The organism is Agriterribacter sp. (assembly GCF_035445465.1).
Taxonomy (GTDB): Bacteria; Bacteroidota; Bacteroidia; order Chitinophagales; family Chitinophagaceae; genus Agriterribacter.
This window is the reverse complement of the sequence record NZ_DAOMQT010000005.1, coordinates 1-42,782: the sequence shown is the minus strand read 5'-3', so window position 1 is coordinate 42,782 and position 42,782 is coordinate 1. Positions and strand designations below refer to the sequence as shown.

At 43.1% G+C, this 42,782-nt stretch carries 27 protein-coding genes; 11 read left to right on the top strand and 16 right to left on the bottom strand.

What is annotated here, in order from left to right; all coding sequences use genetic code 11:
• On the top strand, window positions 1-476 hold a 476-nt coding region (locus tag PLE34_RS04170; protein WP_324554524.1), incomplete at its 5' end, for a DinB family protein.
• A 113-nt stretch (window positions 477-589) separates the two neighbouring features.
• Here PLE34_RS04170 and PLE34_RS04165 read toward each other — a convergent pair.
• The 4 genes from PLE34_RS04165 to PLE34_RS04150 all read right to left on the bottom strand — a co-directional run bounded on the left by PLE34_RS04165 (window position 590) and on the right by PLE34_RS04150 (window position 4,635).
• Window positions 590-1,075: a cytidine deaminase gene (locus PLE34_RS04165; protein WP_324554523.1), complete on the bottom strand. Its 486-nt coding sequence runs from the start codon at window positions 1,073-1,075 to the stop codon at window positions 590-592.
• Window positions 1,076-1,168: 93 nt separating this feature from the next.
• Window positions 1,169-2,665: a signal peptidase I gene (gene lepB / locus PLE34_RS04160; RefSeq protein ID WP_324554522.1), complete on the bottom strand. Its 1,497-nt coding sequence runs from the start codon at window positions 2,663-2,665 to the stop codon at window positions 1,169-1,171.
• Between the two features lie 141 nt (window positions 2,666-2,806).
• Window positions 2,807-3,463: an alpha/beta fold hydrolase gene (locus PLE34_RS04155; RefSeq protein ID WP_324554521.1), complete on the bottom strand. Its 657-nt coding sequence runs from the start codon at window positions 3,461-3,463 to the stop codon at window positions 2,807-2,809.
• Between the two features lie 8 nt (window positions 3,464-3,471).
• The gene (locus PLE34_RS04150; RefSeq protein ID WP_324554520.1) at window positions 3,472-4,635 is read right to left on the bottom strand and encodes a sigma-54-dependent transcriptional regulator; all 1,164 of its coding nucleotides are present in this window, start codon (window positions 4,633-4,635) and stop codon (window positions 3,472-3,474) included.
• Window positions 4,636-4,979: 344 nt separating this feature from the next.
• Here PLE34_RS04150 and PLE34_RS04145 point away from each other — a divergent pair, with 344 nt between their 5' ends.
• Complete coding sequence (locus tag PLE34_RS04145; RefSeq protein WP_324554519.1) at window positions 4,980-5,126, top strand: hypothetical protein; 147 nt, start codon at window positions 4,980-4,982, stop codon at window positions 5,124-5,126.
• A gap of 75 nt (window positions 5,127-5,201) precedes the next feature.
• Here the strand turns inward: PLE34_RS04145 and PLE34_RS04140 are convergent, their stop codons facing one another.
• Both PLE34_RS04140 and PLE34_RS04135 read right to left on the bottom strand, forming a co-directional pair.
• Window positions 5,202-7,286 (bottom strand): TonB-dependent receptor, encoded by a 2,085-nt coding sequence (locus PLE34_RS04140; protein WP_324554518.1) that lies wholly within the window; start codon window positions 7,284-7,286, stop codon window positions 5,202-5,204.
• Between the two features lie 80 nt (window positions 7,287-7,366).
• Window positions 7,367-8,356: a pyruvate dehydrogenase complex E1 component subunit beta gene (locus tag PLE34_RS04135; RefSeq protein WP_324554517.1), complete on the bottom strand. Its 990-nt coding sequence runs from the start codon at window positions 8,354-8,356 to the stop codon at window positions 7,367-7,369.
• Between the two features lie 134 nt (window positions 8,357-8,490).
• Here PLE34_RS04135 and PLE34_RS04130 point away from each other — a divergent pair, with 134 nt between their 5' ends.
• Together PLE34_RS04130 and PLE34_RS04125 are read left to right on the top strand one after the other, a co-directional pair.
• The gene (locus PLE34_RS04130; RefSeq protein ID WP_324554516.1) at window positions 8,491-9,240 is read left to right on the top strand and encodes a DeoR/GlpR family DNA-binding transcription regulator; all 750 of its coding nucleotides are present in this window, start codon (window positions 8,491-8,493) and stop codon (window positions 9,238-9,240) included.
• A 115-nt stretch (window positions 9,241-9,355) separates the two neighbouring features.
• Entirely contained in the window at window positions 9,356-10,777 is a 1,422-nt protein-coding gene (locus PLE34_RS04125) for a M20/M25/M40 family metallo-hydrolase (RefSeq protein ID WP_324554515.1), read from the top strand.
• 330 nt (window positions 10,778-11,107) lie between these two features.
• On the opposite strand, the gene PLE34_RS04120 is transcribed toward PLE34_RS04125, so the two are convergent.
• Window positions 11,108-12,160, bottom strand: a complete 1,053-nt coding sequence (locus tag PLE34_RS04120; RefSeq protein WP_324554514.1) for a serine hydrolase domain-containing protein — start codon at window positions 12,158-12,160, stop codon at window positions 11,108-11,110.
• A gap of 83 nt (window positions 12,161-12,243) precedes the next feature.
• Here PLE34_RS04120 and clpB point away from each other — a divergent pair, with 83 nt between their 5' ends.
• Window positions 12,244-14,889 (top strand): ATP-dependent chaperone ClpB, encoded by a 2,646-nt coding sequence (gene clpB, locus PLE34_RS04115; protein WP_324554513.1) that lies wholly within the window; start codon window positions 12,244-12,246, stop codon window positions 14,887-14,889.
• A 299-nt stretch (window positions 14,890-15,188) separates the two neighbouring features.
• Here the strand turns inward: clpB and PLE34_RS04110 are convergent, their stop codons facing one another.
• Window positions 15,189-18,050 (bottom strand): hypothetical protein, encoded by a 2,862-nt coding sequence (locus PLE34_RS04110; RefSeq protein WP_324554512.1) that lies wholly within the window; start codon window positions 18,048-18,050, stop codon window positions 15,189-15,191.
• Between the two features lie 438 nt (window positions 18,051-18,488).
• On the opposite strand from PLE34_RS04110, the gene PLE34_RS04105 reads away from it, so the two are divergent.
• The 4 genes from PLE34_RS04105 to PLE34_RS04090 all read left to right on the top strand — a co-directional run bounded on the left by PLE34_RS04105 (window position 18,489) and on the right by PLE34_RS04090 (window position 23,750).
• Window positions 18,489-19,757 carry an LVIVD repeat-containing protein gene (locus PLE34_RS04105; protein ID WP_324554511.1) on the top strand — a complete coding sequence of 423 codons (1,269 nt, stop codon included), beginning with the start codon at window positions 18,489-18,491 and terminating at the stop codon, window positions 19,755-19,757.
• Between the two features lie 210 nt (window positions 19,758-19,967).
• Window positions 19,968-20,948: an acetyl-CoA carboxylase carboxyltransferase subunit alpha gene (locus tag PLE34_RS04100; protein WP_324554510.1), complete on the top strand. Its 981-nt coding sequence runs from the start codon at window positions 19,968-19,970 to the stop codon at window positions 20,946-20,948.
• A 68-nt stretch (window positions 20,949-21,016) separates the two neighbouring features.
• Entirely contained in the window at window positions 21,017-21,913 is an 897-nt protein-coding gene (dapA, locus tag PLE34_RS04095) for a 4-hydroxy-tetrahydrodipicolinate synthase (RefSeq protein WP_324554509.1), read from the top strand.
• A 139-nt stretch (window positions 21,914-22,052) separates the two neighbouring features.
• Entirely contained in the window at window positions 22,053-23,750 is a 1,698-nt protein-coding gene (locus tag PLE34_RS04090; RefSeq protein ID WP_324554508.1) for a hypothetical protein, read from the top strand.
• 211 nt (window positions 23,751-23,961) lie between these two features.
• On the opposite strand, the gene PLE34_RS04085 is transcribed toward PLE34_RS04090, so the two are convergent.
• From PLE34_RS04085 to PLE34_RS04060, 6 genes are all read right to left on the bottom strand, one after another.
• Window positions 23,962-25,323 (bottom strand): sugar porter family MFS transporter, encoded by a 1,362-nt coding sequence (locus PLE34_RS04085; RefSeq protein WP_324554506.1) that lies wholly within the window; start codon window positions 25,321-25,323, stop codon window positions 23,962-23,964.
• A gap of 131 nt (window positions 25,324-25,454) precedes the next feature.
• Window positions 25,455-26,540, bottom strand: a complete 1,086-nt coding sequence (locus PLE34_RS04080) for an aldose epimerase family protein (protein ID WP_324554504.1) — start codon at window positions 26,538-26,540, stop codon at window positions 25,455-25,457.
• Window positions 26,541-28,496 (bottom strand): glycoside hydrolase family 97 protein, encoded by a 1,956-nt coding sequence (locus tag PLE34_RS04075; RefSeq protein ID WP_324554502.1) that lies wholly within the window; start codon window positions 28,494-28,496, stop codon window positions 26,541-26,543. It abuts the gene before it with no gap.
• A gap of 73 nt (window positions 28,497-28,569) precedes the next feature.
• Complete coding sequence (locus PLE34_RS04070; RefSeq protein WP_324554499.1) at window positions 28,570-30,246, bottom strand: RagB/SusD family nutrient uptake outer membrane protein; 1,677 nt, start codon at window positions 30,244-30,246, stop codon at window positions 28,570-28,572.
• Between the two features lie 20 nt (window positions 30,247-30,266).
• Window positions 30,267-33,425, bottom strand: coding sequence for a SusC/RagA family TonB-linked outer membrane protein (locus tag PLE34_RS04065; protein ID WP_324554497.1), 3,159 nt, complete (start codon window positions 33,423-33,425; stop codon window positions 30,267-30,269).
• A 101-nt stretch (window positions 33,426-33,526) separates the two neighbouring features.
• On the bottom strand, window positions 33,527-36,886 hold the full coding sequence (locus PLE34_RS04060) for a DUF5107 domain-containing protein (RefSeq protein ID WP_324554496.1): 3,360 nt from the start codon (window positions 36,884-36,886) through the stop codon (window positions 33,527-33,529).
• A 114-nt stretch (window positions 36,887-37,000) separates the two neighbouring features.
• Here PLE34_RS04060 and PLE34_RS04055 point away from each other — a divergent pair, with 114 nt between their 5' ends.
• A complete protein-coding gene (locus PLE34_RS04055) occupies window positions 37,001-37,891 on the top strand; it encodes an AraC family transcriptional regulator (RefSeq protein WP_324554494.1) in 891 nt (296 codons plus the stop codon).
• 66 nt (window positions 37,892-37,957) lie between these two features.
• Here PLE34_RS04055 and PLE34_RS04050 read toward each other — a convergent pair whose 3' ends face one another.
• Together PLE34_RS04050 and PLE34_RS04045 are read right to left on the bottom strand one after the other, a co-directional pair.
• Window positions 37,958-38,728, bottom strand: coding sequence for a cellulase (locus PLE34_RS04050; protein WP_324554492.1), 771 nt, complete (start codon window positions 38,726-38,728; stop codon window positions 37,958-37,960).
• 164 nt (window positions 38,729-38,892) lie between these two features.
• Window positions 38,893-39,660, bottom strand: a complete 768-nt coding sequence (locus tag PLE34_RS04045) for an energy transducer TonB (protein ID WP_324554489.1) — start codon at window positions 39,658-39,660, stop codon at window positions 38,893-38,895.
• Between the two features lie 692 nt (window positions 39,661-40,352).
• Here PLE34_RS04045 and PLE34_RS04040 point away from each other — a divergent pair.
• Window positions 40,353-42,659, top strand: a complete 2,307-nt coding sequence (locus tag PLE34_RS04040; RefSeq protein WP_324554486.1) for a GH92 family glycosyl hydrolase — start codon at window positions 40,353-40,355, stop codon at window positions 42,657-42,659.
• The last annotated feature ends 123 nt before the right edge of the window (window positions 42,660-42,782 follow it).

The window sequence follows — 42,782 nt, the reverse complement described above, 5'->3', positions numbered from 1 at the left end:
AGATGACCCGGAATATATTTATAGCAAACAGGCTACGGGAAGTATTGATCAACGGACATTGGATCGCAAATACGAATTATAAAGAACAATTATTGAGTATAACCTGGGAACAAGCCATACAAAAAATCGGCACTTTAAATACGATTGCTGCGCTCACTTTTCATATTAACTATTATTTAGCCGGGCTTCTGCATGTGTTTAATGGAGGAAAGCTTGAAATTAGCGATCAATACAGCTTTGACCTGCCACCTATACAATCAGAAAGAGAATGGAAATCATTAGTGGCTGATTTTTTATCCAATGCTGAAAAATTTGCTGCACAGGTTGAACAAATGGCAGATTCCCGGCTTGACGAACCATTTGCAGATGAAAAATACGGAAATTACCTGCGGAATATTGAAGGCGTTATTGAGCATAGCTATTATCATTTAGGGCAAATCTCGCTTATCCGGAAAGTGATTGCAGAAAAAGGGTAAACGATGTGTTCTTATGTTTCTATGCTTTACGACATTAAAATTCTACAGCAACCTTAATTTGTAGCTAAATGACAAAGCGTTACCGGTAATGTATATGTTTGGAGTGAGTGATACTATGCCATATCTGCTCCGGAGAAATACAGGGGCAGAAGCGTTTTTACATCGCTGATCACAAATACTTTTCCTTCTATTCCGCCCAGAATCAACCGGATAGGCTGCTGCTGGCGGAGCTCATACTCCAGGAGGCTTTGCCTGCAAATGCCACAGGGCGCCGCCGGAAATTCACTTTTGCCTTTTTTATTGAAATAGCTGATGGCTATTGTTTGTATGGGTGTGCCGGGGTATAAGGAAACGGCGGCGGATAACAATACTCTTTCTGCGCATAATCCCACGGGTGAGGACGCATTTTCCTGGTTGGTTCCCGTAATGGTTTTCCCGTTTTGAAGCAGCGCGGCCGCGCCAACGAAAAACTCCGAATAAGGCGCATAGGCATGTTGTGTTACTTCCTTTGCCTTGTTCAGCAATTGCCGGTCGGCTTCGGGTAATGACGCAACGGAACCGAATACTTCATAAGAAAAAGAGAGCTGTTCTTTTTTCACCTGAAGATTTTTTAGTTAGATGAATCAGACACCCTATACCTTACACCTTATTACCCTATACCTCACACCTGACTTATCACTTACTACTTACCACTATTTTATCGCTTTAAACAACCGATTCCATCTTGGGCCGCCATCCCAGCTAAACCATATCAGCGAAGCTTTTCCTACCACATGGTCTTCGGGTACATAACCCCAAAACCGGGAATCCTGGGAGTTGTGGCGGTTATCGCCCATCATCCAGTAATAATCCATTTTAAAAGTATACTGGTTGGTTGTTATGCCATTGATGATAAATTGCCCGTCTTTTTCTTCCAGTGTATTATGCTCGTAAACAGCAATGACCCTGCTGTAAAAAGCGATGTTTTCGGCCGTAAGCGTAATGGTAGCGCCTTTCCTGGGAACCCAAACGGGTCCGTAAAAATCTTCACTCCATTTATAATGCGCCGTATCATTGGGAAATACGCCTGGATTAAATTGTTTTAAATCCTTAACTACGCTTTCTACATAGGGCAGCTTTTTCATGCGTTCCGCCTCTTCAGCGCTCAGGTCAATCATGTAGTTCATATTGTTACCAATGAGCAGTTGCTGCCTTTCGGGATCGGTTTCTACATGAAAATCTTCCTTTAAAACATCTTCATCAAAATATTGTCCTCTGGTTTGCACATTATAAAAAGTGGCGGAAGCCTCAGGTACGTACGCCGGTTGGCCATTTACATACAAAATGCCTTCCTTTAATTGCAGGGTATCTCCCGGCATGCCTACACAACGTTTAATAAAGTTCTCTCTTTTGTCTACCGGACGTACTATAATATCATCTCTTTGGAGCAGGGCTTCGCGGTTGCCACCGTACTGGTCCCGCAGCACATCATAATAATTGAGGTTCGACTGGTATTCGCCTATTACGGTGTCGCCAACCGGGTAATTAAACACTACTACATCATTGCGTTTTACCGGGGTTGTCCATAAACGTTTATAGGGAAGCTTAATCCATTCTAAATAAGATTTGCCACCTGTTATGGGTGCGGTATGATGCACAAAAGGAATGGCTAAAGGCGTATTGGGAAGGCGCGGGCCGTAGCTCATCTTGCTTACAAACAAAAAATCGTTTACCAGCAATGTTTTTTCCATGCTGCCGGTAGGAATTACATAAGCCTCAAAAATGAAAGTGCGGATGATAGTAGCGGCAACTACCGCAAAAACGCCGGCGTCTATCCATTCCCGAGCAGATGATTTTTTGTAATTCTTTACCACGGCATTGCCCGCATACCTTTCGTTTTTAGAATACCCGAGGTAAGGAAAATAAAGGAAAGGAAGAAACACGGCTGCGGCGTGATGCAGCAACGAAAAACGGCCGAAATGTTCTACAAAACGGATACATATCCAGATCGTAATGAACTGTCCCACAATGGGTATGAACTGCAAAAAGAACCAATATCTTTTTAAAGGCATTTTTTCCACCATGCACCAGGTGTTGTAAAAAGGGATCAGTGCTTTCCAGGGCTCAATTCCCGCCTTTTTAAACATGCCGTATAAACCAATAAGAGAACCAATTGTTGCTAAAATAAAAAGGGTCCAGCCTAAACTCATGTAACTCTGTTTTTATGAAGTTGCCAAAAATAGTATAAATAGCTGATTAAGCCGATATGTCGTTGATTATATCAAAATGTTACGGCTAATGATAATATTCTTCTTTTGTTAAATAAAGTTTAATAGCTATTTGATGCAGTATTAAATAATATCATTCAAAATATCAGATACTTGTCTGGGATGCTGGAATACCAAAAAATGCCCGGCCGATGCTATGGTATGTGTTGGACGCACCAGCGTGCATGGAAATATTTTATCGTTGGTGCCATGTAAATGAAACAGGTTTTCGGGTATCCATTCGTTTTTCCAGTTTAATACCTGGTGAATGGCCCATTTAAGATAAACGGGATCTATATGCTTCCTGTATTCATGGGCCAGCTTTTTTTCTTCTTCGGTTACCGCGCCGAGAAAATAATTTTCAACGGGCTCAAATAATTTTAAAGGGCGAACAGCGTGAAGGCGGCCCTTGGGCAGGATAGCATCCAGGTTCAGTTTGCCGGAGGCCTTCATCCAGCGCGGAATTTCATGATGCGTTTTTACGCTGGAAATGAGTATCACTTTCTGAACCGCCGCCACTTTCGCGATCTCTATGCTTAACATCCCTCCAAAGGAAACACCAATTAATGTGGCGTTTTTTTCCGTGATGCGTTCACTCATTCGCAGGGCGTATGCCGAAAGACTTTCATTATGCAGGGGCATCAGCCAGTGTAAATAATGCACCGTGGTGCAGCCCCAGTTCAGTTTGCTGAATATCCTTTCATCGGAACCTAAACCACATATACAGTATGCTGTTTTCAAAATAGGGCTTAATTTCGGGGAAGTACATAGTTGCGTATATCCTCTATTGCAATATTTTTACCGGAAAGAATAACCAGTCTTTCCACCACGTTTCTTAATTCACGTATGTTGCCCGTCCAATTATTTTCCTGCAGGGCTTTTAACGCATCGGCATCTATTGCTTTTTGGGCAATGCCGTAATCGGCACATATATCTGAAAGAAATTTCTCTACCAGCAGGGGAATATCATCTTTTCTTTCGTTTAAAGAAGGCACATGTATGATAATAACGCTGAGCCGGTGATACAGGTCGAGCCGGAATTTTTTTTCATCCACTTCCCGCAGCAGGTCTTTATTGGTAGCGGCTATTACCCGCACATCTACCGTAATATCTTTATCTCCGCCTACCCGGGTTATTTTTCCTTCCTGTAAAGCCCTTAGTACTTTAGCCTGGGCATTGAGGCTCATATCGCCAATTTCATCCAAAAACAAAGTTCCCCCATGCGCCTGTTCAAACTTACCTATCCGTTGCTTTACGGCGGAAGTAAAGGAACCTTTTTCGTGACCGAACAGCTCGCTTTCAATTAATTCGTCGGGAATAGCGGCGCAGTTCACTTCAACCAGCGGTTGTTTGCAACGGCTGCTTTTTTCATGTATCCAGCGCGCTACCAGCTCTTTACCCACACCATTTTCACCCATGATCATTACCCTTGCTTCTGTTGGCGCTACTTTGTCTATTGTTTCCTTAATTTTTACAATAGGGGCCGATTCACCAATCATTTCCTCTACCTTAATTACTTTCCGGCGAAGCACCTTGGTTTCGGTAACGAGGTCTGTTTTATCCATCGCGTTCCGGATGGTGATCAGCAGCCTGTTCAGGTCGGGTGGTTTTGAAACATAATCATATGCTCCTTTTTTTACGGCTTCTACGGCTGTTTCAATGGTGCCGTGCCCGGATATCATGATAATAGGCACATCCGGGTTTATTTCACCGGCTTTATCTAAGAACTCAATGCCGTCTATCTTCGGCATTTTAATATCACAAAGCACCACATCATAATTTTTTTCCCTGAACCGCTTCAGTCCTTCCTCGCCGTCGCCCGCTTCATCTATCTTATATCCTTCGTAAGAAAGGATTTCCCCCAGGGTTTTGCGTATCGCTTTTTCATCATCAATAATCAGGATGTTCGACATATATATGAAATCTGTTTTAATGCGTTAAAATCGTATCATTTTTTTCAAAAATAAGGAATTATGAGAGGTTACAGGGCCCAGCTTTCAGGGTGCAGGGTGGAGCCACTCACTTCTCACATCTCATGTTTCTCTTCTCACCTTGATAAACGATAGATTCGCTATTCACATCTCACATTTCTCCTCTCACTGCTCACCATTCACTATTTCCCCCGCCACCTCCTTATCAAATGCTAAAATTCAGTTATGTATGGGATGATTTCCTTCAAAAGGCTTGTACATTATACCATCAGCAGCTACATTTGCGTTAGATTAATCATTATCCTGTAAAACTAAATGAATCATCCATGAAAACTCAAGTATTTAAAGCCAATCATGCTGTTGAAGTACCTACCTGGAAACTGGTTGCCAAATTAGGTTTGTTAGCCGCGTTTTGCATGGGTTTGTGCTACCTTTTCGCAATTGGCGTATCGTCTTTAGCTTCTGTGTTTTAAGCATACTAATATGTGCCGTTTGGTTCAGTGCCGCTCCGGTGAAAACACCGGTATTCATTGAGCTAAACGGCATTTTTAAAGCGTTACAATCAATCCTCCGTAGTAATTTCGTTCCGGCGCAGGATTATAATACCTGTTGCCGAAGGCATTAATATCGCTCCCGAGGCTGTACAATTGGTTCAGCGCATTATCAACTCCTGTAAAAAGCTCAATGGAAAATACCCTGAAATGTTTTTTCCACCCCAGCCTGCCCAGCAAAATATCGTAAGAAGGGGCATAAACCGCATTGGCATCATTTAATGGAAGCTTTGAGGTATTAGTGAGTGAGGCGTTAAGATATAACCCCACCCGGGTAGTTATATCAAGGCCTCCCAGCCAGATGGTTTTTGCTACCCCGGTTAAGTCATTACCGGAATAATCCTTATCGTCAACCATGTAATCTGTAAACGAAAAATCATTCAGCGTAAGGCCTGCCCTTAGTTTTGCGCTTTTGATAAAAGCAGTGCTGTTGCGTACCAGGGCGTATTCAGCAAAGATTTCTATACCTTTTTGATTGGTTCCACCGGCGTTTACAAAATATTCGGCGTCTACATTGTTTATTCTTCTCACGATAGCATCGTGCAGCCTGAACCGGTAGGCGGTAATGTCAAACTGCAGCCTGTTGGACAAAGTCCTGCCGCGAATACCTATCTCACGGTTCCAGCCATATTCGGGCTGCAGGTTGCTATAGAAATTACCCTCCGATGGTCTTACTTCGGATATGGAAGGCGGCGAAAACCCTTTGCTTACGGAAGCATACACGGATATATTTTCTGATATACGGTATAATCCCGCCAATCGTGGCAGCAACTGCTCATCCAGCTTTTTTTTCTTTTTCGAATCATCAGCATCTGTAAGCCGCTGATAGCGGTAAATGAAAAAGTTGGAGCCTATGCCCGCCTGTAATTGAAATTTTTTGCCCATCATCCATTCACCCTGGATAAAGGGGGAAAGCTGTCTTGCCCAAATTTTGTCTTTGAACTGAACGGTATCGGCTTTTCCCTGGCGGTTTCCGTAATTATTGATGGCAGAATAGTTATACAGCCACTCCATCCCGGCAGTTAATTTCAAATCGTGCTTACCTGCAGCGGTATGGTATACCATCTTGGTACGTAATCCGAGGTTTGTTTCTTTCCTGGTTTCAAAATTGGTAATAAAAGGATTTTTAAAATCGGTATAAGCGAGCATTACCGATGTAATATTGCTCCAGTTTTTATTGAAGAGGTGCCGGTTGCTGATACCTGCAAACGGCGTTTTATTATAGATAGCTGCTTTTTGTTCCACCGCCCCGGGTGCGCTGGGTGTGCCGGGTCTTGCCTGGCGTGGGTTTTCCTGCATTTGCTGCAAATTCAGGCCGCCGGGCGTTTGGTAATACATATCCGCGTACATGAATATCCAGTCCAGCTTATCTTTTTCAGATAAGCGGGCCGTTCCGTTCCATTGTATTACATCCTTGCGCACACGGGTATTTTCCCTGTAGCCATCCGATTGCAGGTGGCTTTGGGTGAAGGAAGAGCTCATGTTTTTATCCTGGTACTTCCATTGCACATTTTCATCAAGCAGACCGTAGGAGCCACCGTTAACCTGGGCGCGAAAATGGTGCTCCGCGGAAATATTTTCCTGTGAAAAAAGCGGTTCATCGGGGTGAAGTATAATGACCCCGCCGGTATTGGCGCCATAAAGGCTTCCGCCGGGGCCTTTCAGAATTTCAACCTGACCAATGCTGTGCTGATCTACCAGGTTGAAATAAGTATTTCCGCCTGCATCGGTAAATGGAATATCATTCCAGTACACTTTTATGTTACGCACACCAAAAGGAGAGCGAAGCAGGCTGCCCCTGACGCTTAAACGGTAGCTGCCGGGGGAACGTTCTTCCATTCTAACGCCCGGAACCATATTTATTGCAGGTAACAGTGATGCAGGGGAGAAGCGTTGTACATCGCTGCGGCTTACTATTCCGGCCGATACAGGGGTTTCCAGCAGCCGGCGGTCCGATTCAAATCCTTTAATTACCACTTCGGTCATTAATGGGATGGTATCTGCATCTGCAGGCGGAGACTTTTGCTGCGCAAACGAAAAAAGCGAATGGAAAAGGAATAATATGTATATACTTTTTTTCATTGGGAAGTCTTCAAAAGTATTCAAAAAAAATCCCGGAGTGCTTAACCCCGGGAAAAATATTATTTCGGAATCCGAAAAAACTATTTGCGAAGGTACATTACTTCTTTTACCAGCTTTACTGTACGGGGAACATCAGGCAGGTATGCCGCTACCAGGTTGGGCGCATAGTGCATCGGCGCATCGGCGCTTGTAATCCGGCGAACAGGAGCATCTAAGTAATCAAATGCTTCTTTTTGTATGCGGTAAGCCAGCTCGGACGATACGGAAGCAAAAGGCCATTGTTCTTCCACAATTACCAGGCGGTTGGTTTTTTTAACCGATTCAAAAACAGTGTGCCAGTCTAACGGCCGGATGGTGCGGAGGTCAATCACTTCCGCGCTGATATTTTCTTTTGCAAGCTCTTCCGCCGCGCCCAGCGCCACTTTCATCATCTTATTAAAAGAAACAATAGTAACATCTGTTCCGGCGCGTTTAATATCGGCCTTTCCAATAGGAATAAGGTATTCTTCTTCAGGTACTTCCCCTTTTTCGCCATACATTACTTCACTCTCCATAAAAATAATTGGGTCATCGTCCCTGATAGCGCTCTTTAATAAGCCTTTTGCATCGTATGGATTGGAAACGGAGATCACTTTTAAACCGGGTATATTGGCATACAGGCTTTCAAATGCAGTGGAGTGCTGAGCGCCTAACTGACCGGCGGAGCCATTGGGTCCACGAAAAACAATAGGGCAGCCTACCTGTCCGCCACTCATGGCCAGCATTTTGGAGGCTGTATTCAAGATCTGGTCGAGCGGCAGTACCGCAAAATTCCAGGTCATATATTCCACGATCGGGCGCAAACCGTTTTGTGCAGCACCTACGGCCACCCCGGTAAAGCCCAGTTCGGAAATAGGGGTGTCAATTACTCTTTTAGGACCAAATTCGTCCAGCATACCCTGGCTTACTTTGTAAGCCCCATTATATTCTGCCACTTCTTCACCCATTAAAAACACACGTTCATCACGACGCATTTCTTCGTTCATCGCTTCCCGGAGCGCTTCCCGAAATTGTATAACACGGTTTGCCATCCTTTATTCAGATTTGAGAAGAGCAAAAATATTGGTTGTAGGGCAGATAACCAAAAGGATGTAAAAATGCAATTAACTTCCTGCGCTTCTTTTGCGTTTATTTCTATTACTTTTGGGCAGAAACAAATTTTAAAATGCTAAAACGCGAACGACAGGCTTTTATCCTTCACCAGGTTAATATCCATAACAAGGTGCTTTCTTCGGGGTTAAGTGAAGAAATGAAGGTATCGGAAGATACGATCCGCCGTGATCTCCAGGAATTATCTGATGAAGGCAAGATCATTAAAGTACACGGAGGCGCTTTGTCCTGCTCGTTTAGTCATGTGGGCTATCCCTCCGAAAAGATATATTCACATACACATAAAAAAATTATCGCTACCAAAGCGCTGGGTCTTATACAGGACGGCATGTTTATATTAACTACCGGCGGAACCACTATTGTAGAGCTGGCAAGAATATTACCGATGCAGCTGAGGGCTACTTTTGTATCGTGCAGCATACCTGCCATACTCGAATATTCCAATCATCCGAATATTGATGTAATTGTTGTGGGTGATAAACTCTCCAAGAATTCAAAAATTACGGTGGGTGGCGATGCCATTGCCACTATCCGCCAGATCAAGGCAGATATCTGCCTGTTAGGCGTTAATTCTATTGATATTGAGCATGGGGTTACAGACAGCGACTGGGAAGTGGTGCAGATTAAAAAAGCAATGATTGAGTCTGCAAAAAAAACGGTTTGTCTTACCATTTCCGAAAAAGTAAATACAGTTCAACCCTTAAGAGTTTGCGGTTTACACCAGATTGATATACTGGCTACGGAACTGCCTCCCGAAAACCCGCTCCTGCAGCCCTATATTAATGCAGGGATACAGGTGTTGTAAGAGATTTGAGATTTATGATTTGAAATGGCATATACTACCAGCCAAGTTGTATAATCACTAATGTTTTTTTTTAATTGCACTGGCACCATCACTGCCTTCATATTCCTGTTTAAGCATGAAATATTTTTTGCTCTTCGTTTCCCTGTTTTTTTATTCAGCTATTTATTCGCAGACCTCCATTAAGGGTAAAAACATATTTAAGCATGTTGAATATTTGTCGTCTGATGCATTGCAGGGCCGTTGGCCGGGAACGAAGGAAGACAGTATAGCGGGACAATACATTAAAACCACATTTTCAAAATCGGGCGTGGCGCCTTTGTTTGAGCAGTACGATCAGCCCTTTGATGTTACCGTTAAGCTGGATGCCCCGGCAGGGAGTAATTTTATCCGTGGAGGTCAGCGCGAAAATCTTTTGTTGAATAAGCAGTATAGTATTTTCCCTTTTTCCGGTTCAGCTACCTTAGAGGCTCCCGTATTGTTTGCGGATGATAATGCAATTGCCTTTAATGCACAACAGCATATTAAATCTTCATGGGTTGTGCTGTGGCGAAATAAGCCCGGTGCTCCTGCAACAGACAGGTTAACGGATTACACGTTATCGGTAAGGGCCATGCAAAATGGAGCGGCAGGTGTAATACTCATTTCACCCGATAGTGTGGATAATAAAGATGTGCTGGTAAGATTGCGTCCACGCAGGGACAAGCCTTTAGCCATTCCCGTTATTCAGCTTACCCGAACGGCATGGCAGCAAATGAAGGAGAAGTTATTTTCAGATACAACGGCTGGTGATATGCACTATTATTTGTCTGCCGCTCCTTTATCGGCGTCAGTAAATATTATAGAGCAAAAAATAATTGCTAAAAATATAGCAGGGATAATCAGAGGAAGCGATCCGCAACTGCAAAATGAATACATCATTCTTGGCGCTCATTATGATCATTTGGGCTATGGTGGTTTTGGCACCGGCTCCTTGCAGCCTGATACCACCGCTGTGCACAACGGCGCAGACGACAATGCTTCTGGTGCCGCCGCCCTGCTGGAAATAGCAAAGGCTTTGGTACGCAACCAGGAACAGTTGAAGCGCAGCGTAATTGTGGTGGCTTTCGCCGCGGAAGAAGAAGGGTTGCTGGGGTCGCAGTATTTTACCGATCATCTTCCGATACCGCAATCTGCCATTAAAGTAATGCTCAATATGGATATGGTAGGGCGGCTGAACACCGAAAGCCAACTGTATATGGGTGGCGCCGGAACTTTTCCGGGAGGGGTTGATTTTATGAAAGGCCTTGGCGAAGGTTCGGGATTAAATGTAGTGGTGCATGCCGGTGGAGTAGGCGGATCAGACCATGTTTCTTTTTACCGCAAAGGTATTTCCTGCATTGGGCTGCATACAGGCGGACATCCGCAGTACCATACACCCGCCGATGATGCGGAGTTCATCAATGTTCCGGGAATTGAAAAAGTGGCGCGGTATATCTATAGGGCTGTATATGGTCTTTCTGTTCGGGAAGGAGCATGGGGGTTTATTAAGCAGGAGTAGAAGTTTGATGAAGAACCAAAAAAGCAAATCACAAGAACCAAACCTGCCTGCGGCAGGCAAGCTTGTCCGCCGGGGCGGATAAAACTCAAATGCTAAAACCGAATACTAAAGTTTGAAATCCGAGGGTAATGCAACCATAAACTATAAATCAAAAATCCGAACATTCAGTCTGTCGTTAATTACTGATAGCTAACGGCTGATTGCCCCATCCAATCCGAAGGAAAGTACAATCTCAAATCTTATATCTTATATCTCAAATTTCAAACCGGGGGTCTTACACCTGTTTACCCCTTGTACCCTGCAACCTGTACCCCTGCAACCCAATAACCTCTACTTTCCCCCTACAGCCTCATCTACGGCGGCTTTAAACTGCGTGTACATTTCTTTTCCCTGTTCGCCCGACTGGGGCTTTACCAGTAAAATAGCGGCATAATTGTTTTTGCGGTCAATATAGGGCCAGGTGCCGGTGAAAGAGGGGCTGCTGAGTACGGTGCCTTTTCCCTGCGCGTCTTCTCCCATCAGCCATGCGCCGAACCCGTAATGCAAGCCTTCGGTTCCTTTGGGCGTATATTTCACCGGCAAATCCGTGAACTGCGCTTTTTCCATTTCTTCGATGGCTTTTTCACTCATGATCTGTTTGCCTTCAAACATGCCTTTGTTCAACAGCATAACCAGGAAGTTCATATAGTCGTTAGCGGTAGACTGTGCGCCGGCGGAAGGATTAATGTACAGATTATCGTAATTGAAAAAAGTAGTGGCTCTCATTTTCAAAGGGCGAAGCAGCTTTTCCTGCACTACCCGGTCAAAGGTTTTGCGGCTCACTACTTCCAGCATACGTCCTGCGATATTCATTCCTACGTTGCTGTAAAAAAATTCTGTTTGCGGGTTGGTTACAATTTCTCTTTTCGTTGCAAAAAAATTAACCTCTTCCTCCAGCGATTCAAACTTTGATTTGGGAAGCAGCTTGCCTATACCGCCTTTTTCGGCCTCCAGTCCCGTAGTATGGGTAAGGCAGTGCCTCAGGTTAATATAAGCCTTCATATATTTAGCTAAAATGGGAATGAGCTTACCGGCTTTGGTGTCTAAGGTGAGCTTGCCTTCATCAACATACATCATGGCAACCGCGGCAGTGAGCCATTGCCCGCTGGCGCCTATGGGAACCTGTATTTTACCATTGAAATCTTCACCGATCTCTTTTTTATAAACGATCTTTCCGTCTTTCCAAACTAAGGCAACAACCTCTTTGCCAAGTGCTTTTTGATTTTTTTGCAGCATATCGTCCACACCTGCAAAATTGTATTGCCCCGCAACCGGCTGCAAGAATAACAGAAAACCCGCTAATAAGCTGAAATACAGGCAGGTTGATGTAGCTTTATATGACATAATTACTGTGTTTCGTTTTTGGATTGTGTTTTGTGCAATAAGGGTTAAAGTTATTTGAAAACGAATAAAGGAAAACTTAAAATATGAACTTAAATAATTTCACCATCAAAGCCCAAGAGGCGATGGCTAAATCGCAGCAGATCGCTTTCAATAATAACAATGCCAATATTGAAACCGAGCATTTGCTGAAATCATTGCTGAGCGATGAGGATTCGCCGATTGAATTTTTGCTGAAAAAGAATAATGTGAATGTAAGCTTTGTGGAAAGCAAATTAGACGAAAGCATTAATAAGCTACCCAAAGTACAGGGTGGCGAACCGGCCCAGGTTATCAGTCGCGATGCCAATAATGTGGTTTTGCGGGCTGGCGCGTTGCTTAAATCTTTTAATGATGAGTTTGTAAGCGTAGAGCATTTGCTGCTGGCTATTTTGCAGGGCAATGATAACAGCGCCAAGCTGCTGAAAGACGCAGGATTAACCGATAAGGGCTTAACAGCGGCTATTAAAGATCTTCGTAAAGGATCCACTGTTTCTTCTCAAACGCAGGAAACGCAGTTTAACGTGCTGAACAAGTACGCCAAGAATTTGAATGAGCTGGCAAGGCAGGGCAAGCTGGATCCTGTAATAGGTCGTGATGAGGAAATTCGCAGAACATTGCATATCCTTTCGCGGCGCAACAAAAACAATCCGATGCTGGTAGGAGAGCCCGGTGTAGGTAAAACCGCTATAGCAGAAGGCTTGGCTATGCGTATTGTAAATGGCGACGTGCCTGAAAACCTGAAAAGTAAAATCATTTATGGCTTGGATATGGGACAACTGATCGCCGGCGCTAAATACAAAGGTGAATTTGAGGAAAGACTGAAAGGCGTGATCAATGAAGTGACCAAAAGTGACGGGCAGATCATTCTTTTTATAGATGAAATTCACACGCTGGTTGGCGCTGGCGGCGGCGAGGGCGCGATGGATGCGGCTAATATTTTAAAGCCTGCCCTGGCAAGAGGCGAATTAAGAGCTATAGGCGCCACTACATTAAATGAATACCAGAAATATTTTGAAAAAGATAAAGCCTTGGAAAGAAGGTTTCAGCGGGTGCTGATCAGTGAACCCAGTGTGGAAGACGCGGTTTCTATTTTACGGGGTATTAAAGACCGTTATGAAACACACCATCATGTACGTATTAAGGATGAAGCCATCATTGCCGCGGTAGAACTGTCGAACCGTTATATTTCCGACCGCTTTTTGCCCGATAAAGCCATTGACCTTATTGATGAAAGCGCTGCCAAGCTGCGCTTAGAAATGAATTCTATGCCCGAAGAGCTGGATCAGTTGGAAAGGCAGATCCGGCAGCTTGAAATTGAAAGAGAGGCGATTAAAAGGGAAAATGATGAAGAAAAGCTGAAGGAGCTGGCAAAAGAGATTTCGCTGCGCAGTGTGGAAAGGGATACGCTGAAAGCCAAGTGGCAGGAAGAAAAAGAGCTGGTTGAAAAGATCCAGGCCGGCAAAGCAGGTATTGAAGCATTAAAAACAGAGGCTGAAAAAGCGGAGCGCAATGGCGATTACGGAAGGGTAGCGGAGATCCGTTACGGGAAAATACAGGAGGAAGAAAAAAAGATAGAGCAGTATACCGGGGAGCTGAATGAATTAGCCCCGGAAAAAAGATTATTGAAGGAAGAAGTAGATGCGGAGGATATTGCGGAATCGGTGGCCAAGGCCACAGGCATACCGGTAACTAAAATGCTGCAGAGCGAAAGAGAAAAGCTGCTGAACCTTGAAGATGAACTGCACAAAAGGGTGATAGGGCAGGAGGAAGCGATAACTGCTGTAGCGGACGCTATCCGCCGCAGCCGCGCGGGTTTGCATGATCCCAGAAAACCCATCGGCTCATTTATCTTTTTGGGTACCACCGGTGTGGGTAAAACCGAGCTGGCGAAAGCGCTGGCGGAGTACCTGTTTGATGATGAAAATATGATGACGCGGATTGATATGAGCGAATACCAGGAAAAGCATACCGTTAGCCGTTTGGTGGGCGCTCCTCCGGGCTATGTGGGATACGATGAAGGCGGGCAGCTAACCGAAGCCGTTAGACGCAAGCCCTACAGCGTGGTATTGCTGGATGAAATAGAAAAAGCGCATCCCGATGTATTTAATGTGCTGCTGCAGGTATTGGATGATGGCCGTTTAACCGACAATAAAGGCCGCGTGGTGAACTTTAAGAATACCATTATCATTATGACGAGCAATATGGGAAGCCAGGTGATACAGGATAATTTTGAAAATGTAACGGAAAAAAATAAAGAAGAGGTAGTTGAAAATACCAAACGGGAAGTATTGAATATCCTGCGGCAAACCATCCGTCCGGAGTTTTTAAACCGCATTGACGATATCATTATGTTCCAGCCGCTGATGAAGAGCGAGATACGCGGTATCATTAACATACAGCTCAATCATTTAAAAAACCAGGTATCATTAAGTGGCATTACTTTGGAATTCACCGGTTACGCCCTCGACTTCCTTGCCGAGAACGGCTACGATCCGCAGTTTGGCGCAAGACCCCTCAAAAGGCTGATCCAGAAGGAAATTGTGAACCAGTTGAGCAAAAGAATACTGGCGGGTGATATAGATAAGTCGAAGCCTGTGCTGGTGGATGTATTTGATAATACCGTGGTGTTCAGGAATGAAACTCCGGCCGGCAATGCTGCAGACGAGAAAAAAAAGAAGGCCGTTTCTTAAAACATTTTCATTCTTAATAGTATAAGCGCTATCCTTTCGGGTAGCGCTTTTTTATTTTTAATTGTTACGGTTTTTGCCACAAAGTCACTAAGCCATAAAGAAAATAAACTCTGAAGATCAGGGCTTTATGTCCTTAAGTCGCTTCACGATAAGTCACGCCGGGGGCTTCATGAAAAGCCATTGCGGGTGTCTCTGAGACCCTGGCGCTGAAGATTCGCCGGAATCACTCTTCTCACAACTGCCCTGCTGTAGAGACCCCCGTAGGGACCCAGGCTTATTTTCACAACAGCATACCGCCGTCACCTGATATTGCCAACACTATTTTTAGCGGTATCATGTTTTGTTTTGAGTGTATTGGAAATAGAACTGTATTGCTGGCCCAGCCTGCTGATTGAACCAAGCAAAACGGAAAAGCTGGTATCCACAACAGCGGCTGCGTTATCAGCGTTGCTTTCGTTTTGAGTAATTGTATTTCTAAGCTGACGGCTGTTTTCTTTTGCCTTATTAACTGCATTTGCTGATGAAGTTTTATCGGTTGCCAACAACTGATCCAGTTCATCAAGAGATACCAGGAAATCTTTGGTATTACTTTTCGTAGTATTAACTATTGATTTCCCGGTACTATCATCACCCGTGTTATTATCTGCGATGCTGCTTGATTTATTGGAACGGGATGAATTATGATCCTGGACGCTGGATTTATTGCTTGCCTGGCCAGTACCCTCCTCTGCATTTATTTTTGATCCACCTTTTACAGTTCCATCCCATCCTTTGCGTTCCGCAGTTCCGTCTCTGTCACAGTCTTCATCTGTAATTACTATGATTGTCTCGTCATCTACATAATAATTTGCTTCCGTAGTAATGCTGTAGTTTCCCTTTTCCATATTAGTAAATTCAAATACTCCCTGTTCATTTGTTTGTACTGCACGCATTTGTCCTCCCGGGTTCTTGCCACCTTTTACTATGATGCCGCCAATAGGATTGCCAGGTCTGGCAAGCGCTGCAGAAGCAATACCCCCCTCTGCTGAAAATGCCTCACTATTACCAATTAAAACTTCTGATATGCCATCGTCATCAATATCTCCAATAAACACCGGCAAGTTTTTAGTGTAAGATTGTGCGCAGCCGTTGTCTGCAATTACACCAGCGCCTGCTATCAGTTCGTTTTTATTATTTGATAGGCCTTTTTCTTTTTGAATGCTGCTATTACCTGTATTTAGTTCAATCGTCCAGTAATCATCAGACGTAGTAACGTCCCCAGCCATATCTAAGTTTGCTTCGCTTTTAATTGTTACATCATAGTTTTTTGTTTTGCTAAAACCGCCGGTTACTTTTACTATGTAGCTGGCTGCGGGTACCCGGGCAAAAAAGAAATCGCCACAGGTTGTAGTTTTTGTAGTGGCCACTACCGCTCCGCTATTTATATCTATCAAAAAAACAGCTAACCCTTCAATACCACCGCAATCATTATCCCCGCCCTTACTTAAGCCGCTCCTGCCTTCATACATTGGGTTTGTTCCCTGGTTTTCATTGCCATTATACAATGGATTTTTTATTCCCTGTGCTTGTTGTACGGTATGTGTTAATTCATGTCCGATCATTTTTACGGTAGCGGCACAGCCGGTACATTCGTTTATATCTCCTTCATTAAATACAGGTGCATACTGTCTTTTACCAGTGGCCATGCCGCTGCTATGATCTCTTGCCGAACGTTTACCTGTTGCCATGCCACTACCAGCCTCTCTTGTATAGAAAGTAGCGGCAATACCTTGTGGTGCTGTTGACGATGGCGCCATTCTTCCGGTTGCGGCATAAGAAGCTGCCGCCGCCCCGCCACCAGTACTGCCGGCAAGATTGCCAACAGCACTAACAGCATCCTGGTTGGTTATAATACCAGATGAATTACCGCTACTCCAGCTCACAGTACCAGAGATAACAGCCCTTGAAGCCCCCTGCGACACTGCACCGCCTGCGGCATGTAATCCTGCACTTACTTTTTCGCCAAATGTAGCGCCCTGCGTTTGTTTGGGTACGGTTACATTCATGCTAATGCGTTCATTATATGCTGCTGCATCGGCAGGACAGGCAAAAGTTTTTTCTTCTGTCGTTCCATCGGGGTTTGTTATTTTTTGTGTAACCGGCCCGCAACTTTCATTGTTCATCATTCGGCTACCGCCGATTCCTTTTGTATTGATGGCATGATTTTGTGCAGATGGGATTATTCTTCCATTAGTTGCTCCTGTTCCCTTTGTATTGATGGCGTGTCTTTTTCCTGTTGCCATTCCGCTTGCAGCGCTTCTTTTTGACCCAAATGATTTTGTAATGCCCACGCCAACTGTAAACAATTTTACAAGACGATCCTGTTCTATAGCCACATCTATACCCCGTTGCGGATCGTATAAGTTAATGGATGATTTTGTTTGCAGGTAACCTGTATTTAAAATAAACCGGGTGGAATTATTTATCGGATATGCCAAACTGATACTTCCGGAAAAACCGGGAAACGAGTTTTTTCCGGCTCCTTCAAAACGATATAAGGAACGAACAGCACCCGGCTGGCTAATAGTAATACTGCCCGGGTTGTTAATGAACATCCCACCTTGCAATTCAGCGTTTATAATTACCCGTTCACCAAATTTAAAAGAGGGCCCAAACAAAAAATAACTATTGAAAGGATTAGATTTTGATATTTCGCCCTGTTGAAATTTTCGTTCTGTCAAAAACTTGTTGAGTGCCGCGTTATTGATAGCGCCGGCAACAATGCCGCCTGAAACGCCGATCCCTATATTTCCAAAATAGTATCGGCCAAACATTTGTGTGGCCATACCATTACCTCTAAACAGGCTGTTTTCATTACTTTTTCCAGTAAAAGAAACGCCACTGTTAATACCAAAAGTCCAGCCAGATTGCAAATAGCTTCGTTCCCTATTGCTCCCTGTTGTATTCCAACCGCCGTCAGCTGATTGCGTCTGCATTCGCAATTTATTACTCCCTGATGAGTTCCAGTCGCTGCCATCCAGCGCTATACTTGCGGTTTTATTACTTCGCGATGAATTATGATCCTGAGCCCGGCTTGAAGTTTGATTCGTAGCTCTTTGCTGTTGTGCATAGCCATTATAAACTACGCATAGCATAACAATCAGAAACAATTGCTGTCTCATCAAAAAAAGGTTTATATGGTTAATGATTGCATTAGGGCAGCTGAATCAGGTACGGAGTAATACCAAACAATGCAACAGTTACCTAAAACGCAAAAAATTGTAAGTTGGTATTTTGATGGGTTATCGTTTATAAATTATTATTGGTCAATATTTTTTGAAGGGCGCTCGAAGAGTGAACCGCCCGTTGCATACTGATCATTTATTCTCCATTGGCGTCAATAAAGGCATCATCTTTAGGTCGCGCCGGAGTCTTCATGAAAAGCCATTGTGGGCAGCTATGGCCCTGGCGCTGAACGATTCAACGGGGAACTCTTATCACAGTTGCCCTGCTGTATATAAGAAAGCACACGGATAGAATGTATTATGCGATTAGAAAAGAATTGAACGCAAGTGCAACGCTTTCTTTCCTCATATTGTCAGGCATTGAAAATGATTGCTATGACAAAAAGAATTTCATCATTGTTGTTAGCGTTATTGGCAACGGGCTTCATGCTCGTCTTCCCCACCGGTTGCATAAAGGATAAAACAACCGCTACGCATACTGTTACTTACACTATAATGGCGCCTGTATTAAAGGCCAAAGCAGATGTTCTGGCGGCTATAAACGGCAACCCTTCCGAAGCGGTTCAGCAGGCGGGGAAAATTTATATCAAGGGTAAATTTATTTACCTGAACGAGGTAGATAAGGGCATTCATATTATTGACAACAGCGACCCGTCTAAGCCTTCCCAGGTTGCTTTCCTGAACATACCCGGTAACCGGGATATAGCCGTTAAAGGCAATACCCTGTACGCCGATATGTACAGCGACCTGCTCGCCATAGATATCAGCAACCCGAAAAAGGTGAGCGTTACCAACCGGATTGCTAATTTTTTTATGACCAAGATGTATATATACGGCTATGGTTCAGCTATTAATGATGAATACATAGCTGTTGACTGGATTAAGAAAGATACTGTTATAGCATATACAGATAGATATTACGAGGCGGGTGGTGATATGATGGCATTAAATAACGCCGGCTTCGCTGCTGCACTGCCCGGCGCTAACGGCACTGCCGGTTCCATGGCAAGCATGGTATTAATGAATGATTACCTGTATGCCATAAGGGAACCGCACAGTGTGGGCATTGTGGATATCACGGTTGCGGCCACACCGCGGTTAGATACCACTTTTTATGCGGGCTTCGACCTGGAAACGATATATCCTTTTGAAGATAAATTATTCCTTGGCTCTTCTACAGGAATGTTTATGTATGATCTTGCCAATCCCACATTTCCCGTGCAACTGGGCACTTTCTCCCATGGCCGAGCCTGCGATCCTGTAGTAACAGACGGCGAATATGCCTATGTTACGCTACGCGGCGGCTCTTCCTGCGGCGGAAATAACAATGAGCTGAACATTGTAGACGTGAAGGACCTGATGAACCCCGTATTGGTAAAAACCTACCTGCTTACAGGCCCAACGGGCTTATCTAAAGACGGCAACCTGCTTTTTGTATGTGACGGCACAAGCGGCGTAAGATTATACGATGCATCAGACCCGGGTGCGCTGAAACAGCTACAGCAAATAGAAAGTGATGAGCCTTATGATGTAATAGCAGCCAATAAAAAAGCGATGATCGTTGGCAAAAACGGATTATATCAATACGACTACAGTAACCTGAATAATATCCGCCTCCTGAGTTTTTATTCCTTGAAACAATAAGATATTGCAGATACGGTGGGCATCCGACGTAAGGAGGGTCTGACCGTATCTTTGATTTGAGATTTCTGATTCACCGTCTATTGTGATGCCTGAAACCTGCATCCTGCACCCTAAACCCTCACACTTGCCACCTCTTTTTTACTGCACATATAATTCTGCCGGGGTTTCCTCATTAAATATTATTTTTGCCATCCGCATATTTAACAGCTTATGCCCCAATTTAAACAAAGACAGTTCCTGGAATTTGAAAAACCGGTTAAAGAGTTATTTGACCAGGTAGCACAGTTGAAGCAAATGGCCGAGAAAAATCCAAAAATGGATTACACGGATACCATACAGCAGCTTGAAGCATCCATTCTTGAAAAACGCAGGGAAATTACACAGCATCTTACGCCCTGGCAACAGGTGCAGTTAAGCCGCCATCCCGACCGGCCCTATACCCATGCCTACATTAAACGAATGTGTACCAATTACATAGAACTGTATGGCGACCGGAATGTAAGGGATGATAAGGCGATAGTGGGAGGCTTTGGACAGTTAGACGGTCAAACGGTAATGATCATCGGTCACCAGAAAGGCATCAATACCAAGATGCGGCAATTGCGCAATTTTGGCATGGCTAATCCTGAGGGTTACCGTAAGGCGCTGCGGTTAATGAGGCTGGCTGAAAAATTTAATAAACCCGTTGTTACTCTTATTGATACGCCGGGCGCATTTCCGGGAGCGGAAGCGGAAGAGCGTGGTCAGGGAGAAGCCATTGCCCGTAACATTTATGAAATGATGCGCCTGAAAGTGCCGGTTATTTGTGTGATCATTGGTGAAGGCGCCAGTGGCGGAGCGCTTGGCATAGGCGTGGGCGACAGGGTGCTGATGCTGCAAAATACATGGTATACGGTTATTTCCCCCGAAAACTGCAGCTCCATTTTATGGCGTAGCTGGGAAAAGAAAGAGGTTGCTGCGGAGCAGTTAAAGTTAACTTCCACCGATATGAAAGGATTTGGACTGGTAGACGACGTGGTACCCGAACCATACGGTGGAGCCCATTGGAATTATGAAGAAACTTCACAAACGCTAAAATCATACCTTATCCCGCTTATTAAAGAATTGCAGGCCATTGACCCGGCAGTACGGGTGCAGCAACGCATTGAAAAGTACAGCAAAATGGGCTTCTGGGAAGAGTTACCTCAATAAGTCTCACAACCTGAAACCTGTAACCTGCAACCAACAACTATATATATACCAGCAATAAAGAAAGCAGCATGTCATTAAGAACACAACTCAGAGGAACCGGCGTAGCATTGATCACCCCATTTCAAAATGATTTCAGCATTGATTACCAGGCATTGGATGTGATGATTGATCACATGATCAATAATGGCGTGGAGTATATCGTAAGCATGGGCACAACAGGAGAAGCCCCAACGATTAGCAAAGAAGAGAAGAAAAAAATAGTAGCACATACATTAGCCAAAGTGGCCGGCCGTGTGCCGGTGGTAGTGGGAATTGGCGGAAATAATACGGCTGAAACCGTGCAGGAATTAAAAACATTTCCCTTAGATGAAGCGGTTGCGGTATTAAGCGTTAGCCCTTATTACAGTAAACCTTCACAGGAAGGATTGTTCCAGCATTATAAGGCGGTGGCCGCAGCCTCTCCCAAACCTGTTATATTATATAATGTGCCGGGCAGAACAGGACGCAACCTTTCCGCTGAAACCACCATTCGTTTGGCCAAGGAAGTGCCTCATATTGCCGGTATAAAAGATGCTGCAGGCGATATGCTGCAAAGCATGCAGTTGCTCAAAAACAGACCCGATGATTTTTTGGTATGCAGCGGCGATGATACGCTTGCACTACCCCAGTTGGCCTGTGGTATGGACGGGCTCATCAGTGTAATAGCCAATAGTATGCCCCGCAAATTTTCCGATATGGTGCGTTTAGCCTTAGCCGGTAAGCTCAGGGAAGCAAAACTGCTTAACGACGCCATGCTCGAAACATACGAATTGCTTTTTTCAGAAAACAATCCTGCGGGCGTTAAATCTTTCCTGTTCCACCTCGGGTTGATCAGGAATGTATTGCGTTTGCCTGTTACCCCATTGAGTGAAGCGCTGCATCAAAAAGCGAAGCATTTGCTGGAAGCGGATCCCACGCTGCGTTAGGAAAGCATTCCCTTTTTTGTGCGGATATATTTAATGAGGCGCAAACTATAGCGTTGCTTTAGCCGTTATAACGTTTAGCGCCGGTGGCGCCGCTTTAAGCATCTTATATATTTGTCAAAATATCAAAGACACACCTCAAATGCGATTAATAAAAACATTATCATCCGTACTTGTTTTCGCGGCATTATCTGCAACTGCTTTTGCCCAGTCGGACAGGATCAGCTTAGGCGACAAGCAATATCAATTGTTAGACAGGCTGGATATAAAGCTGCAGAATGATTCTGTGCTTTCTTTTTCTACGGTTAAGCCGTATAACAGGAAAGTATATACGGAACGGATAGCCCTGTTAGATTCTTTAGACCAGGCAGGTGAATTACCAGTTGAGCTTTCTTCGGTTGACCGGCACAATATACAAAGCCTGCTGATGAACAATTCCGACTGGACGAAAGACCGGGGTGAATCCTTTCAGGTACGCAGGCCGGTATGGAATACTTTTTTTAAAACACCCGCTCATTTATATGAAACACATTCTGATGATTTTACCTTAATGATTGATCCTGTACTGAACCTGCAGGTAGGTAAATCTTCAGAGGTTAATAAAGCGATTTATACAAACACGAGGGGTATTACATTACGGGGTAATATTGGTAAAAAGCTTGGCTTCTATACCTATATTACAGAAAACCAGGAAAGAGACCCGCTATATGTGGACCGGTATGTAAGAAAGCGGATCGGCATTCCGAATGCCGGTTATTTTAAATTTTTACAGGGAGGAGGCTATGATTATTTTGATGCAAGGGGCGGAATAGACTTCGCGGCTTCTAAGTTCATCAATTTCCGCTTTGGATATGATAAGCTTTTTTTAGGAAACGGATACAGAAGCCTTTTATTAAGTGATTTCAGCAATAATTTCCTATACCTGCAAATGGATGTGCAGTTGCGCAAATTTGCTTACAAAACTGTATATGCGGAGTTGATAGCGCCATTTGATCCTTCACGCAACAGGGATACTATCCGGTATAAGAACTATATGGCATTTCATCACCTGAGTGTGCAGCTTGCCCGCTGGCTGAATGTAGGTGTATATGAGAATGTGATATATAATGGCAGAAATGGTATAGAGCTGAGCTATTTCAATCCGTTTATTTTTTACAGGTCAATTGAAATGCAGTTGGGCAGCGGAAGCTCAAAAGCTACGGTGGGTATTGATGTTAAATCCAATCTCTTTAAAACCCTCCAGCTATATGGTAACCTTGTAATAGGTGAATTTATTTTAAAGGATATAAAAAACTATAGCAATGGCAGTTGGTGGAATAAGCAGGCATTGCAACTGGGAGGTAAATATATTGATGTATTAGGCGTTAAGAACCTTGATCTGCAGGCGGAGGTAAACCTGGTGCGTCCTTTTATGTATGCCCATCGTGATAGCAGCATCGGGTTTACGCACTATAATACCGAGCTGGCACATCCGCTCGGTGCAAATTTCAAAGAATATATCGCTGTTTTAAAATATCGGCCCTTAAACAAATTATATCTTACAGGAAAGCTGTTGTATTACAAAAAAGGACTTGATTCGGCAGGTGTAAATATGGGCGGGGATGTTTTCAGGAGCTATGAAAGCCGCCCGCGGGACTATGGCTTCTTTATCGGTACAGGAACTCCTGTACAATCGCTTCTTGCGTCCTTCTCAGCTTCCTATGAGCTGCTGCAAAATTTGTTTATAGATGTTAGCCTTGCCAATCGCAGCTATAACGTGCAGGGCCAGCCGAAGATCAGCGAATTTTTCTTTTCAACGGGCGTAAGGTGGAATATAGGAAAAAGAGCGTTTGAGTTTTAGGGTTGAGCCACAAAGCTACACGGATATTTCTGGGGTAATGGGTTTGCTTTCACTTAGCGCCCGTTGCTCCTTTGCGGTCTTTGCGTGAAACATTTGAACCGTGCATCCATACCCCCAAACAGTATGAGCTGAATGCATTCGGCGGCTCCCCTTACAGCCTCACATTGGAGGAATTTAAAAAGCATGGATTGTCTAATGTTACTATTCTTTTTTACTCCATTACATTCTCTAATTCTTCCAGGGTTTTGCCCATTGTTTCTTTCACCTTCCACCAAATAAAACAAAGCCCCAATGCACATATTACGGAATAGATATAAAATGATTTTTCCTGTAGTTTCTCAAATAAAACAGGAAAAGTAAAAACGAGGATAAAATATGCGGCCCACAGGCTGACTACTGCAACGGCTGTAGCTTCGCCACGTACTTTATTAGGGAATATTTCAGAGATCAACACCCAGGTTACAGGCGCCAGCGACATCGCGTAAATGCCAATGGCGGCTAATAAAAACCAGGATACCTGCGGTGAATACACTCCCAACAGGATTACTATAATTACATATGTAATGGCGAGACCACCCGCGCCAATCAACATGAGAGGCTTTCTGCCTAATTTATCAACAAGTAACATCGCGAGTATCGTAAACACCAGGTTTACCCCCCCGATAAAAACGGTTTGCAATAATTGATCGTCCTGCGAGGCGCCGATACTTTCAAATATTTTAGGGGCATAATTGAAAACCGTATTAATACCGCATAACTGCTGAAATACTGCCAGTCCTATACCTACCAAAACAGCAGGCAATACAGCTTTTTTAAAAATGTCTGCATAACGGGTTTTAGCAACGCCTTTTAAAGATGTTGCAATATTGCTTACAGATTCATTTACAAAGCCTGCATCTCCTATTTTTCCCAGTACCCTGGTTGCCTGTATGTTTTTTCCTGCTTTCATCAACCAGCGCGGGCTTTCGGGCAACCACAGCGCTCCAATAAAAAATAAAACAGCCGGAACAAAACCTAACCCGAACATCCAGCGCCAGGCGTCTTCGCCGGAATTGCGTAATGCATAATTAATGAGGTTGGTAAAAAGAATGCCCAGCACAATTGTCAACTGGTTGATGGCAACCATACGACCACGTATATGCGCCGGAGAAATTTCTGCAATATACATAGGCGATAACATAGAAGCCATACCCACACCTATCCCTGCACAAAACCGGGCGGCAATAAAAGCATCTCTTGAAAAAGAGAATGCCATCGCCAGGGAGGAAAGAGCAAAAATAGCCGCGGCAATCAACAGTCCCGGCTTACGCCCGTATTTATCCGATACAGATCCTGCAACCATACAGCCGATGATAGCGCCGAGGGCGAGGCTTCCAGTTGCAAAACCTTCCCAATAAGCGTCTAATGAAAAATGCTTTTGCAAAAAAGGTAAAGCGCCTGCAATTACTGCAAAGTCGAACCCAAACAAATAACCGCCCAAAGCAGAAATAAAAGAAATGCCTAAAATATAACGGGTGTTATAGGAATATTTTTTACCGGCCTGATGCGTATTATCATTGATGGCTGCATTCATTCATTATAACTTTTAGTATAATCTGTAGTGTGCTGTTTGCTCCACTATTTTATAATTGAATAAGAAAGCACTCTTTATAAGTTCCTCATTGCAAAAGAATCGTGGGATGGTTATTGTCCCAGGATAAAAATCTATCTTATCAAAAACCGGTATATAGTTGTTTGCTGATATTCTTCTTCCGGAAGCAGCCCTATGGATGGGAACTGGTAATGATTGGGCGCATCGGGAAAGCCCTGGGCTTCCAATGCAAGGCCACTGCTGCTGAAATACCGTTGCCCGCTTTTACCCACATCCGTTCCATCAAACAGCCATGCATTATAAAACTGGATACCCGGCTGATCGGTATATACTTCCATAATCCTTCCGGTTTCTTTTTCTTCTACCGTTGCTGCTAATTGTAAAGCTTTACCGGAATTATTCAAAACATAAGATACTACATACCCTTTTCCCGGGAACAATTGTCCGGGAAACGATTCACCAATACGGGATCCGATAGTTATCGGCCGGGTGAAATCGAGTGCTGTATCTTTTATAGAAATTATATTACCTGTAGGAATTAATTCATCATCACATTCCACACTATTTTCAGAATGAATACAAACAACATGATCCAATACATTTTTATCCACATCACCATGAAGATTGAAATAAGCGTGATTGGTAAGATTAACGATGGTTGCTTTATCTGTATGCGCTGAATAATTTATTCGCATTGAATTATCATTACCCAGCGTATACCTCACTTTTACTTCAATATTTCCGGGGTATCCTTCTTCTCCATCTTTTGAAAGATATTTAAATTCTACGGCCTCTTCTCCCTTATCGTTTACTAATATCGCACCACTCCAAACCTGGAAACTGAATCCATCAAAACCTCCGTGCAAATGATTTTTTACGGAACTCCCGAACAGATCATTATTTGTCAGTTGATATTTCACGCCTTCCAATTCAAAAATTCCCTTACCAATCCGCCCACACACACGGCCTACAACTGCGCTGTAATATTTTTCTTTGGCGCCCAGGTATTCCTCCAGGCTTTCAAATCCGAGTACCACATCTGCCCATTGGTTGTGTTTATCAGGCACCCACATAGACAGCCAGCGGGCTCCGTAATTGGTAAACTGTGCTACACCACCACTCTTATTACGAAGTGTAAATAATTTTACTTCTCCGCCTTTTATAGTACTTCTGAAATTTTCTTCTTTTAATAATTCCATTTATTTATTTTCCGGAGTGATCCTTGCCAGCCAGCCGCCACCTGCTGCCAATGTAAGCTTCAGTGTTTCTCCTGCGTTGATCTCATGCCGGGAGCGCTTATAATCGGTTGCTGCAGTGCCTGCATTTATTCCATCTTCAATAATCTCTACCTGGTATTTACCGGGTTTTAAAAAATCAGTGGATAGCTCTAATGTTCGCCGGTCATCGTTGGTGATCGCCCCGATATGCCAATCGCTTCCGGATCTGCGTGCTAACACCGTGTATTTGCTGATCTTACCCATTAAAAGTTTGGTCTCATCCCACTCAACAGGTATTCTTGCAAGGAAATCCGTACACGCTTTCTCCCGGTAGTAATCAGAAGGTGAACCGGGCAACATCGTCATAGGGCTATTTAAAATTATAAACAAGGCCATGGCATGCGCCCTTGTACCCCAGCCCATCGGGTAATCCCAGAAATGTCTGAAATTATTTTTATTTCCGTTACGCATGGTAGCAGGGATATAGTCCATTGCACCGGTAAACATGCGGATATAAGGCAAAAGATTATGGTGTTCAGGATTATCATTGTTGGATACACCGCTTTGTTCAAATTCAATCAATGCTTCCCGTGTTAACACATTCGGATATTTGCGGCTTAACCCACAAGGTTTGTAAGCACCATGAAAATTAACTACCATCTTTTTTTCTGCAGCTTTTTGGGCAAGCGCTTCGTAAAACTCCACCATCTGCTGATCATCCCTGTTCATGAAATCTGTTTTGATCCCTTTGATCCCCCAACGTTCAAACTGGTCAAAAGCCTCCTGCCATTGGTCCCTCAGTGTATTCCAGATCACCCATACCATCACGTCTACTCCTTTGGTTTTTGCATAAGCGGTAACCTCCTCCATATTTAAACCGGCAACAGGATGCAGCAGGTCATCTTTGGGGCTCCATCCATCATCAAAAAGAAAATAGCGAAATCCGTTTTCAGCACAAAAATCTATAAAGTATTTGGCTGTTTCGGTGTTAACGCCTGCTTTAAAATCAACGCCGTAAATATTATTCTTGCCCCACCAGTCAAACATAACCACACCCGGTTTGATCCATGAAACATCCCTGAGCTCAGTAGGCGAAGCCAGCAAATAAACCATATTGTTACTGATCAGTTCATCTTCCTGGTCTGCCACTGCAAAAATCCGCCAGGGATAGTTTCGTTTACCGGCTACTCTTGCAATATAATCGTAGGTTTCGCCCACCTGCCCGCTGGCGTAGCGGTTTTTTGTAGTTACCAGTGTTTTAGGATAACGTGGATTAGTAGCCGAAATTTGTGACGCCCCGGCACTTTTCATCCACAAGCCAGGGTAATTGTAAAGATCCGATTCAGTGATCATCACAAATTTACCATCCTGTTTTTCTACAAGCAGTGGCAGGTTGTAAAGCCTGGCTGGATCTAATTCGCTCAGCTTTTTGAACTCATAGGGTTGTTCGTATGCTGAGTTAAAAGATTTCTCAGACTGGAAGCGGATGGAATCGCCCTCGTTCAATTGTATACTGAGGGTTTCCTTCATTATTGTCAAACTGTCTTTAGCCGACGTTGAAAAACGATAGGCCATTCCTTCGTTGAAAAGCCTGAATGTTAACGACTGATCTGATTTGAATGTGAGCACCAGTTCGTTGTATTCATTTCTGTATGTTTCGCTCTTCTCTTTAACAACCGGTTTAATATCTTCATTTACCGTATTCCTTTTTATCTTTTTTACCTGCAGGGGTTCTGCTTTCGTTTGATCGCTAATCATGCCAAGGTCCGACAAACTCAGAACAGGATCCGCTCCTTTTGTCATTTTCAACTTTATTCCCTGCCGGTTGCTTTCAATTTCAACCGACAGTTTTTTATCAGGAGAAAGCAGCACATACTTCTGCGCATTGGCTGCAATACTAAAAAGAGACAAAAACAACAGGATTGAAAAGCCTTTCATAATACAAATTCATTTTATAGCATTATTTTTTCAATATAGATGCATATCAATATACAGCATCCTTAAAAACAGCTTACCACCCGGGATTTTGTTTTAATGCAGGATTGATCAAAATTTCTTTTGTAGGCAGCGGCATCAGGTAATGTTTTTCAGGATTAAAGCTTCTTCCTGAGGCGCTTTCCACAATAATAAACCCATTGGCATCTGTTCTGTTTTGCCAGCTTGCATCGGTATAAGGATTTCTATCCTGGCCTTCTACCACAATAGGGTTAGCCCATGGCGTTCCAACGATTTTGATACCTTTTACATCTGTTGGAATTTCGTATTCCGCTGTTTTCCATCTCCGCAGATCATCATATCTGAAACCTTCAAGCGCCAGTTCTATGGTTCTTTCGCGCCTGAGTTCCTCACGCATATCCAATCCATTGGCATTTACAAATCCATTGGTCAATTCAATCATATTAACCCGCTGACGGATCAAATTTATTGATTTATTAAGGTCGTCATCACTAATAGTACCATTCTTTTCAAATGTGGCTTCTGCATAAATAAGAAGCACTTCACCGTATCTTAAAATATGGCGGTCGTAACCATAACCAAGGGTGAACGGCGATGCATTGGATGCCGGATCTTCAGACAAAAATTTAAACGTAGTATACCCTGTATTGGCATTACGCTGGGGATAGAAAGGCCAGCTTGCCACCGGTTCCGGATACCAAAGCTGCATAGCGCCTGTGCCGGGAACAACGAAAGTCATTGTCATCCTGGGATCGCGATCTTCGAACTCAGAACCGGTTTGATTATACCCCTTAAACAAAGGAGACTCCGTGATAGGTAAGCCATCTGCACACAAATACATATCGGCTAACTTTTTGGTAGGTAATAAATGTCCTTCACCCACCGTACTTGGAAATGTTTGGTTAGAAATGTTTACCTGATAACGGCGATCTAATATGGCTTCAGATGCATCATCTCCTTCATCAATAAAAAAATACCTGTAGCTCTGTGCACCTTCACCCGTATACAGGGAGTATTGCCCACTATTCATAACCGTTGTTGCCGCGTTAATAGCAACATCCAGGTAGGCATTGGCATTAGCATCCCCTCTTGATTTTCCCCAGGTACCTTCAAATAAGGCAACCCTCGCTCTCAACGTATTGGCAGCGCCTTTTGTAATTCTGCCAACATCGCCGCTTGATAAAGTGCTTCTTTCGGGCAGGTTGGTTGCTGCTTCTTCTAAATCTTTTAAAATAAAATCAACCGTTTCTTTCCGTGTTGCTCTTGCTGAATACAATTCTTCATCGTCAATATCCAGTTCATGCGTAATAATGGGCACTTCGCCAAAAAGCTTATACATCATCCAGTAATTATATGCTCTGAAAAATTTTGCCTCACCGATAAATTGTGTTAACTCCGAAGCAATGGGCGCTTCTGTTGCCTTTGCTATAATTTTGTTACAACGCCGTATATAAATATATGCATTGGTCCACCTGCTGTCACTCTCTGTTGTCTGGTAAGTTCCATTACTAACGGAGTTAGGAACATCGTAGGCTAAGTCGGCATAGGTATCCCATGTATTAAATCCTTCGAGTGAGAAATACAGGTTATTGGCAGCCAGCTTAAAGTCTGCTGTTGTCTTCCAGAATGTGGCATCGGAAATAGCGTCCTTAGGTACAAGATCCAGCCCCTTATTACATCCTGTTAATAGCAGGATTGAAAAAATACATGCTTTAAAATATGTATGGTTCATGATACTTAGTAGTTAATGGTTTAGAATTTGATATCCAGTCCAAAAGAAATTACACTGTTAAAAGGATAGGTCTGTTCGTCAGAACGCTCCCATGTTTCTTCAGGATTAAATGAATTGTTCCATGTATCCTTTGAAAAAGTAAGCAGATCCTGACCGCTTACGTATACACGCACATTTTGCATTTTAGCTTTACTTACTAAATGTTGAGGTAAATTGTAAGCCAAAGTAACTACCTTAAGTTTAAGATAAGCAAGGTTGTTCATGCGCATGGATGAGTACCTCCAGTTCCAGTTACGTATTCCGTCAAAGCCAACAGCACCGGGTACAATGCGGGGATATTTTGCATCAGGATTTTCAGGCGTCCAGTTTTTACCATAGAAGTATTCCAGGGGTTGCATCCATACCTGCCATAGCGGCACGCTGATCTCTCCTGTTCTGATACCCTGCCTTTTTCCTATACCCTGTAAGAATACACTCAGGTCAAATCCTTTGTAGGATACGCTGATGTTTGATGAATACACATACCTGGGAAGCAGATTCCCCAGATACACCATATCGCCCTGAGTTCCTTTTGAAGCATCACCAAAAGCAGTGATTTTTCCATCACCATCAACATCCCTGAACATTACATCACCAACACCCAGGTTAGAAGGCACATTGCCTAATTGCTTATAAGCGGTCAATTGTTCTTCATTTTGAATAATGCCATCAAACTGGTAACCAAAATAAGAATTGAGGGAATACCCTTTACGTGTATAAATCAATCCTTCTCCGTAAGCATCGTTTCCCTTCAACTCCACTAATTTATTTTTGCTATCGCTGAGCATCGCAGAAACGCTATACCTGAGGTTGCCTATCTTATCATTCCATGCTATAGAAAAATCCCAACCTTTTGTTTCTAACTTACCGATGTTTTGTGTGGGTGCAGATCCGCCCAGCGTTGCCGGCAATTGGTCATTCACCAGCATGTTGTTATTGCTCTTGATATAATAGTCAAAACTTCCGCTTAACCTTGAATCCAGGACTGCAAAATCAATACCTGCATTTTTTGCTTCAATCGTTTCCCATGTACGGCTTTGCGAAGCAATGCTGGACACTGCACCCGGCAAGCCTACATTGGGTACACCCATAGGATAAGTGCCGGAAATAGAGATCAGGGAGATATAGTCATAATTGCCGAAACTCAATTCCTGGTTTCCGGATTGCCCCCATGATAAGCGCGCTTTCAGGTTATCAAAAACATTCAGTGACTGAATAAAGTTTTCTTCCGACAAATTCCAGGCTACGGCTACAGAGGGGAACAAAGCGCTCCAGCGTTTACTCTCTGAAAATTTTGAACTGCCGTCCATCCTCGTTGTAAAGTCTATCAAATATTTTTTGTCGAAGGAATAGCTCAATCTGCCAAAATATGACTGCAGGGCCCAATCTGATGCGCCACCGGAGAAGTTAGCATATTGCGTTTTTGTTCTGTCTGCAAGATTTAATGTAAATATTTCATTGCTGGCAAAATTATATCCGGTAATGGATTGATTCTCGTACGTCTTTCCTTCCCGTGAAGCTCCTGCCATTGCATTCACCTTGTGTTTACCTGCAAAAGTTTTATTATAATCAAGATAAGCCGTATAATTCTGGTAAATATTTTTGGAATTCGTAAACAAAGCGTTATTGGGGTTATTTACCACGTCAAAATCACTGCCATCCCAATTATGCTGGGCGAATGTAGGGCGTGTTTCCTTCCTGTCATTAAAATCTATAATTATACCAGCCTGGCCTACCAATAGCAAATCATTGAGCAGCTTAATATTTCCTTTCAGGTTAGTAGAGATCCGGTAGGCATTCTCCTTATTCAGACCACCTTCCTCAAGATACTGAACAGCATTTCTAAAACCTCCCTGGTATTTATACAACTGCCCCAAAGGATTATATATGGGAACGTAGCTGCCCATCTGGTTTACATAATATAATATGCTGCCAAGCGCGGTAGGAGTAGTTATAGGCTGGTTCTCAAAGCTGGTTCTTGTTTCAATATTTATCCTGTCGGAAATTTTAAAATCATAGTTCAGGCGAAGATTATACCGGCTGGAATGGTTTTCTCCATGCCTGAACACACCCTCGTTTCTTTGATATCCTGCGGAGAAAAGATATGAGCTGTTATCGCCGCCACCGGATATACTGAGGTTATGTGCTTGCTGAGCGCCTGGTCCATATACCGCATCATTCCAATCGTGCGACTGGTAAAAGCCGGGGAAATTTTCCAGGTATTTCAGCCATCCTGTAGGATCAGGCGCTGCGTTGTTCCTGATCTTTTCAAACACTTCTTCAGAAACGCCAGGCTGGTTCACATTTCTCATACCTTCATCATACATTTCGGCAAGATGCAAAGTGTTTGTTCTCTCTTTTAAATATTGGGGAGTTTTTATTCCATAGTTCCCTGAATATGAAATGGAGGGCGTTCCTTTCTTACCTTTTTTTGTGGTAACTATTATTACTCCATCGGCGGCGCGTGCTCCATAAATGGAAGCCGCGGCATCTTTCAAAACGGTGAGATCCGCAATATCATTTGGATTAATGAGACTGAGATCACCGGGAATACCATCTATTAAAATCAGCACCCTGTTACCGCCCACAGAAGATGCGCCACGTACCTGCACGGAATAGTTCTCAAAGCCGGGTCTGCCGCTTCCTCTTGTAACTGTTACACCAGGCAAAGTACCCTGCAAAGCATTCATCGTATTGGTAAGTGGTCTGGTTTCAAACGCTTTACTATCTACTTTAGACACGGCGCCTGTTAACTCTCCTTTTAATTTGGTACCATAACCAATTACAACAACCTCGTCAAGCTTAGTCTCCAGCAAATGTAAAACCACATTCAGGTTTGAGTTGCCGCTCACTTTAACTTCCTCTTTTCGGTACCCTACAAACTCAAACACAAGCACATCATTTACAGAAGCCCTGATTGAAAAATTTCCATTAATGTCAGTAGTGCTACCAACATTGGGGTTTCCTTTAACCGTTACAGAAACACTCTGCAATGGATTGTTATTTTCATCCCTGACTTTTCCGGTAAGTGTTCTTTGCTGGGCAAGCAACAAGTAGCCAGGTAAAAGAAAAGAAAACAACAGCAGTAAAAATTTCGAAGAAAAAGCTTGATTTTTTGTAGAAAGATTTTGATTATTCATGACAGCAATGTTTTAGTCAATCAATTTTAGAATTGAAAGTCAAATTTATACTTATACCCCTGTTCTATTGATGGATGATTTTTGGTGTTTGATGGATTATTTTACGATCCTGTAAAAATTGAATACGCTGTTAACAGCATTTTTTTATGAGTAAGTGCGCCCTGGTGGTTGTTATCCAGGTGAAGTACCTGCGCAAAAAAGTCAGTGGCTTTGGCCGCATGCAGTTTTCCCAAACCAAGATTTCCGAGTGCCGTTAAATAATAACAATGAATTTTGTTCAGCAGGTTCAGGTCGGCATCAAACACTAATAAACCGGGTAATGAAACAGCAAAATAATCTATACTGATGTTGTCGTTAATATGCTGCTCTCCGAAGGCTATCAGGCTTTTGAAAATGGCTGTAGCCTTCTCAGGGCTGTTCAGCTTTATCCATGCCAATGCCTGGTAAAATATTTTATCAGGCTGGGGATCATTATAGAAAATAGCCCGGGCAGGTTCGCTGATCCCTTTTACTGCCATATGATAATATTGATTTGCCTTTTCTTTGTTACCCAGTTTCTCATATACCATGCCTTTCCAATAGTGAATATCATTTTCCTGCGCTCCTGCCAGTTTTCCTTCACCAAGACTGGATGGATAATTTTCTGCCTGGTTCAACAACTGCGATGCTTCTTCATATCTGCCTTCTTCAATAGATTGCTTTGCAAGTTCCAGGTGGCAGATGATGTGCTGTTGAATTACTTTCCCTTCTCCGCCTTCCCATGGATGAAATTTACGAGCACTCAAAAGCAATTTTGCTTTGGCATAATTTCCTGATTGATTATACAATGTTATTCTCTCAAGGCAGAGATCATCCCTTTGTTCCACTAAAGACAGATGTGTATTCAAAAACGCAAGTCTTTCTCTATAATCCCTGTTCAGTTTTTTATACAGTTGATCTAATTCCATCAATACCCGGGCATCTGTGGCATCTAATGAAAATGCCTTTTCCATAGATTGTAATGCCTTACCTGCATCGTTGCTTTTATTGTAATAAGCCAGTGACAGATTACGGTGTACAGTTGGAAAATGATCGTTGATCTGTGCTGATTGTTCCCAACATTCCATGGCTTCTTTGTATTGTCTTTTATCAAACCAGAAATTGCCGAGATAATAATATGCCTTAGCATCATTGGGATTGAACTCAATCGCCTTCTTAAACACCAGCACATCTTCTATTTTATTAGGGAAAACAAAATCAGGCGAAAGTGATGCAGCTCTTTGAAAAGATTCTACTGCCAGTTGCATGTTCCCCGCCTGGCAGGCAAGCCAGCCAACATAATATTCTATTAAAGTATTTTTATCATCATGTGTTTTGTAGATGGAAAGCAGTTGCAGGGCTTCTTCATACAGTCCAGCATGCGCATAATCAAAAGCGTATTCTATAAAATTATTCGCATTATTCCTGCTGATGTTTTTTAAGTGATTCAATACATCATCCGCAGTTTGAGCCTGACCCTTTTCATTTGCCAGCAAAATATGTTTTTCAAATAAACAACCAAAGTTGAAAGGATCTGATTCCAGGCATTCGTTAATACAAGCCTGCGCCTTTTTATATTGATTTAGCTTGCGGAGAATAAAAACCCGGGCATGCCTTGCCGTATGACTATGATAATTCTTCACCAAAGATTTCTCAATAAGATCCAAAGCGTCTTCATAGTTTTTTTTAAGTGTTGCAATTCTTGCAAGGTTTAAATAACCTGCGTGTTGCCAGGCATCGTTCCAGGTACTTTTATAAAAGGCATCGTACGCTTCGTCGTTTTTATGCTGCATTTTAAGCGCCCATCCCAGGTTGTAATAAGGCTCCCCGTCATAGGGGTTGGGATTACGCTGCGTGACCGTTTCAATCGCCTTTTTGAAAAAAGGTATTGCTTTGGCGAAACGTCCGCGTCTCAAATACCACAAGCCCAGCGCATTATTATTGCGGGCATCTTTGGGGTCTCTTCTCAGGGCCTCTTCATAATAGTCAGTAGGTTTATACGTAGCATGGCGGTATTGCTCCAGGTGTTGGCCTGTTAAAAATAACTGCTCATTATTTTCAACATCGGCAGGCCTTTTTGCAGGTTGCGCCGGTGGCGGAATAGGCTGCTCTGCATATTTCTCTTCCTGGTAACTTACCAATTCTTTGCCTGTAGCCAGGTTTGTGACCAACAATTTTATTTCCTCCGGCAGTATGCCATCCTTTAGCGTAACTTTTTTGAGATAAGGATTTTCAGGAGAGGATGAAATGGTTTCAGTAAACAAACATGCTTCAGCTTTTATCAGATCTACTTTAATCTTTTCGTACTCCGATGTAACATACAATATGATCTCGGCCTCGTTCCCATTTATCTCAAGATTGATAGCCGCTTCTTTGGTAGCATTTTTCACTATACCTACTTCACGATATGGCATAAAATATTGCACGAAATTTTTTTCTTCGTAAGGTTGTATCCACGAAAAATCGGGCTGGTTATCTGTGTAAACACCCGTCATTAATTCTATATAGGGTCCGTCTTCATCTGTGAGGTTCTCATCCCAGGTATGGCCAAATGCACCGTTGCCCCATGTCCATTGTTTTTTACCGGGGGCTATGTGATGATCTGCCACATGCAATAATCCGCCTTTGCTGTCATGCTCATAGCCGCCCATAAAATTGTACTTTGAGCTTACAGCCATGTATGAAGTAGGTACAGGAATATTTTTATACCTTGAAATATCAGTGCCGGGTGCATAGTTTACTTTATAATAAACGCCTTTAGCTATAGGAAAAGAAGATACATCCCTCTTACCGTGATCAAAAACTGCATGAACATCCGGAGGGAAAACGGATTGATAGTGATCATTCACCTTAACTGCGGGGTTAGCCCACCATAAAAAGGTTTGTGGAAACGGAGTTCGGTTATACAATCTGCCTTTTATTTCTATATAGGCTTTATCGGGGTATATCGTAAATCCGGCCATACCCTTGGTTCTGAACATACGCTCCACTTCGTTTACCCACACCGTTTTGCTGCCGTCTTCATTTTCTGTAATTGTATAGTCTACCGGTTCAAATGTAGAGGGCCTGTGATGCTGCGGCCAGTTAAACTCTATACCACCAGAAATCCAGGGCCCCGTAAGCCCCACCAATGCCGGCTTGATTACCTGGTTATAATAAATAAAATGCCGTTGCTTTACTTTATCATAAGCCATTTGTATTCTGCCGCCCAGCTCAGGCAGGATCATTATTTTCAAATAACGATTTTCCAGAAAAACCGCTTTGTATATTTTATCGGTTTTTGTATCCTCAATTTTTTCTATCACAGCATAAGGATATACCACACCACTGCTGCCCTGGTATACTCTCCTTTCCAGGAACATGGGATTTTTTTCAGGTATACCTGTAGGGTAGGTGGGAATGCTGATATTTTCTATCCATGCTTTTACTTCTCCCCGGTTCATAGTAAAACAAATTTATTTCTACACCCAAAGTTATCCCCTTGTTATAATTTTTTAATGGAGTAACATTCGGTTTAGATGGATTTTCTTACTATTTTTAAATATTCATATTCAAATATGGAACACGCGATTAAAAAGAAAGAAGGCTTCCAGGGGCAAAAATTTATTGTAATTCCTAAGCAGGTAATTAACAGCAAATGTGTAAAAAATGAAATGATCAACGCCCTGTATATTACGGATATAGGGTATTACCCAAAAGCTAAGTTTCATTATATGGAACGGCTGAACGGTGCGGAACAATATATATTGATCTACTGCCGTGACGGGAAAGGAGAAGTTATCATCCGCAACAAGGAATATAAAATGGAAGCAGACGATTTCATTATCATTCCCATTAAAACACCGCACTCCTATACTGCCGATGAAAAAGATCCCTGGAGTATTTATTGGGTTCACTTTAAAGGAACGGTTTCTGATAAAATTGCTTCTAACATCGAAAAAAAGAACGGACTAAAAGGTGTTATCCGGTTTAAAGAAAGAAATATCGAGCTGTTTAATGAAATGTATACACAATTAGAAAAAGGATATTCCAATGATAACCTGATGTGTGCCAATATGTGCCTGTGGCATTTTTTCTCTACATTTCTTTTTAACGATAAATACGATATCTCAGGTAAATTGAGCAATAAAGATTCCATTGACCTTGCGATTGATTTTCTAAGCAAGCATACGCACAGCATATTATCCCTGGAAGAGATCGCTTGTGAGGTAAACTTATCAGCTTCACATTTTTCTTATTTATTCAAGAAAAAAACGGGTTTTTCTCCTATGGAATATTTTAATCACCTGAAGGTTCAAAAGGCTTGTCAGTATTTGCTTTTCACTAAACTAAGAATAAAGGAAATTTCACAGGAAGTGGGTATAGAAGATCAATACTATTTTTCAAGAATGTTTACCAAGGTAATGGGATTGCCACCTAATGAATACAGGGAAAAAAGAATTGGGTAATAAAAAGGAAATTCAAACAAAATAACAATACCTCATAAACCTGTTAAAGCAGAATTAAGTACTGTTTCATTCCAAATGCCTCTTTGCCCACATTTCAATGAGTTCGTTGTGATCTGAATGCCATGCTTTTTTATACAGCTCACGAACTACTTCCAGCCATTTTTGCTTGCGGTCATCTTTGCTGCCTGCATCTTCACCTCCGCTGGCTTTATAATCTTCACGGGTAGTACTGCTGATACGGGCATACTGACCGGTTTGCGGTTTCAGGTCTGCATTGGTAATGCGCAAATAAAAATCGAGCTGCTCCGGAGTACAGGTTTTATCTTTTGGCCACATTGTGCTGTCTTTGATGTACACCGTTACGCCGTCTTTAAAAGCATAAGGTTCCTGGAAATCTTTGGTGTACTGATCTTCATATACCACACCCTTTACCGGGAATTGCGCGTTCGACTGTCCGTCAATCCATTTCAACAATTTATAAGTGTAAACCGTATCCACGCTATGTTTGGCATTCCAGCAGGCGTTGGCCACCCACATTGCCAGCTTTTCAGGAGAAGGATTTAAGAGGTATACTTTTCCTTTTTTTGGCCTGCCGGTATAAAGGTCATTACCCGTTTGATATTCATACAATTTCACCGAAAAGCCTTCCCAGCCGGGAATAGTATCCGTTTCAAACACAAGTTGCTGCACCATATAAGCATGGCTCAGCACTATTTTTGCTTTTTGCACCAGGGCATCAAAACCATCTCTGAAATAAGCATCAGGAATTTTGGGTGTTTGTGCGCTCGCTGAGAGTGAGAAAGTTGCGGCCAAAAGCAAAACGGAAATATTTCGCATAAGTATAGACGGTTTAAAGTGGCAACATGTTAGGTGTAAATTACAATGCTATCCGGTATTGTGTTTGGTGTTTTAAAGTGAAGATTTAAACGGAACTAACCGCCACTAAGGCGGCGTCCGAAAAGCTTCGCGATTGTTTAGGCACAGCATCTTGCAATATCAGCTTATTTGGGTAATTGAAACACCAATGGCTGACGCCTGAACGCCCTAACGAGTTTGCCATCCTGGTGGGCTGGCCGCCATTTGGGCGAATCTTTTATCAGGCGTATAGCTTCTTCATCAAGTGAATATTCAATGGACCTCAATATCGTGATATCGCTGGTAGTACCATCTGTATTTACTACAAACTGAAGCAGGAGGCTACCTTCTTTTTTCAAATTCCTTGCACGGTCAGGGAAATTGATATTTTTCTGAATATACTTAACCCAGTCTTCTGTTCCTCCTTTAAACACCGCTTCCACTTCATCCCAATGTTTTTCTGTTTCCCCTTTCTTCCTGTTCTCCTCTCTTTCGGCTTCTATTGATGCAAGATCCATACGGATCAGCAGCTTTCCCATATCATATTTTTCTTTCTTCCAAAGCGTAAAAGAATCCGTGTAATAATACCACCAGTCATTCTTTTTACCTTCAAAAGTGTAGCCGGAAGAGTCCATTTGCCCATCCGCACCATAATAAGTAAACGATCCATGCGGAATACTGGCTTCCTTGTCTTTATAGGTTTCTATTGATAATAAAGGTCCGTCGAAATGATAATATCTCCATTCATACGCTGTATCTCCAAGCTTTTGCTGGGAGGCCAGGTATTTGGCCTCTTCCGGCTTGCAGCCTTTCCAGTTCTCGTCGTAAACATAAAAGGTTACATTCTTTTTGGATTTTTGAGCGTGGAGGCTGGTAGCAGCTAATAATATAGCGAAGATCAATAGTGTTCTCATTCTGTGTAATTATAGAGGGGTAATTTAGATGATTTATTAGAATTGAAAAAAATAAGCACTCTAACTTCTTCTGAAATAGCATCTGTAAAAAAGTGATAATGGAAACCTGTGTTGAACGCAATAGTAAGTCGTTTTGCTTTCACCCGGTTTTTATCTCACAAAAATTTTGCTTAAGTTTGAATACACTATGAATTCTGTACAACAAAAGCCTAAAGAAGTTTAATATGCTATGAATTCACGAATGAATTTGTGCTAAAATATATTAAATATTCGTGCATTCGTGGCTGGTTTAAGTTGTGTTTGTGAATCGGCTTGCTTGCGGGCCGCTGGAATTCGTTACAATTGCTTTCCTATGCTAATTTCTATACAGGCCGACCATAGAGAACACTCTTCCGGTATTGCGGGGCTTCTTGCCGGATATATCGAAGTATCACTGCTTGTTTCTACATTATCTGTGGGAGGTTACATCATTAACGGAATCACTGAGGTAGAACGAAAACCGCTGTACGCAGTCTCCAGACTTCGTGCTTCATATGTTCTTCCGGGACTCTGTCCCGCAAAAATGATAACCATTTAAAATAATTTTTAAACGATAAACGCATTCCGGCGGCGGAAGTTATATCCCCATTTTTTCTGCTTTTATGTAGTTTTTATTTTCCGGTATATTCGCAGAATAAATACATAGCACGCTTATGAAAAAAGTTATATTATTTGCTTTGTTCTGCAGTATTACATTTGCCTCTATGGCCCAAATGGTAACCAAAGTTACCGACCCTGCAGACTGGGTAAATCCTTTAATGGGCACCGATTCCAAACACAGCCTGTCTAACGGTAACACCTACCCCGCAATTGCATTGCCGTGGGGGATGAACATGTGGACGCCGCAAACCGGCAAAATGGGTGACGGCTGGCAATACCAGTACAGCGCCGATAAAATAAGGGGATTTAAGCAAACGCACCAGCCTTCGCCCTGGATGAATGATTACGGGCAGTTCAGCATCATGCCGGTAACCGGTACACTGCGTTTTAAAGAAGATGACCGCGCCAGTTGGTTCAGCCATAAGGCGGAAACGGTAACGCCCTACTATTACAGCGTTTATCTTGCCGACTATGACGTTACTACCGAAATAACACCAACGGAAAGAGCAGCCCGCTTCCGGTTTACCTTTCCCAAAACAGACAGCGCATTTGTGGTAGTAGACGCTTTTGATAAAGGCTCCTTTATAAAGATCATCCCTGAGCAGCATAAGATCATTGGTTATTCTACCCGCAACAGCGGGGGAGTGCCCGATAATTTTAAGAACTATTTCATTATTGAGTTCGATCACCCTTTCAGCAACGTGGCCACTTTTAACGGAGATAATCTGGATCTTACCCGGATGGAAGTGGAAGACAATCATGCCGGCGCGGTAGTGGCATTCAAAATTTTTAACAGCGGGGAGCGTGTTAATGCTAAAGTGGCATCCTCATTTATCAGCTATGAGCAGGCGGAGCTTAACCTACGGGAGATCGGTGACGATCCGTTTGAAACCGTTAAACAAAAAGGCCGTAACACCTGGAACAATACCCTCAGCCGTATTTTGGTGGAAGGCGGAACGGTAGACCAGGTACGTACCTTTTATTCCACTTTATACAGGATGGTTTTCTTTCCCAACAAATTATACGAAAAAGACGCTTCGGGCAATATCATTCATTACAGCCCCCACAACGGCAAAGTGCTACCGGGGTATATGTTCGGCGGCACCGGCTTTTGGGATACCTTCAGGGCGTTGTATCCATTTCTCAACCTGGCGTATCCTTCCATTAATAAAGAAATGCAGGAAGGGCTCATTAACTGCTATAAAGAAAGCGGCTTCCTGCCGGAGTGGAGCAGTCCGGGTGCAAGGCCGGTAATGGTAGGCAACAACTCGGCCTCTGTGGTCTCCGACGCTTATATTAAAGGCTTACGCAATTACGATATCAACACTTTGTATGAAGCATTGCTGCATGGCGCCAATAACGAAGGCCCGCACGGTACCGGACGAAAAGGAGTTGAATATTATAACAGGCTCGGCTACGTGCCCTACGATGTGAAGATCAATGAAAATGCCGCCCGTACGCTGGAATATGCCTATGACGACTTTACCATATATCAACTGGCAAAAGCGCTTAACCGGCCCCGGGAGGAACAAAAACTGTATGCCCAACGGAGCCAGAACTACCGGAAGCTGTTTGATACCGAAACCAGGCTTATGCGGGGAAAGAATGAGGATGGCAGTTTTCAAAAGCCTTTCAATCCTTTTAAATGGGGAGATGCATTTACGGAAGGCAATAGCTGGCATTATTCGTGGAGTGTTTTTCATGATGTGAAGGGATTGTCGGACCTGATGGGCGGCAAAGCTAATTTTGTGAAGATGCTGGATTCCGTTTTTGTAATGCCTCCTGTTTTTGATGACAGCTATTACGGCGCTGTTATTCACGAAATAAGGGAAATGCAGATCGCCAATATGGGGCAGTACGCGCATGGTAACCAGCCCATACAGCACATGACCTACCTCTATAATTATGCAGGTGAGCCCTGGAAAGCCCAGTTCTGGGTGAGGGAGGTGATGAACAGGATGTATAAACCCACGCCCGACGGGTATTGCGGCGATGAAGATAACGGGCAAACATCTGCCTGGTATGTTTTTTCGGCGCTGGGATTTTACCCTGTATGCCCTGCCACTGATCAGTACGTACTGGGTGCGCCTTTATTTAAAAAGGCCACTTTGCAGTTGGAGAATGGCAAACAGTTTATCATTAACGCTCCCGACAACAGCGAGATCGCTAAATATGTTCAGCTTACCCAGCTTAATGGAAAAAAATATGAAAACAACTGGATCAGCCATTTTGATATAGAGAAAGGAGGCAGCTTTAATGTTACCATGGGCGCTGCTCCCAATAAAACAAGAGGAACCCTGGAAAGCAGTTATCCCTATTCTTTTTCTTCCAGTGCGGATGCGGATATATTAAAGAAGTAACCGGTAGCGGCTATGCGAAATGAATCAGTAAAATCTCAAATATTACATCTCAAATCCCAACATCTCACCAGATGTTCTTACCTTAATGCAAAATTTCATAAACGATGAGCCAAAAATTAAAAT

Bases quoted from the DNA above. Each gene is read 5' to 3' on its own strand.
- PLE34_RS04070 (WP_324554499.1), bottom strand. From the start codon at position 30,246: ATGAACCATACATATTTTAAAGCATGTATTTTTTCAATCCTGCTATTA.
- PLE34_RS04050 (WP_324554492.1), bottom strand. From the start codon at position 38,728: ATGCGAAATATTTCCGTTTTGCTTTTGGCCGCAACTTTCTCACTCTCA.
- PLE34_RS04120 (WP_324554514.1), bottom strand. From the start codon at position 12,160: ATGTCATATAAAGCTACATCAACCTGCCTGTATTTCAGCTTATTAGCG.
- PLE34_RS04105 (WP_324554511.1), top strand. From the start codon at position 18,489: ATGACAAAAAGAATTTCATCATTGTTGTTAGCGTTATTGGCAACGGGC.
- dapA (WP_324554509.1), top strand. From the start codon at position 21,017: ATGTCATTAAGAACACAACTCAGAGGAACCGGCGTAGCATTGATCACC.
- PLE34_RS04150 (WP_324554520.1), bottom strand. From the start codon at position 4,635: ATGTCGAACATCCTGATTATTGATGATGAAAAAGCGATACGCAAAACC.
- PLE34_RS04040 (WP_324554486.1), top strand. From the start codon at position 40,353: ATGAAAAAAGTTATATTATTTGCTTTGTTCTGCAGTATTACATTTGCC.
- PLE34_RS04145 (WP_324554519.1), top strand. From the start codon at position 4,980: ATGAAAACTCAAGTATTTAAAGCCAATCATGCTGTTGAAGTACCTACC.
- lepB (WP_324554522.1), bottom strand. From the start codon at position 2,665: ATGAGTTTAGGCTGGACCCTTTTTATTTTAGCAACAATTGGTTCTCTT.
- PLE34_RS04055 (WP_324554494.1), top strand. From the start codon at position 37,001: ATGGAACACGCGATTAAAAAGAAAGAAGGCTTCCAGGGGCAAAAATTT.
- PLE34_RS04065 (WP_324554497.1), bottom strand. From the start codon at position 33,425: ATGAATAATCAAAATCTTTCTACAAAAAATCAAGCTTTTTCTTCGAAA.
- PLE34_RS04135 (WP_324554517.1), bottom strand. From the start codon at position 8,356: ATGGCAAACCGTGTTATACAATTTCGGGAAGCGCTCCGGGAAGCGATG.
- PLE34_RS04090 (WP_324554508.1), top strand. From the start codon at position 22,053: ATGCGATTAATAAAAACATTATCATCCGTACTTGTTTTCGCGGCATTA.
- PLE34_RS04140 (WP_324554518.1), bottom strand. From the start codon at position 7,286: ATGAAAAAAAGTATATACATATTATTCCTTTTCCATTCGCTTTTTTCG.
- PLE34_RS04110 (WP_324554512.1), bottom strand. From the start codon at position 18,050: ATGAGACAGCAATTGTTTCTGATTGTTATGCTATGCGTAGTTTATAAT.
- PLE34_RS04075 (WP_324554502.1), bottom strand. From the start codon at position 28,496: ATGAAAGGCTTTTCAATCCTGTTGTTTTTGTCTCTTTTTAGTATTGCA.
- PLE34_RS04085 (WP_324554506.1), bottom strand. From the start codon at position 25,323: ATGAATGCAGCCATCAATGATAATACGCATCAGGCCGGTAAAAAATAT.
- PLE34_RS04045 (WP_324554489.1), bottom strand. From the start codon at position 39,660: ATGAGAACACTATTGATCTTCGCTATATTATTAGCTGCTACCAGCCTC.
- PLE34_RS04100 (WP_324554510.1), top strand. From the start codon at position 19,968: ATGCCCCAATTTAAACAAAGACAGTTCCTGGAATTTGAAAAACCGGTT.
- PLE34_RS04125 (WP_324554515.1), top strand. From the start codon at position 9,356: ATGAAATATTTTTTGCTCTTCGTTTCCCTGTTTTTTTATTCAGCTATT.
- clpB (WP_324554513.1), top strand. From the start codon at position 12,244: ATGAACTTAAATAATTTCACCATCAAAGCCCAAGAGGCGATGGCTAAA.
- PLE34_RS04130 (WP_324554516.1), top strand. From the start codon at position 8,491: ATGCTAAAACGCGAACGACAGGCTTTTATCCTTCACCAGGTTAATATC.
- PLE34_RS04080 (WP_324554504.1), bottom strand. From the start codon at position 26,540: ATGGAATTATTAAAAGAAGAAAATTTCAGAAGTACTATAAAAGGCGGA.
- PLE34_RS04060 (WP_324554496.1), bottom strand. From the start codon at position 36,886: ATGAACCGGGGAGAAGTAAAAGCATGGATAGAAAATATCAGCATTCCC.